The following is a 56,211-nucleotide window of genomic DNA, read 5'->3' as shown; positions in this document are numbered from 1 at the left end:
CCTTAGAATCAACGTTTGTGTAGACTTCCATACCCGTAGTTAAAAGGTTATAACCTGTTTCCTGTTCAACTTGGTCAATCACCTCTTTGAGGTAATTATCCATGTATGGAGGATAACTGTTAGCTGATTTTAGGCTTTGAAGTCCATCTGTAATCGGAGTATTAATCGCTTTTTCATATTGTTCGGCTGTAATGTAACCTTGCCCCTTCATCTCAGAGAGGACGAGATTACGGCGTTCTTGGGCGGCTTCCGGATGCGAGTATGGATCATACTGGTTTGGAGCCTGAGGCATTCCGGCAAGGAGGGCCAATTGAGGGATACTCAAATCTTTGAGGTCTTTGCCATAGTAACTTTGAGAAGCCGTTTGCATTCCGTAGTTCCCGTTTGACATGTAAACCTTGTTGATGTAGTAGGTCAAGATCTCTTGTTTAGTCGCTTTTTGTTCTAGCTGGACGGCGAGCCATGCTTCCTGAGCCTTACGAGAAAGGGTTTGGTCAGAAGTTGACGTAGAGAAATAGGTTAACTTGATCAACTGCTGCGTCAAAGTTGAAGCTCCTTGAAGGCCTCCGCCACCACGAAGATTTCGTAGGGTAGCACCTAGGATACGGATAGTATCGATTCCTCGGTGATTAAAGAAGCGATGGTCTTCAATCGAAACAATAGCGTTGACCAAATCGGTCGGTATTTCGTTTGCTTGTGCATTGACCCGACGTTCTGATCCAAGATCAGCGATGAGTTCATCGTTATTGTCATAAATTTTACTAGACGTTGTAGCGACTAGTTTACTTTCAGATAGGGCTGGAGTCTTGCTAACATAGTAGAGAAAGAGACCTCCGCCCAGCATAATAGCTGCGATAAATACAGTTAAGAAGCAGATACTGATATATTTAGCTATTCGCAGGATAGTTTGTTTGTTCATCTTGTTTTACCACCTAGTAAATGTTCTTTGATAATATCGAGATAGGGAATCTGGGGAAAGGCACCCAGCTCAATCCTATATCCATTTTCTCGAATATATCCAAGTGGCATTGACTTTTGTCCCTTATCTTGATGATAGAAACGAATCAGGTCAACAGCCGGTAATAAGTAGGTTTCTTGCTGAGAAGAAAAGTGAAGGAGTACAAAGCAGATTCCTTGCTGGGCAAGGACTTGTTCCATATGCTGGATCTGATGAAGATGAAAATTCTTCATCGGAATCGCATGTTTTTGCCTGGTTTCCTTTGCTTCAAAGTCGATGTAGTATCCCTCATAAACCCCTGAATAGTCTGTGGTTGAAGCTTGTCTAAAGTAGGCTTCAACGATCTTGGCTCGACTTCGTTGGGGATAGTCGACACGTACGATTTGGATGGGAGTCGGTTTCTTGTGAATCACTGCCATCCCATGCGACAAGTAATAATCGTTCGTAGCGTTGATCATCTTTTCAAAAGACATTCCCCGATTTGCGAAATTTTTAGTTTGTGAAAGGGGCGCTTGTCTCTTCGGAGATGAAATTTTATGTGGATAGTTGACCATAATTCTCCTTATTGGTACAATAACATCACTCTATTATATCATAAATTTACAAAGAAAGGGTTAAAAATGACATCAGCCTTGATTTTAGGCTATTCAGCCTTCGACCTTGGTCTCTTTAATGACAAGGATATTCGCGTTGATATTATCAAAACAGCTATTCGGAGAGACCTGGAACGTCTAGCAGAGGATGGGGTGAACTGGCTTGTCTTTACTGGGGCTCTGGGTTTTGAGTACTGGGTACTTCAGGTGGCGAAAGACATGAAAATAGACTATGGATTTCAGCTGGCGACCATTTTTGATTTTGAAACCCATGGCAGTAACTGGAATGAAGCCAATCAAGTGAAGTTGAGCGAATTCAAGCAAGTTGATTTTGTCAAATATGCCTATTCACAGTATGAACACAAGGGACAACTACGTGATTATCAGAAATTTTTACTAGAGAACACAGATATTTGCTATCTTTTTTATGATGAAGAAAACAAAACTAAGTTACAATATTTTTACCAAATGATGAAAAATCAAGCGGACTATGTTACAAGGCAATTAACATTTGATGAGTTAAATGAACTAGCAGAAAATTTTTCTGAAAAGTAACCCTTTGACCTTGATTTTTACTTGTCTTTTTTTATATAATAATACTAGTAACCCAGAATGGAGAGAGACATGGCAAGTATTATATTTTCAGCAAAAGATATTTTTGAACAAGAGTTTGGACGTGAAGTACGTGGATACAGTAAAGCAGAGGTGGATGAATTCCTCGATGATGTGATTAAGGATTATGAGACTTATGCGGCTTTGGTCAAATCTCTTCGTCAAGAGATAGCGGATTTGAAGGATGAATTGTCTCGTAAACCACAGTCAGTTCCCACTCAGCCTGATTCTATCGAAGTTACCGCTTCTACCTCGATGACAAACTTTGATATCTTGAAACGATTGAATCGACTTGAAAAAGAAGTGTTTGGTAAACAAATTTTAGACAATGAAGATGTATAATTGAGTGTCTATCAAGTGCATAAATGCAATTTTTGGATAATCGCGTGAAGAGATTCTCTTTTCATGAGGAAAGTCCATGCTAGCACAGGCTGTGATGCCTGTAGTGTTTGTGCTAGGCGAAACCATAAGCCTAGGGACGAGAGATCGTTACGGCAGTCGAAATGGCTAAGTCTTCGGATAAGTCAGATTAGGCTTGAAAGTGCCACAGTGACGGAGTCTCTCTGGAAACAGAGAGAGTGGAACGCGGTAAACCCCTCAAGCTAGCAACCCAAATTTTGGTCGGGGCATGGAGTGCACGGAAACGAACGTAGTACTCTGACTGCTAGCAGAGTTATGCTGTTAGCGGTAGACAGATGATTATCGAAGGAAGTGGTCCTAGTCACTTCTGGAACAAAACATGGCTTATAGAAAATTGCATATAGGTTGGGGCTGAGAAATCTTTCTCAACCTCATTTTTTAAAGTGAACAAGAGAAAGGTCTTGCAAGACTAGAAATGAAAGAACAATTTAATTTAATCGCAACTGCTGCAGCGGGTCTTGAGGCTGTCGTTGGACGTGAGGTGCGAGAATTAGGCTATGATTGCCAGGTTGAAAACGGCCGTGTTCGTTTCCACGGTGATGTGCGGGCAATCATTAAGACCAATCTTTGGCTTCGTGCAGCGGATCGCATCAAGATTGTAGTTGGAAGCTTCCCTGCAAAGACCTTTGAAGAGCTCTTTCAAGGAGTTTTTGCTCTAGATTGGGAAAACTATCTCCCACTTGGGGCGCGTTTCCCGATTTCAAAGGCCAAATGTGTTAAGTCTAAACTTCATAACGAGCCCAGTGTTCAGGCTATTTCTAAGAAAGCTGTTGTGAAGAAATTACAAAAACACTATGCCCGCCCAGAAGGAGTTCCTTTGATGGAAACTGGTCCTGAGTTTAAGATTGAGGTATCTATCCTGAAAGATGTGGCAACTGTCATGATTGACACGACAGGTTCTAGCCTTTTTAAACGTGGTTATCGTACGGAAAAGGGTGGAGCGCCTATCAAAGAAAACATGGCAGCAGCCATTTTACAACTCTCAAACTGGTATCCAGACAAGCCCTTGATTGATCCGACCTGTGGTTCAGGAACCTTCTGTATCGAGGCGGCTATGATAGCTAAGAAGATGGCCCCTGGTCTTCGCCGTTCCTTTGCTTTTGAAGAATGGAACTGGGTCAGCGATCGGTTAATTCAAGAAGTGCGTACGGATGCTGCCAAGAAAATTGACCGTGAACTGGAACTGGATATCATGGGCTGTGATATAGACGCTCGTATGGTTGAAATTGCCAAGGCAAATGCTCAAGCAGCAGGTGTGGCAGGTGATATCACCTTTAAACAAATGCGGGTACAAGACTTGCGCTCGGACAAGGTAAATGGTGTCATCATCTCCAATCCTCCATATGGTGAGCGTTTGTCTGATGATGCAGGAGTTACCAAGCTCTATGCTGAGATGGGACAGGTGTTTGCGCCACTGAAAACCTGGAGTAAATTTATCCTGACCAGTGATGAAGCATTTGAAAGTAAGTACGGAAGCCCAGCTGATAAAAAACGAAAACTGTATAACGGGACCTTAAAAGTGGATTTGTATCAGTACTTTGGTCAGCGTGTGAAACGCCAAGAGGTAAAATAGAAAGGTAAACTCATGAGCAAGAAAAGACATGATCGTCATAAAAAAGAACAGCAAGAGCCACAATTCGACTTTGACAAAGCAAAAGATTTGACTGTTGGTCAAGCAATTCGTAAGAATGAAGAGGTTGAGGCTGGAGTATTGCCTGAAGATAATATCTTGGACAAATACATCAAACGGCACCGCGAAGAGATCGAGGCAGATAAGTTCGAAACTCGTCAGTTTGAAAAAGAAGAATTGGCTTCTACTCGAAACTTAGAGGAATTGATCCAAGAAGTTCGTGAAACAAGTGAACTTTCTGGAGAGGTAGAAGGTTCAGATGTGGTTTCCGAGGAATCTATTGAAGAGATAGACAATGAAGAAACTACTCAGTTTGTTCCTCCACTTCAAGATGAAGAAAGTACTGAAATAGAGCCTCTCGTTTTAACAGAAACAGCATCCAAGGAAATGAATGAGGAAAATGAGGAACAAGAAGAAACCTACACTTCCCTATCACGATCAGTACAGACGGAACCTGAAACAGGCTCTAAAAAGAAACGTGTGATTACCATCGTTTCTGTGGTAGCTGCGATTCTTGTTCTTGCTGGGACGTATTATGTCTACCGTCAGGTATCTCGTTCAAACCAAGAAATTCAGTCTTCTCAAGCATCTTCAGGAAATCAAGAATCGCAAACCGACTTGCAAGAGTTCAATACGCTTTATGACTCCTTCTATACAGATGCCAATAAGACTGCTTTAAAAAATAGCCAGTTCGATAAGTTGAGCCAGCTAAAAAACTTGCTAGATAAGTTAGAAGGTAGCCGTGATTATACACTAGCTAAGTCAAAATACGATAGCCTAGCAACTCAAATCAAGGCCATTCAAGATATCAATGCCCTCTTTGAAAGTCCAGCTATTACTGACGGTGTCTTGGATACCAATGCTAAAGCCAAGGCGGATGCTAAGTTCACGGAAGTTAAAACGGGAAATACAGAGCTTGATAAACTGTTAGCTCAGGCGATTAGCCTTGGTAAGAGCCAACAAACCAGTGCTTCCAGCTCAAGTTCCAGCTCAAGTCAAGCAAGTTCAAGTTCCGCTACAGAAAACAATGCAAGCAGTACGACGCCTTCAACAAGCACTACGGCACCAGCTAGAGATACAAATGGTGGTTTATCTGGTGATGGTGTAAATCTACAGAGAGGACTTAGTCGTGTACCGTATAACCAATCAGCTGTAGACGATAGCAACAATCCTGCCTGGACGTTTGCAGATGGTGTATTGGAACAGATCCTAGCAACATCACGTGCACGTGGCTACATCACTGGCAACCAATACATTCTCGAACGTGTCAATATTGTAAACGGAAACGGCTATTACAACCTCTACAAACCGGATGGAACCTACCTCTTCACCCTCAACTGTAAGACGGGTTACTTTGTAGGGAATGGTTCTGGTCATGCAGATGACTTGGACTATTAGGAGTCCGTTACAAAATTCTTTCCTTTCATAGGTAAAAATGATAAAATAAAACAAATGAAATAAGAGGAGTGTCACATGACAAAAGCTAACTTTGGTGTCGTAGGTATGGCCGTAATGGGTCGTAACCTTGCCCTAAATATCGAATCTCGTGGTTATACAGTTGCCATTTACAACCGTAGTAAAGAAAAAACAGAAGACGTGATTGCTTGCCATCCTGAAAAGAACTTTGTGCCAAGCTATGACGTGGAAAGCTTTGTAAACTCAATCGAAAAACCTCGTCGTATCATGCTCATGGTTCAAGCTGGACCTGGTACAGATGCTACAATTCAAGCCCTTCTTCCACACCTCGACAAGGGTGATATCTTGATTGACGGAGGAAACACTTTCTATAAAGATACCATCCGTCGTAATGAAGAATTGGCAAACTCAGGGATCAACTTTATCGGTACTGGAGTTTCCGGTGGTGAAAAAGGTGCCCTTGAAGGTCCTTCTATCATGCCTGGTGGACAAAAAGAAGCCTACGAATTGGTTGCTGATGTTCTTGAAGAAATCTCAGCTAAAGCACCAGAAGATGGCAAACCATGTGTGACTTACATCGGTCCTGATGGAGCTGGTCACTATGTAAAAATGGTTCACAACGGTATCGAGTATGGTGACATGCAATTAATCGCAGAAAGCTATGACTTGATGCAACACTTGCTTGGTCTTTCTGCAGAAGATATGGCTGAAATCTTTACTGAGTGGAACAAGGGTGAATTGGACAGCTACTTGATCGAAATCACAGCTGATATCTTGAGCCGTAAAGACGATGAAGGTCAGGATGGACCAATCGTAGACTATATCCTTGATGCTGCAGGGAACAAGGGAACTGGTAAATGGACTAGCCAATCAGCTCTTGACCTTGGTGTGCCATTGTCACTCATCACTGAATCAGTATTTGCTCGCTACATTTCAACTTACAAAGAAGAACGTGTGCATGCAAGCAAGGTTCTTCCAAAACCAGCTGCCTTCAAATTTGAAGGAGACAAGGCTGAGTTGATCGAAAAGATCCGTCAAGCACTTTACTTCTCAAAAATTATCTCATACGCACAAGGATTTGCCCAATTGCGTGTGGCTTCTAAAGAAAATAACTGGAACTTGCCATTTGCAGACATCGCCTCTATCTGGCGTGATGGCTGTATCATCCGTTCTCGTTTCTTGCAAAAGATCACAGATGCCTACAACCGTGATGCAGACCTTGCAAACCTTCTCTTGGATGAGTACTTCTTGGATGTTACTGCCAAGTACCAACAAGCAGTTCGTGATATCGTAGCTCTTGCTGTTCAAGCTGGTGTACCAGTGCCAACTTTCTCAGCAGCTATTACTTACTTTGATAGCTATCGTTCAGCAGACCTTCCTGCTAACTTAATCCAAGCACAACGTGACTACTTTGGTGCCCATACTTACCAACGTAAAGACAAAGAAGGAATCTTCCACTACTCTTGGTATGACGAAAAATAAGTAGGTCTGCCATGGGGAAACGGATTTTATTACATGAGAAAGAACGAAATCTCGCTCGTTTTCTCAGTCTGGAACTCCAAAAAGAGCAATACCGTGTTGATCTTGTAGAGAAGGGGCAAAAAGCCCTCTCCATGGCTCTCCAGACAGATTATGACTTGATTTTACTGAATGCTCGTCTGGGGGATATGACAGCCCAGGATTTTGCAGAGAGGCTTAGTCGGACAAAACCAGCCTCAGTGATTATAGTCTTGGACCATCGCGAAGAATTGCAAGACCAGATTGAGACAATCCAGCGATTCGCCGTTTCTTACATCTATAAGCCAGTGATTATTGATCAGCTGGTGGCTCGTATTTCAGCGATTTTCCGAGGTCGGGACTTCATTGACCAACACTGTAGTCAGATGAAGGTCCCAACGTCATACCGTAACCTACGTATGGATGTAGAACATCATACCGTTTATCGTGGCGAGGAGATGATTGCTCTGACGCGCCGTGAGTATGACCTTTTGGCCACTCTCATGGGAAGCAAGAAGGTCTTGACTCGTGAGCAGTTGTTGGAAAGTGTTTGGAAGTACGAAAGTGCGACAGAGACCAATATCGTGGATGTTTATATCCGTTATCTACGTAGCAAGCTTGATGTAAAAGGTCAAAAAAGCTACATTAAAACCGTGCGTGGTGTTGGGTACACCATGCAAGAATAGAAAAGCAGTTGCAGTTGTGTAACTGCTTTTTTTGAGGGATTTCTATATATTGACATACAGTCAACTCTTTGCTACAATCAGTTATGGAGGAAAGATCGAATGAAAAAATTTAAAATAATGATGCAAGTTGGACTAGCCGTCTTTTTCTTTAGTTTGCTAGCGACAAGCACCGTATTGGCGGATACCACAGGTGGACAGTTTGTTGATAAGGACAATAGAAGATATTATATAAAAGATGACCATAAAGCAATCTATTGGCATAAGATTGACGGGAAAATGTACTATTTTGGTGATAGAGGAGAAATGGTTGTCGGTTGGCAATACATAGAAATTTCAGGATCAGGCTATCGCGATAATTTATTTGATAATCATGGGGTAAAAGAAATTGGGCTCCAACAAAGATGGTATTACTTTGGTCCGGATGGAGCTTTGCTAGAACAGATAGAGAAACAAGTCTTAGAGGCAAAATCGTCTGAAAATACAGGAAAAGTATATGGTGAACAGTACAATCCTTCTGCCGAGAAGAGAGCCTATTACTTCGATGCAGATTACGCCTTGAAGACAGGTTGGATTTATGAAGATGGTCATTGGTATTATTTAAATAAGCTAGGAAGTTCTGGTGATGATCCTTACTATCCACTACCAATTGGTGAAATGGCTAAGGGTTGGACTCAAGATTTTCATGTTATTTTTGGCATTGACAGAAGCAAACCTGCTCCATGGTACTACCTAGACCCAGAAACTGGAATTATGCAAACTGGGTGGCAACAACTTGGCAATAAGTGGTACTATCTCCGTTCATCAGGAGCCATGGCAACTGGTTGGTATCAGGAAGGCTCCACTTGGTATTATTTAGACGAGCCAAATGGCGATATGAAAACGGGCTGGCAATACCTGGGGAACAAGTGGTACTACCTCCGTTCATCAGGAGCTATGGCAACTGGTTGGTATCAGGAAGGTTCGACGTGGTATTATCTAAACGCAAGTAATGGTGACATGAAGACAGGCTGGTTCCAGGTCGGAGGGAAATGGTACTATGCTTATAACTCAGGCGCCTTAGCAGTGAATACGACTGTAGAAGGCTATTACGTCAATTATAATGGCGAATGGATCCAATAATGAAAGGGGCGATTGTGAAGGAAACAATCGCTTTTTTTGTGAAAATATAATAAAATAGATAGGAGGAAATACAACTGTATGAAAAGCAAGACGGTCTTTCCGTCTGATTAAAGGAAAACATGATAAAAAAAGTTGGTGTCGGTCAGGCACATAGTAAGATTATTTTAATAGGAGAGCACGCTGTTGTATACGGCTATCCTGCCATTTCCCTGCCTCTCTTAGAGGTAGAGGTGACATGTAAGGTAGTTCCTGCAGCGAGTCCGTGGCGTCTTTATGAGGAGGATACTTTGTCCATGGCAGTTTATGCTTCGTTAGAATATTTAGAGATTAAAGAGGCCTGCATTCGCTGTGTGATTGACTCGGCTATCCCTGAAAAACGGGGAATGGGTTCGTCAGCAGCTATCAGCATAGCAGCCATTCGAGCTGTTTTTGACTACTATCAAGCCGACCTGCCTCATGATATATTAGAAATCTTGGTCAATCGGGCTGAGATGATTGCCCATATGAATCCAAGCGGGTTGGATGCCAAGACCTGTCTCAGTGACCAACCTATTCGCTTTATTAAAAACGTTGGATTTACAGAGCTTAAGATGGAACTATCCGCTTATTTGATTATTGCAGATACGGGCGTGTATGGTCACACTCGTGAAGCCATCCAAGTGGTTCAAAGCAAGGGGAAGGATGCCCTACCGTTTTTGCATGCCTTGGGAGAATTGACCCAGCAGGCAGAAGATGCGATTAGACGAAAAGATGCTGAGGGACTGGGACAAATCCTCAGTCAAGCGCATTTACATTTAAAAGAAATTGGTGTCAGCAGCCCTGAGGCAGACTCCCTCGTTGAAACGGCTATTAGCCATGGTGCTCTAGGCGCCAAGATGAGTGGTGGTGGACTAGGAGGCTGTATTATCGCCTTGGTAGCCAATCTGGACCAAGCACAAGAACTAGCAAAACGATTAGAAGAGAAAGGAGCTGTTCAGACATGGATCGAAAGCCTGTAACAGTACGTTCCTACGCAAATATTGCCATTATCAAATACTGGGGAAAGAAAAAAGAAAAAGAGATGGTTCCTGCTACTAGCAGTATCTCTCTGACTTTGGAAAATATGTATACAGAGACGACCTTGTCGCCTCTGCCAGCCCTTGCGACGGCTGATGCCTTTTATATCAATGGTCAGCTCCAAAATGAGGCTGAGCATGCCAAAATGAGCAAAATCATTGACCGCTACCGTCCAGAAGGTGAGGGATTTGTCCGTATCGATACCCAAAACAACATGCCGACCGCAGCGGGCCTGTCCTCTAGTTCTAGTGGTTTGTCCGCCTTGGTCAAGGCATGCAATGCTTATTTCCAGCTTGGATTGGATAGAAGTCAGTTGGCACAGGAGGCTAAGTTCGCTTCAGGTTCTTCCTCTCGTAGTTTTTATGGGCCACTCGGTGCCTGGGACAAGGATAGTGGAGAGATTTACCCTGTTGATACTGACTTGAAGCTAGCTATGATCATGTTGGTGCTAGAGGACAAGAAAAAACCAATTTCTAGCCGTGATGGGATGAAACTCTGTGTGGAAACCTCGACGACCTTTGATGACTGGGTACGCCAGTCTGAGAAGGATTATCAGGATATGCTGGTTTATCTCAAAGAGAATGACTTTACCAAGGTTGGGGAATTGACTGAGAAAAATGCCCTTGCTATGCACGCTACGACAAAAACAGCATCACCATCCTTTTCTTATCTAACGGATGCGACTTATGAAGCGATGGATTTTGTTCGCCAGCTTCGTGGGCAAGGGGAGGCCTGCTACTTTACCATGGATGCTGGTCCCAATGTCAAAGTCCTCTGTCAGGAGAAAGACTTGGAGCATTTGTCAGAAATCTTCGGTCAACGTTATCGCTTGATTGTGTCAAAAACAAAGGATTTGAGCCAAGATGATTGCTGTTAAAACTTGCGGAAAACTCTATTGGGCGGGTGAATATGCTATTTTAGAGCCAGGACAGTTAGCCTTGATAAAGGCGATACCTATCTATATGAAAGGAGAGATTGCCTTTTCTGATAGCTACCGTATCTATTCAGATATGTTTGATTTTGCAGTGGACTTGACGCCAAATCCTGCCTACAGCTTGATTCAAGAAACGATTGCTTTAGTGGAAGATTTTTTGACCTATCGAGGTCAGGATTTAAGGCCTTTTTCTCTAGAAATCAGTGGAAAAATGGAACGGGAAGGCAAAAAGTTTGGTCTGGGTTCTAGTGGTAGCGTCGTTGTCTTGGTGATCAAGGCCCTACTGGCCCTATATGATATTACGGTTGATCCGGAACTCTTGTTCAAGCTGGCTAGCGCGGTCTTGCTCAAGCGAGGCGACAATGGTTCTATGGGAGACCTTGCCTGTATTGTGGCAGAGAATTTGGTTCTCTACCAGTCGTTTGATCGAAAGAAGATAGCTACGTGGTTGGAAGAAGAAAACTTGGCGACAGTTTTGGAGCGCGATTGGGGTTTTTCTATCTCACAGATAAAACCAGGTCTAGAATGTGATTTCCTAGTGGGATGGACCAAGGAAGTGGCTGTATCGAGTCAAATGGTTCAGCAAATCAAGCAAAACATAGACCAGAATTTTTTAACATCCTCAAAAGCAATGGTGTCTGCTTTGGTAGAAGCCTTGGAGCAGGGGAATGCAGAAAACATCATCGAGCAGGTGGAAACAGCCAGCCAGCTCTTAGAAGGCTTGAGCCCAGATATATACACACCTTCGCTGAGACAGTTGAAAGAAGCCAGTCAAGATTTGCTGGCTGTTGCCAAGAGTAGTGGTGCTGGTGGTGGTGACTGTGGTATTGCCTTGAGTTTTGATGAGCAATCAACTGAAACCTTTAAAAATCGCTGGGCCGATCTGGGGATTGAGCTCTTATACCAAGAAAGGATAGGACATGACGACAAATCGTAAGGACGAGCACATCCGCTATGCCCTTGAGCAAAAAAGCTCCTATAATAGCTTTGATGAGGTTGAGTTAATCCACTCTTCGCTACCGCTCTATGACCTAGATGAGATTGATTTGTCTACAGAATTTGCAGGTCGAAAGTGGGACTTTCCTTTTTATATCAATGCCATGACGGGTGGGAGCAAAAAAGGTAAAGAAATCAATCAAAAGCTGGCTCAGGTGGCAGAAGCCTGTGGGATTTTATTTGTGACGGGTTCTTATAGCGCAGCCCTAAAAGATCCAACAGATGGCTCTTTTTCTGTCAAATCTAGCCATCCAAATCTCCTCCTTGGAACCAATATTGGATTGGACAAGCCTGTTGACCTAGGACTTCAGACTGTGCAAGCAATGGATCCTGTTCTCCTGCAGGTGCATGTCAATGTCATGCAGGAATTGCTCATGCCCGAGGGAGAAAGGAAGTTCAGAAGCTGGCAATCGCATCTAGCAGATTATAGCAAACGCATCCCTGTTCCTCTTGTTTTAAAAGAAGTCGGTTTTGGCATGGATGCCAAGACCATCGGGAGAGCCTATGAACTGGGTGTTCGAACCTTTGACCTGTCAGGTCGTGGTGGTACCAGTTTTGCCTACATTGAAAACCGTCGTAGTGGTCAGCGTGACTACCTCAATCAATGGGGACAATCCACCATGCAAGCCCTTCTCAATGCCCAAGGCTGGAAAGACAAGGTCGAACTCTTGGTCAGTGGAGGTGTTCGGAACCCGCTTGATATGATTAAGTGCCTGGTCTTTGGAGCCAAGGCTGTGGGACTGTCACGTACCGTTCTAGAGTTGATTGAAACCTATTCCGTCGAAGAGGTGATTGGCATTGTCCAAGGCTGGAAAGACGATCTGCGTTTGATCATGTGTGCCCTTAACTGTGCCACCATAGCGGATTTGCAAAACGTAGACTATATTCTTTATGGCAAACTCAAAGAAGCAAAAGATCAGATGTAGAGAGGTCGGGACAAGAATCCCGCCCTTTTTTGTAGCCTTTTGTCAACTGTAGTGAGTTGATGAAACCAAGCTTGTACGAGCGATTTCTGTCCCATCTCCTTTTTCCATCCTCAGACCGAGGTGACTTTTTTGAATTGTGATAAAATAGAAGGGAGAGGATGCAGCTATGAAAAAATTTCAAATCTTTTTATTTATTGAAGCCTGTCTATTGACGGGAGCTCTGATTTTGATGGTATCAGAGCATTTTTCGCGTTTTCTGCTGATTCTATTCCTCTTTTTGCTCTTGCTCCGCTATTATACAGGGAAAGAAGGCAACAATGCTTTTCTCCTTGTTGCAACCATTCTTTTCTTTTTCATCGTCATGCTCAATCCCTTTGTGATTTTAGCTATCTTTGTGGCAGTTATCTATAGTCTCTTTCTTCTTTATCCGATGATGAATCAAGAAAGAGAGGAGACGGACTTGGTCTTTGAAGAGGTGGTGACGATTAAAAATGAACGCAATCCTTGGTTTGGCAATCTCCATCATTTCTCTAGTCACCAGACCTGCCAATTTGATGATATCAACCTCTTTCGCCTCATGGGCAAGGACACCATTCATCTAGAAAGAGTTATCCTAACCAATCATGACAATGTCATTATCCTTAGAAAAATGGTCGGAACGACTAGGATTATCGTACCTGTAGATGTGGAAATCAGCCTCAGTGTCAACTGTCTTTATGGAGATCTTACCTTCCTTCATCAACCTAAGAGATCCCTTCGTAATGAACACTATCATCAGGAAACCAGAGACTACCTCAAGAGTAACAAGAGCGTCAAAATTTTCCTAACCAGTATGATTGGAGATGTGGAGGTGGTTAGAGGATGAAAAAGCAATCCTATCTATTAATCGGGCTGACTTCTCTCCTTTTTATCCTCTTTTTGACCAATAGTCTACTGGATATTCTCAATCTTGATTGGTCCTATTTGCTACAAGATATCGAAAAACTGGAAAAGTTAATCTTCTTGATCTTTGTCTTTAGTCTTTCCATGTCCTTCTTTTTTGTCCTCTTTTGGAGGGTGATGGAAGAAATTTCTCGCAGAAAAATGCAGGTCAATCTCAAGCGCTTATTAGCAGGGAAAGAACTAGTTTCTTTTGCAGATCCAGACTTGGATGCCAGTTTCAAGTCCTTATCTGGTAAGCTCAATCTTTTGACAGAAGCTGTTCAAAAGGCTGAAAACCAAAGCCTAGTCAAGGAAGAAGAAATCATCGAGAAAGAACGGAAGCGGATAGCGCGTGACTTACATGATACGGTTAGTCAGGAGTTGTTTGCGGCGCATATGATTTTATCAGGTGTCAGTCAGCAGGCTTTGAAGCTTGATAGAGAAAAGATGCAGATCCAGTTGCAAAGTGTCGCAGCCATCCTCGAAACAGCCCAGAAAGATCTACGGGTCTTGCTCTTGCATTTGCGACCCGTTGAGTTGGAAGACAAGAGTCTGGTTGAAGGGATTCAAATTCTCTTAAAAGAACTTGAGGACAAGAGTGATCTCAAGGTAAGTCTCAAGCAAAATGTGTCTAAATTGCCTAAGAAAATCGAAGAGCACATCTTCCGCATTATTCAGGAGTTGATCAGCAATACCCTTCGCCATGCTCAGGCATCTTGTTTGGATGTCTATCTCTATCAGACAGATGTTGAATTGCAGCTAAAGGTAGTGGACAATGGGATTGGTTTCCAGTTAGGGAGCTTAGACGACTTGAGTTATGGACTGAGAAATATTAAGGAGCGGGTCGAAGATATGGCAGGTACTGTTCAACTCTTGACAGCACCTAAGCAAGGACTAGCGGTTGATATCCGTATTCCCTTGCTAGACAAGGAATGATAAAGGAGTAGAGATGAAAATTTTACTGGTAGATGACCATGAAATGGTCCGATTGGGCTTGAAAAGCTACTTTGACCTCCAAGACGATGTAGAAGTTGTGGGCGAGGCGGCCAATGGGTCTCAAGGTATTGAGTTGGCCTTGGAACTGCGCCCAGATGTCATTGTCATGGATATTGTCATGCCTGAGATGAATGGGATTGATGCTACCTTAGCCATCCTCAAAGAATGGCCTGAAGCCAAGATTTTGATTGTGACCTCTTACTTGGACAATGAAAAAATCATGCCGGTCTTGAACGCTGGTGCCAAAGGCTATATGCTCAAGACTTCTAGTGCAGACGAACTGCTCCACGCTGTCCGTAAGGTCGCAGCTGGTGAACTTGCTATTGAACAAGAGGTCAGCAAGAAGGTTGAATACCACCGCAATCATATGGAACTTCATGAGGAATTGACTGCTCGTGAACGTGACGTGCTTCAACTCATCGCCAAGGGCTACGAAAATCAGCGCATCGCAGATGAACTCTTTATCTCTCTCAAGACGGTCAAGACCCACGTGTCCAACATCCTTGCCAAGCTTGAGGTCAGTGATCGCACTCAGGCGGCGGTCTATGCCTTTCAGCACCACTTGGTAGGGCAGGAGGATTTTTAGATGAGTCTTGCAGATATACTTGAGGAGCTAGAAGCGGCAAAAGATCTGCATAAAGCAGGGCCCATGGAAGCCTATATGCGCTACCAATTTTCCTTTTTAGGTATTGCAGCTCCTGAAAGAAATGCCCTTTATAAAAAATACTTTCCAAGCGCGAAAAAAACAAAGCTCATCGATTGGGATTTTGTAGACACTTGCTGGGAAAAGGAGCCTAGAGAATACCAGTATGTGGCTGCCAACTATTTGAAAACTATGCAGTCTTATCTAACAGAGAATGATTTGCCTAAGCTTGAGCGTCTGGTTGTGACCAAGTCCTGGTGGGATACGGTAGATATTCTAGACCGAGTAGTAGGAAGTTTGGTATATGACAAGCCAGAACTGGGAGAAATCATCCTCCAATGGAGTTTATCAGATAATATCTGGCTGAGACGAGTCGCTATTAACCACCAGTTGTTAAGGAAAGAGAAAACAAATGTCCAACTGATGGAAAAGATCCTGCTCAACAATCTGGACCAGACAGAATTTTTTATCAACAAAGCCATCGGCTGGGCCCTAAGAGACTACTCCAAAACCAATCCGGAATGGGTAGCAAGCTTCATCGAAAAAAACAGGGAAAGAATGGCTGAACTCAGTATCAGGGAAGCAAGCAAGTACCTTTAGCATCATTGAAAAGCGCATTCATGACTTGAAAAATAAGGTTAATCTATGATATAATGGACTGTATTAAAAAATTTAAGGAGAAATGACAGAATGTCTGTATCATTTGAAAACAAAGAAACAAACCGTGGTGTCTTGACTTTCACTATCTCTCAAGACCAAATCAAACCAGAATTGGACCGTGTCTTCAACTCAGTAAAGAAATCTCTTAACGTTCCAGGTTTCCGTAAAGGTCACCTTCCACGTCCTATCTTCGACCAAAAATTTGGTGAAGAGTCACTTTACCAAGACGTTATGAACGCTCTTTTGCCAAACGCTTATGAAGCTGCAGTAAAAGAAGCTGGTCTTGAAGTCGTTGCACAACCAAAAATCGATGTGACTTCAATGGAAAAAGGTCAAGACTGGGTTATCACAGCTGAAGTCGTGACAAAACCTGAAGTAAAATTGGGTGACTACAAAAACCTTGAAGTATCAGTAGATGTAGAAAAAGAAGTAACTGACGCTGACGTTGAAGAACGTATCGAACGCGAACGCAACAACTTGGCTGAATTGGTTATCAAAGAAGGCGCTGCTGAAAATGGCGACACTGTTGTTATTGACTTCGTTGGTTCTATCGACGGTGTTGAATTTGACGGTGGAAAAGGTGAAAACTTCTCACTTGGACTTGGATCAGGTCAATTTATCCCTGGTTTTGAAGACCAATTGGTTGGACACTCAGCTGGCGAAACTGTTGACGTTGTCGTAACATTCCCAGAAGACTACCAAGCAGAAGACCTTGCAGGTAAAGAAGCTAAATTCGTGACAACTATTCACGAAGTAAAAGCTAAAGAAGTTCCAGCTCTTGACGATGAACTTGCAAAAGATATCGACGAAGAAGTAGAAACTCTTGACGAATTGAAAGAAAAATACCGCAAAGAATTGACTGCTGCGAAAGAAGAAGCATACAAAGATGCCGTTGAAGGTGCAGCAATCGATAAAGCTGTAGAAAATGCTGAAATCGTAGAACTTCCAGAAGAAATGATCCACGAAGAAGTTCACCGTTCAGTAAATGAATTCCTTGGAAACTTGCAACGTCAAGGGATCAACCCTGACATGTACTTCCAAATCACAGGAACTACTCAAGAAGACCTTCACAAACAATACGAAGCAGAAGCTGAGTCACGTACCAAGACTAACCTTGTTATCGAAGCAGTTGCCAAAGCTGAAGGATTTGACGCTACTGAAGAAGAAATCCAAAAAGAAATCGAGCAATTGGCAGCAGACTACAATATGGAAGTTGCACAAGTACAAAACTTGCTTTCAGCTGACATGTTGAAACACGATATCGCAATCAAAAAAGCTGTTGAATTGATTACAAGCACTGCAACAGTAAAATAATCTTAAAAGAGAAAAGAGCCCACCTGACTAGGTGGGCTTTCTGCTGTACTATTTTCCAAAAATCTCTTTTAAGTCTGCGTCTGTAATCCCAATCATGGCTGGGATGCTAGACCAGTTTTCCTCAGTTAGGATGTAGGATTGTTCAGTTTCTGTTGAGGTAGCAGTATCGGTTGCAAGTTGGTTGGTTTCCTCGGCGTTTTCCATCAAGTCAGCGAAACGTTCAATCAGATAGGTCTTGCGGGCAGTTCCGATATGGTTAACTGCATAGTCAAAGGCCTGTAATTCGCCAAGAAGGATGAGTTTGCTCTTGGCCCGTGTGATAGCTGTGTAGATGAGATTGCGCTCCAGCATGCGCTTGCTGGAACTGGTGATGGGAAGGATGACAACGGGAAACTCACTTCCCTGCGACTTATGAATACTCATGGCATAGGCCAGACGAATCTTGTACCATTCGTTTCGAGGATAGATGACCTCATTGCCATCAAAATCAATGACAATCTCGTCTTGTTTGGACTCGGTGTATTTTCCAGGAATCAAATCTGTGATGTAGCCTAGGTCTCCGTTAAAGACATTGACTTCGGCGTCGTTGACTAGGTGAATGACCTTGTCCCCTGTTCGATAGTGACACTGAGTTGCTTCAAAGCTAACTTGCCCCTTTTGAAGAGGATTGAGCAGGTCTTGCATGAGTTGGTTGATGGCGTCAATACCAGCAGTTCCTCGATACATAGGCGCCAGCACCTGAATATCACGAGCTGAAATGCTACTTCTGAGGGCGGCACCGAGGATTTTCTCAATGGTAGCGGGGATATGGCCACTAGCGATTTCAAAGTAGGAACGGTCTGCTTTTTTCTGGGTAAAGTCGGCTGGCAAGATGCCTTGTCGAATCTGACTTGCCAAGGTAACGATAGTTGATTCTTCGCTCTGACGGTAAATCCGTTCCAAGCGAGTCTGCGGAATCAGTTGAATCTGGAGTAGGTCAGCTAAGACTTGTCCAGGACTGACAGAAGGTAACTGGTCGCTATCACCCACGATGAGAATTTTACTATTTGAGGAGATATTGGAGAAGAGTTGGTTAGCTAGCCAAGTGTCCACCATAGAAAACTCATCCACGATGATGAAGTCGGCATCCAGATAATCTTCCAGATGGCTGGTATCATCATCACCCGTCATTCCCAAATGGCGGTGGATGGTAGCACTTGGCAAACCTGTCAATTCATTCATGCGCCGAGCCGCTCGACCAGTTGGTGCAGCGAGAAGAATAGGTAAGTTGCTTTTTTTTCTGAGATCGAGTCCTTCTAAGAGGGCATAAACAGCGATAATCCCATTGATAACAGTCGTCTTACCAGTACCAGGTCCACCTGTCAGGATAAAGACCTTGTTCTGGATGGCGTCGCAGATAGCCTGCTTTTGGATGCTATCGTATTGGATACCCAGTTCTTCCTCAACACTAGCGATATGCTTTTGAATGGCTTCCAAATCATGACTCTTTTGCTTTCCTTTTTCGAGGATACGAACCAAGTTATTGCGGATGCCTTCTTCGGCGAAAAAGAGGCTGTTATCAAAGATTTTGGTATCAATCTGCTGAACCTTATCTTCTTCGATCAGATGAGATAATTCCTGAGCAACTTGGCTGGGATCGAGTTCCACGGGACGGGAAGACTCTAGGAGAGTCAGGGTTTGTTCCAGCAAATCTCGGGCTTCCATATAGGTATCGCCCGTATCCATACAGCCTTGAAAGAGACTGTGGACAAGGCCAGCGCGGAAGCGCTCAGGAGCTTGACTTTCGATGCCTAGTTCGGCAGCTAATTGGTCAGCAATGGTAAAGCCCAAACCCTTGATATCCTCAACCAGTTGATAGGGATAATTTTCAACCACATCAAGAGTTTCTTCCTTGTAAAAGTCTTGAATCTGAAAGGCTAGTTTATTGGGAATGCCGTAGTTGGCAAGTTTAGCCAAAACCATTTCTGTCCCATAGTTGAGACGGAGGGTGGAAACAAAAGCCTCACGGTTTTTGACAGAGAGTCCTGCAATACTTTCTAGCTTTTCAGGATGTTCCAGAATTTCGTCAATGGTATTGTCACCATAGCTATCGACGATTTTCTGAGCAGTTTTGAGGCCAATTCCCTTGAAATGGCTACTGGAAAAATATTTGACTAGCCCTTTTCTAGTTGGTTTTGCCCGTTCATAACGGCTGATCTGAAGCTGTTCCCCATACTTGGAGTGCTGAACGATTTGCCCCCAAAAAGTGTAGTCTTCCCCTTCAATCACGTCCGCCATGGTTCCTGTAACGATGATTTCAAAATCATCGAAGTCCTCCGCATTGGTATCTTCGATATCTAGGAGGAGAATACGATAAAAATTACTGGGATTTTCAAAAATAATGCGTTCAATGGTGCCTGAAAAATAAACTTCCATAGGTTTCCTTTACATGAGTTCGTGAGAATTGGCCCCTTAGCTTCTTCAACAAGCTAGGAGGCTAAAAGGTCTTTTTCTCGCAATAGAAAAAGAGACTGAGACTTAGCATTCTCGGCCTCTTCCTTATCTTAAAAAGTTCCGATACGGTTAAGTGGCCAGAAACGGAATTTTGCTTCGCCCTTGATATCGCTGGCCTTGAAGGTACCAACATGGCGGCTGTCGCTAGAGACTAGACGATCGTCACCAAGGAGAAGGTACTCACCTTGAGGGACAGTAAAGCTGAAGCTGGTATTGGAATTGACATCAACTGTAAAGGCCTGCGCCTTTTGAGCAAGTTCTCTAAAGTAAACTCCCTTATTGCCTTCAAATCCTTTTCCAGTATAGGTGTTTTGCAACTTTTCTGTTTTGAACAAGTTGAGGTATTCAGCTAGGTAGGGTTCATCCGTTTCTTCACCGTTGATAAAGAGTTTGTCATTTTCATAGCGGATGGTATCTCCAGGCATACCGATGACCCTTTTGACAATGTCTTTATTTCCGTCTTCCTCATGCGCAACCACGATATCGAAACGGTCAATTGGGAGATGTTTGACAACGAAGAGAACCTCTCCGTCGGCTAGGGTAGGATCCATAGAGTGCCCTTCCACACGGACATTGCTCCAAAGGAAGATACGGCTAAGGCCGACCAGCGCGATAATCAGGAAGAAAACTCCCCATTCTTTTAGAAATGTTTTAAACGAATTCATAACTCACCTTTCTAGAAGTGCTTTGGCTTTTTCAGTATTTTTAAAATGCAGTTTGGCGCAGAAATGAAGTCCCTTCATGCCATAGGCTTGAAGGATTTTGCTAGCAACCTTATCAGATGCAGTTCCAGCGCCACTTGGCAGTTGATAGCCTAGTTCCCGTCCAAGATTTTCCAAGTTTTCGAGGAAGAGATCTCGCGCGATGATAGAGCTAACTGCAACAGCCAGGTATTTGCCCTCGGCTTTTTCTTCTAAGCTAATTTTGTTTGGAAAACGGTTGGCTTCTTGCGCCAAGTACTTGTCATAGTTTTTAGGGCTTGTAAAAGCATCAATCACGATTTTTTCTGGCTGGACTCCTTTTTGAAGCAGGAGAAAGATAGCCTGGTTGTGAAGGGCAACCTTTACAGAAACAGCATTGTAGCGCTCTCCGATAACTTCGTTGTACTTGCTCGGTGAAAGGAGGAGCGCTTGGTGCTGGACCTTTTCTTTAAGGATAGGGGCAATCTGACGAATCTTTTGGTCTGTCAGAGTCTTGGAATCCCCCACACCGAGTTTTCGCAAGAAGTCGTGCTGGTCCGGTGTCACAAAGGAAGCTACGACAGCTAGCCCACCAAAGTAGGAACCATTTCCCACCTCATCGGTTCCAATTATAGGAAAATCTTGTCCACTGTTTTCTTGTTGAACTTGGTAGCCAAAGAAACTGGCGTACTGCTCAGCAGCTTCGCCCTGCAGGAGGACTTTTCCAGAAGTATAGATGGAAACTGTTGCCTGAGGGAATCGCAAAAAAAAGCGAATATAGGGATTTTTACTAGGACTGAGAGCCTTCTGATACTGACTTAAAAAGCTCTGAATTTCCTGTTCACTTGGTGTGAGTGTGATACTTGCCATAGTCTCTATTGTACCACAAAAGCAGGAGAATTGGTAAAAACTGACAAAGTTAGCGAAATTTGGTATAATATCGTGAGGTGAATTTTATGGCAAATCTAAATCGATATAAGTTTACATTCGGGAAAAAGACATTAACCTTGACAACCGAGCATGACAACCTCTTTATGGAGGAAATTGCCAAGGTTGCGACTGAAAAATACCAAGCAATTAAAGAACAAATGCCTGGGGCGGATGATGAAACCATTGCGCTTCTTTTGGCGGTCAATTGTCTGTCTACACAGCTCAACCGTGAGATTGAATTTGATGACAAGGAGCAAGAGTTGTTAGAACTCCGCCACAAGTTGATTGCTGTCAAACAAGAACAGAGCAAGATTGAGGACTCCCTATGATTTCAATCCTACTCTTATTGGTTCTGGCTTGGGGCTTTTACATCGGCTACCGTAGAGGCTTGGTCCTGCAAGTTTATTATTTCCTCGTGGCAGTGATTTCAGCCTTTGTTGCGGGACAGTTTTATAAATCATTGGGAGATCACTTCCACTTACTTGTCCCTTATGCCAATCCTCAGGAAGGACAGGGCACCTTTTTCTTCCCTTCAGACCAGCTGTTTCACCTAGACAAGGTCTTTTATGCAGGCCTAGCCTACCTTTTAGTTTTCGGAATTTGTTATAGTATCGGACGTTTTATCGGTTTGTTCCTGCACTTGATTCCAACTAAAAAGCTCGATGTCAAATGGTTGCGTATCGGATCAGGCCTTTTATCTCTATTGGTAACCTTATTTGTCTTGCAAATGGCTCTGACCATTCTTGCAACAGTGCCTCTGGCAGTCATTCAAAATTCACTCGAAAAAAGTATAGTAGCCAAACATATCATCCAAAGTGTCCCTTTTACGACAAACCTTATCAAACAACTCTGGGTGACAAATTTAATCGGATAAAAAGGGCGGGATTTTTCCTAGCCCTTTGTTTACAGATTGGACGACTAGGGTCAGGTAAAGTCCAAAAACCTCTAGGCACTACAATCTTGTAAACAAGCATACAAGGAAAGAATATGAATACAAAAATACTAGAAACCTTAGAATTTAATAAAATCAAAGCCTTGTTTGAACCGCATCTCCTGACTGAGCAAGGCTTAGAGGAGCTAAAAGGCTTGGCTCCAACTGCCAAGGTGGATAAGATCAAACAAGCCTTTACAGAGATGGAGGAAATGCAAGCTCTATTTGTGGAGCAACCTCACTTTACCATCCTAGCGACGCGTGAGATATCAGCGGTTTGCAAGCGTCTGGAGATGGGGGCGGACCTCAATATTGAGGAGTTCCTGCTCCTCAAACGGGTCTTGCTGGCTAGCAGAGAGTTGCAAAGTTTTTATGCCAATCTTGAAAATGTACGCTTGGAGCAGTTGGCGAGATGGTTTGAAAAACTACATGATTTTCCACACTTGCAAGGGAGTCTTCAATCCCTAAATGATGCAGGATTTATCGAAAATTTCGCCAGTGAAGAGCTAGCACGCATCCGTCGGAAAATCCATGATAGCGAGAGTCAAGTTCGAGATGTCTTGCAAGACTTACTCAAGCAAAAAGCGCAGATGTTGACGGAAGGTATAATCGCTAGCAGAAATGGCCGTCAAGTTTTACCAGTAAAGAACACCTATCGCAATAAGATTGCAGGTGTTGTCCATGACATCTCTGCCAGTGGGAATACGGTCTATATCGAGCCACGTGAGGTGGTCAAGCTGAGCGAAGAAATCGCTAGTCTGCGAGCAGACGAACGCTATGAGATGATTCGCATCCTGCAGGAGCTCTCAGAACGCGTCCGCCCTCATGCTGCTGAGATTGCTAATGACGCTTGGATCATCGGCCATTTAGACTTAATTCGTGCCAAGGTACGTTTCATCCAAGAAATGCAAGCAGTTGTTCCTCAACTTTCAGAGAATCAAGAGATTCAACTCCTTCATGTTCGCCATCCTTTGGTCAAAAATGCAGTGGCAAACGATGTACATTTTGGTAAGGAATTAACGGCCATTGTCATTACAGGTCCCAATACTGGTGGGAAGACCATCATGCTCAAAACCCTGGGCTTGACTCAACTCATGGCCCAATCTGGCTTGCCCATTCTAGCTGATAAGGGAAGCCGTGTCGGTATTTTCGAGGAAATCTTCGCAGATATTGGGGATGAGCAGTCTATCGAGCAAAGCTTGTCTACCTTCTCCAGCCACATGACTAATATCGTAGATATTCTTGGCAAGGTCAACCAACATTCGCTCTTATTACTAGATGAGCTCGGGGCTGGTACCGATCCGCAGGAAGGTGCAGCCCTTGCTATGGCTATTTTGGAGGATCTTCGTCTCCGTCAGGTTAAGACCATGGCGACGACCCACTATCCTGAACTCAAGGCCTACGGTATTGAAACAGCCTTTGTGCAAAATGCCAGCATGGAGTTTGATACTGCGACTCTTCGTCCGACCTATCGCTTTATGCAGGGCGTTCCAGGGCGAAGCAATGCCTTTGAAATTGCCAAACGCCTGGGCTTGTCAGATGTCATCGTAGGGGATGCCAGTCAGCAGGTCAACCAAGATAATGACGTCAACCGTATCATTGAACAATTGGAAGAGCAAACGCTTGAAAGTCGCAAACGCTTGGACAATATCCGTGAGGTGGAGCAAGAAAACCTCAAGATGAACCGAGCGCTCAAAAAACTCTACAACGAGCTTAATCGTGAAAAGGAAACTGAGCTCAACAAGGCGCGTGAACAGGCTGCCGAGATTGTGGAACTCGCTCTAAGTGAGAGTGACCAGATTCTTAAGACCCTTCATAGTAAGTCTCAACTCAAACCCCATGAAATCATTGAAGCCAAGGCTAAACTGAAAAAACTAGCTCCTGAAAAAGTCGACTTATCTAAAAACAAGGTCCTTCAAAAAGCCAAGAAAAAACGAGCTCCAAAGGTGGGAGATGACATTGTGGTTCTCAGTTATGGTCAGCGTGGTACCCTGACCAATCAGCTTAAGGACGGCCGTTGGGAAGCCCAAGTTGGTTTGATCAAGATGACCTTGGAAGAGAAAGAATTTGATCTTGTTCAGGCTCAGCAAGAAGCCCCAGTCAAGAAAAAACAAGTCAATGTTGTGAAACGAGCATCTGGACGTGGTCCACAAGCCAGACTGGATCTCCGAGGAAAACGGTACGAAGAGGCTATGAATGAGCTGGACGTCTTTATCGACCAAGCCCTGCTTAATAATATGGCTCAGGTTGATATTATCCATGGTATCGGTACGGGAGTCATCCGTGAGGGCGTCACCAAATACCTACAAAGAAACAAGCATGTCAAGAGTTTTGGCTATGCCCCACAAAATGCTGGAGGCAGTGGTGCCACCATTGTGACCTTTAAAGGATAGAGAGAAGAAGGATTCGCTCTTTCTGAAAAAAGAAATGAAAAGTCAAAAATTTTCATAGAATATATTGACAAAGGCTAACTTTTCTTGTAAAATAATAAAAAATTAAATACCAACACCGAATGAAGTTTAATAGAAGTGGAGAAATGTTTGATTTTCCATGACTGTAAATGGACGGAACTCTGGAGAGACCGTAAAGGCACCGAAGGGGCAAGGCAGGCAACTGCTCAAACTCTCAGGTAAAAGGACAGAGCTAGGATAGACCGCTTTTAGGCATTTATCTAAGCATTCCAGAGTACATGTATCTTGCATGTGCTCTTTCTTTTGGGGTTGAAAAGATAGGAGAAGGATATGTTAGAATTGCTAAAAGCGCTTGATGCTTTCGTTTGGGGACCTCCCCTCTTACTGTTATTGGTCGGAACGGGAATCTACTTGACCATCCGACTAGGACTTTTACAGTTAGCTTGTCTCCCCAAGGCCTTTCAGTTGATCTTTACCAAGGACAAGGGACATGGCGATGTGTCGAGCTTTGCAGCTCTTTGTACAGCTCTAGCTGCCACCGTTGGTACGGGAAATATCATAGGAGTCGCGACGGCCATTAAGGTTGGGGGACCAGGGGCGCTCTTTTGGATGTGGATGGCAGCCTTTTTTGGGATGGCGACCAAGTATGCCGAAGGCTTGCTGGCTATCAAATACCGTAGCAAGGATGCAAACGGCGCTGTAGCTGGAGGGCCCATGCACTACATCCTTTTGGGGATGGGAGAAAAGTGGCGCCCCCTTGCTATCTTCTTTGCCCTAGCGGGTGTATTGGTTGCCCTTCTGGGGATTGGTACCTTTACCCAAGTCAATTCAATTACAGAATCCATTCAAAATACGGCTCAAGTGGAACCAGCTATCACGACTCTGATTTTATCCATTTTTGTAGGGATTGCAGTCTTTGGTGGCCTCAAATCCATATCAAAAGTTTCGACAGCAGTTGTTCCATTTATGGCTATTGTCTATATTTTGGGAACTCTTACAGTTATTCTCTTTAATATCGAGAAAATCCCAGCCACGCTTGCCCTCATCTTTACTTCAGCCTTTAGTCCAGCTGCTGCGGTAGGTGGTTTTGCAGGTGCCAGCATTCGGATGGCTATCCAAAATGGTGTGGCGCGAGGAGTCTTCTCTAACGAATCTGGTCTTGGTTCTGCTCCCATTGCGGCGGCTGCAGCTAAGACAAATGAGCCTGTCGAGCAAGGCTTGATTTCCATGACAGGAACCTTTATTGATACTTTGATTATCTGTACTTTGACTGGTTTAACAATCTTGGTAACTGGGGTTTGGAGTGGTGAATTGAATGGAGTTGCCTTGACCCAGTCAGCATTTTCTATGGTCTTTTCAGATTTTGGCTCAATTGTCCTAACAATCTTCTTGGTACTCTTTGCCTTTACGACAATCCTAGGTTGGAACTACTACGGAGAGCGCTGTTTTGAGTTTCTCTTTGGTGTTCGTTTTATCTGGCTTTACCGTGTAGTCTTTGTAGTCATGGTCTTGTTGGGAGGTTTTATCGAGTTGGATATGGTCTGGATTATTGCAGATATCGTCAATGCCTTGATGGCTCTACCAAACTTGATTGCCCTTTTGGTCTTGTCCCCAGTAGTTGTTGCTGAGACCAAAAAGTATTTTAAGCACTAACCCAATCACACTTTTAGTGTGATTTTTTTCATTTCATAGACATTTCCTATCAAGGCGATTGAAAATATATATTATCCAAGGGGGAAATTCTATGATAGACTAAATGACAATAAAATGAAAAGAGGTTTCTTATGACAACATTTACCATCCACACAGTAGAATCAGCACCAGCAGAAGTGAAAGAAGTCCTTGAAACAGTACAAAAAGACAACAATGGCTATATTCCCAATCTGATTGGTCTCTTGGCCAATGCTCCTACTGCTCTTGAAGCCTACCGAACTGTCGGAGCCATCAACCGTCGCAATAGCCTGACACCAGTGGAACGCGAAGTAGTGCAAATCACAGCTGCCGTAACCAATGGTTGTGCTTTCTGCGTCGCAGGTCATACTGCCTTTTCGATCAAACAAATCCAGATGAATGATGATCTTCTCCAAGCCCTCCGCAACCGTACTCCAATCGAGATAGATCTAAAACTAGATACTCTAGCTAAGTTTACCTTGGCGGTTATCAATACCAAAGGGCGTGTGGGAGATGAAGCCTTGACTGAATTTTTGGAAGCTGGCTACACGCAACAAAATGCCTTGGATGTGGTTCTCGGTGTTAGTCTTGCTAGCCTCTGCAACTATGCCAACAACCTAGCCAATACGCCTATTAACCCAGAATTGCAACCGTATGCTTAATTCATATCTGAGAAAAAATGAAGTCTGAAATAATCGAACTTCATTTTTTAAGTCCTTATTTAAGCGCCTTTATGCTATACTAATAATAACATGATTATTGGAGGCTCGGATGAAAAAGCTCCCCTTGGTATTCTCTGGCTGTTTATTAGGCTTAGCAGGTGCAGGAAATCTGATTGCAGATACTTGGCCTGTTCTGTCGCATTTATTGAGTCTGATTGGTCTAGTGTTGTGGAATTTCTTTCTGATTTTTCATCTGCTTAATTGGAAAGAAACCAAACAAGAATTGACCAAGCCCTCTCTTTTGTCAGGAATGGCCACCTTTCCCATGGCTGGGATGATTTTATCGACCTATGTCTTTCGTGTATTCCCTGCTTTTCCTATAGTAGCACAAGGAATCTGGTGGTTTTCCTTTCTCTTGGATTTGGCTTTGATTGCTACTTTTACCATCAAATTTGCCTGCCCAGGTCGGAAGACTAATGCGACTCCTAGCTGGACGGTGCTCTATGTGGGGATAGCAGTAGCAGCCTTGACCTATCCTCTGGTAGGTATCATTGAAATTGCCTATGCGACCTTGAGTTTTGGTTTTGTCTTGACCTTCTATCTCTATCCGCTTATTTATAGGGATTTAAAGAAAACTCCACTCCCAGCGGCCTTGCTTGGACAGGAAGGAATCTACTGTGCTCCCTTTTCTCTACTTCTGGCATCCCTAGTTCGAGTTGGAGGAGCAGGTTTACCGACTTGGCTCTTGATCGTCATGATTTTGGCATCTCAGTCCTTCTTTTTCTTTGTTTTAACTCGCTTGCCTAATATTTTAAAACAAGGCTTTCAACCAGCCTTCTCAGCCCTCACTTTTCCAACAATTATCACAGCTACTTCGCTCAAGATGGCTCAGGGAATTTTGAAACTTCCATTTCTGGATTATCTGGTGTTGTCTGAAACTGTTCTATGCCTAACTATTTTATTCTTTGTATTGGGTGCTTATCTGATTTGGTTACGAAAAAAGGTCTAGCTAGAAATAGCTAGGCCTTATTGTTATGGTTTGATAACTTCAGCTCCACCCATATATGGACGAAGAACTTCTGGAATGGTCACAGAACCATCTGCGTTTTGGTAGTTTTCAAGAATTGCAGCCACTGTACGTCCAACTGCAAGTCCAGAACCGTTCAAAGTGTGAAGGAGTTTTACCTTGCCATCGGCTTCATCTCGGTAACGGATTTGAGCACGACGGGCTTGGAAATCTTCTGTATTTGAACAGCTTGAGATTTCACGGTAGGTATTTTGGGCTGGAATCCAAACTTCCAAGTCGTAAGTTTTGGCAGCTGAGAAGCCCATGTCCCCAGTAGAGAGGGCAACGACACGGTATGGAAGGTTGAGTTTTTGAAGGATGTTTTCAGCGTTGGCTGTCATTTTTTCTAATTCTTCATAAGATTCTTCTGGTTTGGCAAATTTGACCATTTCAACCTTGTGGAATTGGTGCAGACGAATCAAACCACGAGTATCACGACCAGCAGAACCAGCCTCAGAACGGAATGATGGGCTCATAGCAGTGAAGTAGATTGGTAGGTCTTTTCCGTCAAGGATTTCATCGCGATAGTAGTTTGTCAAAGGCACTTCGGCGGTAGGAATAAGGACATAATTAGTGTCTTTCAATTCAAAAGTGTCTTCCTTGAATTTTGGATATTGACCAGTACCAAACATAGAATCATGGTTAACCATGTATGGTGTGATGACTTCAGTATAGCCCTCTTTTCCATGTTCATCCAACATAAAGTTGTAGATAGCACGTTCCAAACGAGCACCAAGCCCTTTATAGAAGAGGAAGCGAGCACCAGTAACTTTTGCTCCACGTTCCCAGTCAAGGATACCCAAGTCTTCACCAAGATCCCAGTGAGCTTTTGGTTCAAAGTCAAACTCGCGTGGAGTCCCCCAACGGCGAACTTCCACATTGTCATCTTCATCAGCCCCAACAGGAACGCTGTCAGCTGGGATGTTTGGAAGAGTAGTGGTAAATTCTGTCAATTTAGCATCAATGTCCGCCAATTCCGCATCCAAGGCTTTGACTTCAGCAGATAAGTTTTGCATCGCAGCAATCTTGTCATCGGCATTTTCCTTGTTGCGCTTGGCTTGGGCAATCTCAGCTGAAACTGTGTTGCGTTCTGCCTTGAGGTTTTCAACCTTGACCAAGATGTCACGACGTTTAGTATCGATTTCTTTCATCTCATTCAAGATAGCAGCATCTACACCACGTGTAGCTAATTTTTCAGCGACAACATCAAAATCTGTGCGAATACGTTTAATATCTAACATAAGAACTCCTTTATGAAAAAAACACACCTGACAAAGCGTTGGAGTGGCAGGGCCACGGTTCCATCCAACTTCACAGGTGTGCACTTGATTGTGTATGTAATTGTTACTAACGGTAGAATTTCACCTACCCCTCCTATCTGCTCGCAGCACCCGCAGACTTTCTGAAAGAAGGAGATAACCTACTTATCCGTTGCTATGATTATACTAAAGTTTCTACTTTTTTGCAAATAGATTTTTGAATTTTTGACCAATGGTTTGGAGTAAAGTAGGAAGTTTCACAACCTTGTCATTGCCAAGTTTTTGCCGAGCGATTTTGAGAATAGCTCCAGAGTCTTTGGAAGCAAAGAGGAATTTTCCTTGATCAGTGAAGACTTCAAAGTGGCGACTGATTTTGCGACCACTTACGTTGGCTCCGATTTGATTGACGCTAGACCAGGGGATTTGGATATATTGTTCGACATTGACATCAGGATAAAACTCTAAGGCTTGATCCCCAACTAGAAATTTTCCGACTTTTCCAGAGATGGAGAGATAGGATGTTCCAGTGGTTTGTAGGTCAATGACTTTATTGAGTGATTGGGCCATGATTAATCTTCCTTATTTTCATCGAAAAAGGCATGATAGAGAGCCTTGATAGCTGCCTTTTCTTGCTCTTTATTGACAACAAACATGATGGAAACTTCACTTGAGCCTTGGGACATCATCTGGATGTTGATCTTGTTTTCAGACAGAGCACGTGTTGCAGTAGCTGTTACACCAATGTGGCTCTTCATCTTTTCTCCGACAATCATAATGATTGAAAGGTCGTGTTCGATTTCAGCATGGTCCACTTCGGCTTTTTGAACTAACTGACGCAGAATTTCTTCCTCCTTGATAGGAGTCAATTCACGGGAACGAAGGATGATTGAAAGATCGTCGATACCTGTTGGCATATGTTCCCAACCAATGTTAAGATCTTCAAGGATCTGAAGAATCTTACGACCAAATCCAACCTCGCGGTTCATAAGGTATTTTGACATGTTGATGCTGACGAATCCAGAATCACCAGCGATTCCAACGACTGGGAATTTATCGCTACTGTGTTTCAGAACGATACGAGTTCCTGGATGATCAGGATTGTTGGTATTCTTGATGACAAGAGGGATTTTCCCGCGGTAGGCAGGTAGAAGGGCTTCATCATGAAGAACAGAAAATCCAGCGTAAGCCAATTCACGCATTTCACGGTAGGTTAATTCAGGAATGGAGTGTGGTTGATGAATAATACCAGGGTGGGCAGCAAAGATACCGTCTACGTCTGTAAAGTTTTCATAGAGATCAGCCTTGACTCCAGCTGCGATAATGGAACCAGTAATATCTGAACCTCCACGTGAGAAGGTACAGATTTGATTTTCCTTAGTTACGCCAAAGAAACCAGGGATGACAAGGACTTGGTTGCTATCAGCCAAGCCCTCAATCTTGTCATAACTAGATGGGATGATACGTGCGTTTCCTGGTTCACTTGTAACAATGATTCCAGCTTCTCTTGGATGAACATAGCGTGCGTCAATGCCGTTTTGGTTAAAGTAGGCTGCAATGAGTTTGGCATTGTTATTTTCTCCAGCCGCTAGGAAGGTATCATAGAGAAATTCATTGTCTTCTATAGGAAGAGTTACCAAGGCCCGAATGCTTTTAGAAATCTTTTCTAAAACGGCAGGTTTTAGGCCTAGTTCACTAACCATAGCGGCATAACGATCAATGATCCAGCTTTGGCTAGCGTTGATATCATTTCCCGCTACATAATCACGATAGTATTTGATCAAAGCGTCGGTAACCTTGGTATCCTCAGCATTGCGTTTTCCGGGTGCAGAAACGACTACAAAACGGCGTTCCTTATCACTTTTAACGATGTTTAAAACTTTTTCTAACTGACCAGCAGAGGCAAGAGAGCTTCCACCAAATTTTACAACCTTCATAAAGACTCCTCAAGTAAGTATTTTATACGATTATAGCAGAAAGAGGGGCATTTTTCAATGAAGAAAATAGCTCCCTATTACAATAGAAGTAAATGCTAACTTATTCTGAAAAGCGACAACAGTTTAAAAGTAAGAGAGTCAAATTTTACTCACACTCATAAATGATGGGTAAATAATCAGGTGAGACACTTTCCTTTAGTTTTTCCTTGCCTCTTTATCCAAAAAAAGGTATACTTTGAAAATAAAATAATTTCATTGTCTTACAAAAGAAAAGGAGAAGCTATGAATCATATCTTATATCAGATCGTAGATGATCTGGCTATTATTACTTTGAATCGTCCCGAAGTGGCAAATGGTTTCCATATCCCAATGTGTGAGGAGATTTTAGAAGCTTTGACCCTAGCAGAGCAGGATCAAGCTGTTCAGTTCATCTTGATTAATGCTAATGGGAAGGTTTTTTCAGTTGGGGGAGACTTGGTTGAGATGAAACGAGCAGTAGACGAAGATGATATCCCTTCTTTGAATAAGATTGCAGAATTAGTCAATACAATTTCTTTTAAAATCAAGCAAATTCCAAAACCTGTTTTGATGGAGGTAGATGGAGCGGTTGCTGGTGCTGCAGCAAATATGGCAGTAGCAGTCGATTTTTGTTTGGCGACTGACAAGGCAAAATTTATTCAAGCCTTTGTCGGAGTTGGCTTGGCGCCAGACGCTGGTGGGATTCATCTCTTGAGTCGTAGTATCGGGGTAACACGAGCTGCACAACTTGCCATGACAGGAGAAGCCTTAACTGCGGAAAAAGCGCAAGAATGGGGCGTGGTTTACCGTGTTTGTGAAGCTGATAAATTAGAAAAAACAAGAGAACAAGTTCTGAAAAAATTAAGACGAGGTTCAGCAAACTCATACGCAGCGATTAAAAAGTTAGTTTGGGAAAGTCAATTTAAAGATTGGCAAGATTATGCCGAATTGGAATTGAAACTACAAGAATCGTTATCTTTAACTGAAGATTTTAAAGAAGGGGTTCGAGCACATTCTGAAAGAAGAAGACCAAAATTTTCAGGAAAATAAAAAAATACTTGCACAAATCTTTGAAGTTTGTTATACCTTTTCTATCAAATGTTTTGATTGTGAAAGTTTTTTGAGGAGGAGGGAAAAAGTTTGGACTACCAACAAGAAAATGATTATTTAACATCTATTTTCAATAACGTCCTTGTGATTGAGGAGGTTAGCTTACGAGGTAGTCGATTCAAAGACATCTCCATCAAAGAAATGCACACGATTGATGTGATTGGGAAGTTCCCTGAGGCAACACCAAGTAAGGTTTCCAAAGAACTGATGGTGACCCTGGGAACAGTTACGACGAGCTTGAATAACCTAGAAAGAAAGGGTTACATTGAGCGTATTCGTTCTGACCAAGACCGTCGTGTGGTCTATCTGCATTTGACAAAGAAAGGTCGTTTGCTTCACCGCCTTCACAAACGATTCCACAAGGCTATGGTCGAAAAAATTATTGATGGCATGAGTCCCGAGGAAAAAGAAGTCATGGGCAGAGGCTTAACGAACCTTTATCAATTTTTGGAGGATTTGAAATAATGGCTTTTGCAAAGATAAGCCAGGTTGCTCATTATGTTCCAGAGCAAGTGGTCACTAATCATGACTTAGCCCAAATCATGGATACAAGCGATGAGTGGATTTCAAGTCGGACAGGAATTAAACAGAGACATATCTCAAAAACAGAGTCTACAAGTGACTTGGCGACAGAAGTTGCCAAGAGTTTGCTGGCTAAAGGGAGCTTAACAGCAGATCAGATTGATTTTATCATTGTAGCGACGATTACTCCCGACTCGATGATGCCTTCTACGGCGGCTCGGGTTCAGGCAAATATCGGAGCTCATAGAGCTTTCGCCTTTGATTTGACAGCAGCTTGCAGTGGCTTTGTATTCGCTCTCTCAACAGCTGAAAAGTTTTTAAGCTCTGGACAGTTCAAGAAAGGAATTGTTATCGGGGCTGAGACCTTATCCAAGGCAGTTGATTGGTCTGATCGTTCGACAGCTGTTCTCTTTGGAGATGGTGCTGGTGGGGTTCTCTTGGAAGCGAGTGAAACACGACACTTCCTCGTTGAAAGTCTCTATACAGATGGCTCTCGGAGCGAGTGTTTGACTTATGGTCAAACGGCTTTAACTTCGCCCTTCTCAGAACAAGAAGCAGTTCCTGCTTTTTTGAAGATGGATGGACGAGCAGTTTTCGATTTTGCAAATCGAGATGTTGCTAAATCAATCAAAGAGACCATTGAAAATGGTCCAATCGCAGCATCGGAATTGGATTATCTCTTGCTTCATCAGGCAAATATCCGTATTTTGGATAAGATGGCTAAGAAAATCGGTGTAGACCGAGACAAGCTTCCTGCCAATATGATGGAGTATGGAAATACCAGTGCTGCAAGCATCCCGATTTTGCTCTCAGAGTGTGTGGAGAATGGCATGATTCGTTTAGATAGTAGCCAGACGATTCTCCTATCAGGCTTCGGCGGAGGTTTGACATGGGGCACACTCATTCTTACAATCTAGGTAATCATGTGGTAAACACATAGTTATAAAATTTTATATTTTAAAGGAGTCCTATCATGGCAGTATTTGAAAAAGTACAAGAAATTATCGTTGAAGAACTTGGGAAAGACGCATCAGAAGTAACACTTGAATCTACTTTTGATGATTTGGATGCAGATTCATTGGACTTGTTCCAAGTAATCTCTGAAATCGAAGATGCTTTTGATATCCAAATCGAAGCAGAAGATAACTTGAAAACAGTTGGTGACTTGGTTGCCTACGTTGAAGAGCAAACAAAATAATTAACATATTACTAGAAGGAGTAGGGGAGACCCACTCCCTCTTGTTTAGGTAATAGTTTGAAATTCAAATGATAAACTTATCGAACTATTACGTAAGCAAGGAATGATGGAGGCACTATGAAAACACGTATTACAGAATTATTGAACATTGATTATCCTATTTTTCAAGGAGGAATGGCCTGGGTTGCTGATGGTGACTTGGCTGGTGCGGTATCAAAAGCTGGTGGTTTGGGGATCATCGGTGGTGGAAATGCACCCAAAGAGGTCGTAAAGGCTAATATCGATAAAATCAAATCACTTACGGATAAACCTTTTGGTGTCAACATCATGCTCTTGTCACCTTTTGTAGAAGACATCGTTGATCTCGTGATTGAAGAAGGGGTTAAGGTGGTTACAACTGGTGCTGGAAATCCAAGTAAATACATGAACCGTTTCCATGATGCAGGAATTACAGTGATTCCAGTTGTTCCTAGTGTTGCTTTGGCAAAACGCATGGAAAAAATTGGTGCGGATGCCGTCATTGCAGAAGGTATGGAAGCTGGTGGGCATATTGGGAAATTAACAACTATGACCTTGGTTCGTCAAGTTGCTGCAGCTGTTTCAATTCCAGTTATTGCTGCTGGTGGTATTGCAGATGGTGAAGGGGCAGCAGCTGGGTTTATGCTTGGCGCAGAAGCCGTTCAAGTAGGAACTCGTTTTGTAGTTGCCAGAGAATCTAATGCTCATCCAAATTATAAAGCTAAAATTTTAAAAGCTCGTGATATTGATACAACGATTTCAGCACAACATTTTGGACATGCAGTTCGTGCCATTAAAAACCAGTTGACTCGTGATTTTGAGCAGGCTGAAAAGGATGCCTTTAAACAAGAAAATCCAGATTTAGAAATCTTTGAGCAAATGGGTGCAGGAGCTTTAGCTAAAGCTGTTGTCCATGGTGATGTGGATGGCGGTTCAGTGATGGCCGGCCAAATTGCAGGTTTGATTTCTAAAGAAGAAACTGTTGAAGAAATCTTAAAAGATATCTACTACGGTGCAGCTGAAAAAATTCAAGAAGAAGCTGCTCGTTGGGCAGGAGTTACAAGAAATGACTAAAACAGCCTTTCTATTTGCGGGCCAAGGTGCTCAGTATATAGGGATGGGACGTGATCTCTATGACCACTATCCTATCGTCAAGGAAACAATTGACCAAGCTAGCCAAGTCTTAGGGTATGACCTCCGTGACTTGATTGACAATGATGAAGCAAAGTTAAATCAGACTCGTTACACGCAACCAGCTATTCTAGCTACATCCGTTGCTATTTACCGACTATTGAAAGAAAAGGGCTATCTGCCAGATATGGTTGCAGGCTTATCCCTTGGCGAATATTCGGCTCTTGTAGCAAGTGGTGCCTTGGACTTTGAGGATGCAGTTGCCTTGGTTGCTAAACGTGGTGCTTATATGGAAGAGGCTGCACCTGCAGGCTCTGGAAAGATGGTTGCCGTTCTTAATACTCCAGTTGAAGTGATTGAGGAAACTTGCAAAAATGCTTCTGAAGTTGGAGTAGTGACTCCAGCCAACTACAACACCCCAAGCCAGATTGTTATTGGTGGTGATGTGGCTGCGGTTGACCGTGCAGTTGAACTCTTGCAGGAAGCAGGAGCAAAACGATTGATTCCTTTAAATGTATCTGGTCCTTTCCATACAGCCCTTCTTGAGCCAGCCAGTCGGCAACTAGCTGGAGCTCTTGAGGAAGTGAGTTTCTCTGATTTTACTTGCCCACTAGTCGGCAATACGGAAGCTGCTGTTATGGAAAAAGATCGAATCCAAGAGCTTTTGACGCGTCAGGTCAAAGAACCTGTTCGTTTTTATGAAAGTATTGCTGTGATGCAGGATGCTGGGGTAAGCAACTTTATTGAAATTGGTCCTGGTAAGGTCCTATCAGGCTTTGTCAAAAAAATCGATAAAACAGCTCAGCTAGCTAATGTTGAAGACCAAGCAAGCTTGGATGCTTTGTTAGGAAACTAATGATCCCTTCTCCCACAAAATACAACAGGAAACCAGGAGAAATAGAATGCAACTTATAAACAAAAATGTCTTTGTAACAGGTTCAAGTCGTGGTATCGGACTTGCCATTGCTCACAAATTTGCCAAACTAGGTGCGAATGTAGTTTTGAATAGTCGAGGGACAATCTCAGAAGACTTGCTGGCTGAGTTTTCAAACTATGGTGTCAAAGTAGTACCGATTTCAGGTGATGTCTCAGACTTTGCAGATGCCAAGCGTATGGTAAATCAAGCGATTGCAGAACTCGGTTCTGTCGATGTCTTGGTCAACAATGCTGGAATCACTCAAGATACGCTTATGCTCAAGATGACCGAAGAAGACTTTGAAAAGGTGATTAAGATCAACTTGACAGGTGCCTTCAACATGACCCAAGTAGTCTTGAAACAGATGATAAAGGCGCGTGAAGGTGCTATCATCAATATGTCCAGTGTGGTCGGTTTGATGGGAAATATCGGGCAGGCCAACTATGCAGCTTCTAAAGCAGGTTTGATTGGGTTTACCAAGTCAGTAGCACGTGAGGTTGCCAATCGCAATGTGCGAGTAAATGCTCTTGCACCAGGGATGATCGAATCGGATATGACTGCTGTTTTGTCTGATAAGGTCAAGGAAGCGACATTGGCCCAAATCCCAATGAAGCGTTTTGGACAAGCAGAACATATCGCAGATGCTACAGTGTTCCTGGCTGGACAGGATTATTTGACTGGACAAGTTCTCGCTGTTGATGGCGGACTTAGCATGTAAAAAAAGAAAGATATAGGTAAGACAGATGAAACTAAATCGAGTTGTAGTAACAGGTTACGGATTGACCTCTCCTATCGGAAATACTCCAGAAGAATTTTGGAACAGTTTGCAAACTGGGAAAATTGGAATTGGAAAAATCACTAAGTTTGACCACAGCGAATTTGCTGTGCACAATGCGGCAGAAGTTCAAGATTTCCCATTTGATAAATACTTTGTCAAAAAAGATACCAACCGTTTTGATAACTATTCTTTGTATGCCTTATATGCAGCTCAAGAAGCGGTGACAAATGCTAATCTTGATGTAGAAGCAATTGATAAAGATCGTTTTGGTGTCATCGTTGCCTCAGGTATTGGGGGAATTAAAGAAATCGAAGACCAAGTTATCCGTCTTCATGAAAAAGGCCCAAAACGTGTTAAGCCATTGACACTTCCAAAAGCCTTGCCAAATATGGCTTCAGGAAATGTTGCCATGCGCTTTGGAGCAAACGGTGTCTGTAAATCAATCAATACAGCCTGTGCCTCATCAAATGATGCTATTGGCGATGCCTTCCGTTCCATAAAGTTTGGTTTCCAAGAAGTCATGTTAGTAGGTGGATCAGAATCATCTATCACTCCTTTTGCCATCGCTGGTTTCCAAGCATTGACTGCCCTATCAACTACAGAAGATCCAACTCGTGCTTCTATTCCGTTTGATAAAGACCGTAATGGTTTTGTGATGGGAGAAGGTTCTGGAATGCTGGTTCTTGAGAGTCTTGAACATGCTGAAAAACGTGGAGCAACTATCTTGGCTGAAGTAGTTGGTTATGGAAATACCTGTGATGCTTATCATATGACTTCACCTCATCCAGAAGGTCAAGGTGCAATCAAGGCAATTAAATTAGCTTTGGAAGAGGCAGAGATTTCTCCAGAGCAAGTGGCTTACGTCAATGCCCACGGAACTTCAACTCCTGCTAATGAAAAAGGAGAAAGTGGTGCGATCGTCGCTGTTCTTGGTAAAGGAGTACCTGTATCTTCAACCAAGTCCTTTACAGGACACTTGCTTGGTGCTGCAGGAGCAGTAGAAGCCATCGCTACCATCGAAGCCATGCGTCATAACTATGTACCAATGACAGCTGGAACAAGTGAGTTGTCGGATTATATCGAAGCGAATGTCGTTTATGGACAAGGCTTGGAGCAAGAAATCCCTTATGCTATTTCAAACACTTTTGGTTTTGGTGGACACAATGCGGTTCTTGCTTTCAAACGTTGGGAGAATAAATAATTATGAATTTAAATGAAATCAAGGACTTGATGGCTCAATTTGACCAATCAAGTTTGAGAGAATTTTCTTATAAAAATGGAACGGACGAATTGCAGTTCAGTAAGAATGAAGCAAGAATGGCTTCTGGAGCACCAACTCAAGTTGCTCCAGTGTCAACTGCAGTAGCTGCAAGTCCAGTAGTTTCTGCCCCTTCAACTCCAGTAGAGAGTGAAGTGGACGAAGCTCCGACACCTGCTGAAACGACTGTTGCTCCAGAGGGTGATGTCGTTGAGAGTCCACTTGTAGGGGTGGCTTACTTGGCTGCTGGACCAGATAAACCTGCCTTTGTCACAGTTGGAGACAGTGTTAAAAAAGGTCAGACTTTGGTGATCATTGAAGCTATGAAAGTCATGAATGAAATCCCTGCACCTAAGGATGGTGTGGTGACAGAAATTCTCGTTTCAAATGAAGAAATGGTTGAGTTCGGTAAAGGATTGGTACGTATCAAATGATCGATATTCAAGGAATCAAAGAAGCTTTACCCCATCGTTACCCTATGCTCCTAGTGGATCGTGTCTTGGAAGTGAGCGAGGATACCATTGTTGCCATTAAAAATGTGACCATCAACGAACCTTTCTTCAATGGTCATTTTCCTCAATACCCAGTTATGCCAGGTGTTCTTATCATGGAAGCCTTGGCTCAGACTGCTGGTGTCTTGGAATTGTCCAAACCTGAAAATAAAGGGAAACTGGTCTTCTACGCTGGAATGGACAAGGTTAAGTTCAAGAAGCAAGTTGTACCAGGTGACCAATTAGTCATGACGGCTACTTTTGTTAAACGTCGTGGTACAATTGCTGTGGTTGAAGCAAAGGCTGAAGTAGATGGTAAGCTTGCAGCGAGTGGTACTCTTACCTTTGCAATTGGAAACTAAGGAGGTTCTCCATGTTTCGTAAAATTTTGATTGCCAACCGTGGTGAGATTGCGGTTCGCATTATTCGAGCTGCGCGTGAATTGGGCATTGCGACCGTAGCAGTTTATTCAACTGCTGATAAGGAAGCTCTTCACACACTCCTAGCGGATGAAGCTATCTGTATCGGACCTGGTAAGGCGACAGAGTCTTATCTCAATATCAATGCAATTTTGTCTGCTGCAGTCTTGACAGAAGCAGAAGCCATCCACCCAGGTTTTGGTTTTCTTAGCGAAAACTCCAAGTTTGCCACGATGTGTGATGAAGTGGGGATTAAGTTTATCGGCCCTTCTGGCGCTGTAATGGATACCATGGGTGATAAGATAAATGCGCGAGAGCAAATGATCAAGGCTGGGGTTCCAGTTATTCCAGGATCTGATGGTGAAGTTCATACGGCTGAAGAGGCCCTTGCAGTTGCAGAAAAGATTGGCTACCCAGTCATGCTTAAGGCATCGGCAGGTGGTGGTGGAAAGGGAATTCGTAAGGTTGAAAAGGCAGAAGACCTGGTCGCAGCCTTTGAGACAGCATCCAGTGAAGCCAAGGCCAACTTTGGAAACGGCGCTATGTATCTTGAGCGTGTGATTTATCCAGCTCGTCATATCGAAGTTCAGATTCTTGCAGATCAAGAGGGTCATGTTGTCCATCTTGGTGAACGGGACTGTTCACTTCAACGGAATAACCAAAAGGTCTTAGAAGAAAGCCCATCCATTGCGATCGGCAAAACCCTTCGTCATGAAATTGGTGCTGCAGCCGTTCGTGCAGCAGAGTCTGTAGGCTATGAAAATGCAGGGACGATTGAATTTCTGCTCGATGAAGCCAGTGGCAATTTCTACTTCATGGAAATGAATACTCGTGTGCAAGTTGAACACCCAGTCACAGAGTTTGTTTCAGGTGTTGATATCGTGAAGGAACAGATTCGCATTGCGGCCGGGCAACCCTTGCCTTTCAAACAAGAAGATATCGTCCTACGAGGTCATGCTATCGAGTGCCGGATTAATGCAGAAAATCCAGCATTTAACTTTGCTCCAAGCCCAGGGAAAATTACCAATCTCTATCTACCAAGTGGTGGAGTTGGCTTGCGCGTGGACTCAGCAGTTTATCCAGGTTATACCATTCCCCCTTACTATGATAGTATGATTGCTAAAATCATTGTCCATGGGGAGAATCGTTTTGATGCCTTAATGAAGATGCAACGGGCACTTTATGAACTTGATATTGAAGGAGTGCAAACCAATGCAGACTTCCAGTTGGATCTGATTTCAGACCGCCGAGTTATCGCTGGTGACTACGATACTTCCTTCTTGATGGAAACTTTCTTGCCAAAATACCAAGAAAAAGAATAGACTTTCAAACAGCATGAGAACTAAAAGGGGGAGTTATGGCTCTATTTAGTAAAAAGGATAAGTATATTCGGATCAATCCCAATCGTTCCGTAAGGCAGGCACCACAAGCCAAGCCTGAGGTTCCGGATGAACTCTTCTCCCAGTGTCCTGGTTGTAAACACACCATTTACCAAAAGGATCTTGGGAGCGAACGAATTTGTCCCCATTGTAGCTATACTTTCCGTATTTCGGCTCAGGAACGCTTGGATTTGACGATTGATTCTGACAGCTTTGTGGAGATGTTTACGGGTATTGAAACTCAAGATCCATTAAACTTTCCTGGCTACCAGAAAAAACTTGCTACTATGCGTGAAAAGACAGGTTTGGATGAAGCAGTACTGACTGGTACAGCTAGCATCAAGGGACAAAAAGTTGCCCTTGGGATTATGGATTCAAACTTTATCATGGCTTCTATGGGAACCGTTGTGGGTGAAAAAATCACGCGCTTGTTTGAGTATGCGACGGTAAAAAACTTGCCAGTCGTACTCTTCACAGCTTCTGGTGGAGCCCGTATGCAAGAAGGAATCATGAGCTTGATGCAGATGGCTAAGATTTCTGCGGCAGTTCAACGTCATTCCAAGGCCGGACTTTTTTACCTAACTATTTTAACCGATCCGACAACAGGTGGGGTGACCGCTTCTTTTGCTATGGAAGGTGATATTATCCTAGCGGAGCCACAGAGTTTGGTTGGTTTTGCTGGGCGTCGTGTTATCGAAAATACAGTTCGAGAGACCTTGCCGGATGACTTCCAAAAGGCAGAATTTTTGCTGGAACATGGATTTGTTGATGCAATTGTCAAACGGAGAGAACTGCCTGAAACAATTGCTAAATTAGTAAGATTGCACGGAGGAAGTCGCGGATGAATATTGCAAAAATAGTCAGAGAGGCACGCGAGCAGAGTCGCTTGACTGCACTTGATTTTGCCAATGGAATCTTTGACGAGTTTATCGAATTGCATGGAGATCGCTCTTTCCGTGATGATGGTGCGGTTATCGGTGGAATTGGCTGGTTAGGTGACCAAGCAGTAACTGTCGTCGGTATCCAAAAGGGGAAGAGTCTTCATGACAACCTCAAACGGAATTTCGGCCAACCACATCCAGAAGGCTATCGTAAGGCTTTGCGCCTAATGAAACAGGCAGAAAAGTTTGGTCGTCCAGTTGTGACCTTTATCAATACGGCGGGTGCTTACCCAGGTGTTGGAGCCGAGGAACGTGGACAAGGTGAAGCAATTGCCCGAAACCTGATGGAAATGAGTGACCTCAAGGTTCCAATCATCGCGATTATTATCGGTGAAGGTGGATCTGGTGGGACCCTAGCTCTAGCCGTAGCTAACCGTGTCTGGATGTTAGAAAACTCAATCTACGCAGTACTTAGCCCGGAAGGATTTGCCTCTATCCTTTGGAAGGATGGAAGTCGTGCTATGGAAGCGGCGGAGTTGATGAAAATCACTTCACATGAACTCCTAGAAATGGGAATCGTAGACAAGGTAATCTCAGAAGCAGGGCTGTCAAGTAAAGAACTGCTAGGTTGCGTTAAAAATGAATTGCGTGCAGAACTAGATAGGTTGAAAGAACTACCACTCGACCAACTTATCGAAGAACGTTACCAACGCTTTAGAAAATACTAAGAATGACTAAATGAGACTAGAAAGGTCTCATTTTTTATTGAAAATGCTATTCAGGTTGAAAAATTGACAGTTGAGGAGATAGACTATAAAATAGACAAAAAAGAAATATACTATAAATGTGAGCCTACAACAATCTATTTTTAAGAAGGTACTTGCAATGACAGGTACAGAAACATTTACAGTTCTTTCAACTGAGGACTTAGAGCAAACTTCAGGTGGTCTTGCCGTTTGGGAAGATGGTTATGGTAGATGGTTATATTATAGAGAATTTGCTCCCTATATGGGGCAAGGGGCACTTAATTCTTATAGGGATGCTTGGAAGTACGGTTTCCGAGCAGGATAATCTTTCAAAAAAAGTACGATGAGAAACACAAAGAAACTAAGACAATTTGGAATATTTTTGCTTATTATTTTACTATCTACCTATTTACCACAAACAATTGGATTGTATGTGACGATAATTTTAGGGTTAGGCGCTGATGTTTATTCTCTTATTTTAACAATGGGATTAGTAGGAAATTTCTTTCTATTAATTTGGTGGTTAAAAAAGAAAAAGATGCTCTTTATCTTTGAGAAAAAGAGCTGGAACTGGTCAACTATCTTCTACTTATTTGCAGGTTATGTGGTTTATCAGATTCTCGGTAATTTTTGGGCACGCTATGCTCATTTGATTAATCATAGGAATATTCATGATGAGTATTTTACCGTGGTTCTTTCAAATGGACAACCAACTTTTTTATCGACTATCTTATCTTTTGTACTTCCTGTAATCATCGGCCCTATTTTTGAGGAGACTCTTGATAGAGGGTATTTTATGAACACCTTCTTTCCTAAGTCAAAGTATTATTTAGATGTCATCTTATCAGGTCTTATCTTTGGACTCAGTCATTTGATACTATCTCACCGAGACCCAATTAGTTTATTATATTATAGTCTGATTGGTCTCTTTTTCGCTCTTGTCTATCGCTATACATCTAATCTACGATTGACCATTCTCTGTCATAGTTTTTTCAACTTTCTCAATCATGCAAAACCTATCTGGATTTTTATTTACAATTACATCTATTATCATTTTTTTAGATAGTGGAAGGCAAAGAAAAAAGTGTTTGACAGCTGTCAAACACTTTTTCTGTTTACTGTTCTTCTGTTACAAACTGGCTGAGCAGTCCATTGATAAAACGGGCAGATTTTTGATCTGAGAAGTCCTTTGCAAGCTCGATAGCTTCATTTACAGCAACCAGCTGAGGGGTGTCAAATGAAATGATTTCAAAGACTCCCAAGCGAAGGAGGTTTCTCTCCACGAGTGTTAAACGCTCGATGGTCCAACCTGCTTTTAAATGCTGTGTGATTTGCTTGTCTAGTTCTTCCTTTTTAGCTTGAACACCAGAAACTAGCTCTGTCAAAAAGGCTGGAAGTTGCACATCCGTATCTTCACGATCATGAGTATAGGCGAAACGACAAGCAGTTTCGACATCCGTACCGAACTCAAGGCTCATAAGAGCTTGAAAAGCGCATTTACGGAGTTGGCGTCTAGATTCTAATAGTGGACTAGTCATTGAGGAAGTCCTCGTCAAATAGATCTTTCAATTCTGGTTTTGGTGTTTTATCTGGAACGATACCTGCAACGTGGATATTGATAGCAGCGAGTTCTACATCAGCCATGTTGCGGACAGCATCTTTGACAGCTTTCTGAATAGCAACAGCTACCTTAGGAACTTTTACTCCGTACTCAAGGTAGAGATAGATATCTGCTGTGAGTTCTTCGTCCACATTTTTAAGATAAACGCCACGGCCGAGAGAAAGTTTTGAAAGGGTGTCAGATACTGATTTGTTTGAAAAAGAGTGTACACCCTCTACTTTTGCAGTAGCAATAGCAATGATTTTTTCAAGTACACGTGGGGCGATAACGATTTCGCCAAGTTGTTCTTCAATTCCCATAGAATGACCTCTTTCTAGAGATTAGGCACGAGAAACGTAAGTTCCTTCTGCAGTGTTGATAACGAGTTTTTGTCCTGCTTCGATGAAGTCTGGAACGTTTACGACAAGTCCAGTTTCCATCGTTGCTGGTTTACCAGAACCTGTAACCGTAGCACCTTTGATAGATGGTTGAGTTTCTGCAACTGTCAATTCAACAGTAGTAGGAACGGTGACACCGATCACTTCAGTTCCGTAGAATTGGATCTTCACATCTGAGTTTTCAAGGATGTAAAGCAATTCGTTTTCAACGTTGACTACAGGGATTTCGTACTGGTCGTAAGTTTCTGTATTCATGAAGTATGCTGTGTCATCCATTTTATACAAGTATTGGGCTGGGACAGTCTCGATAATAGCTTGTTCAAATTTTTCCTCTGGACGGTAGCTTGTGTCAAATGTAGAACCAGTACGGACATCACGCAATTTCATACGCATGATTGTGTTTCCTTTACCTGGTTTGTGGTGGCTAGCTTCCAAAACGCGAATCAATTTTCCGTCAGCTGTTTCAAAGGTCATACCAGCCTTTAATTTACTTGCTTCAATCATGTTTTTACCTCTTTAATAAAATAATTTACTCTTTATTGTACCATAAAAGACAACATTACTCAAATGTCAGAAGGAGCTTAATTAGTTGACTGGTACGATATTTCCATCTTCGTCTTTAGTAACGAGGACGTATTTTCCATCGACTTCGATGTAAAAATTCTTGCTGGCAGTTTGCCCAGTTTTTTGAGCCGGCGCTTGATTTTGGACTTGTTGGCTTAGTTGACCACCGAGAGTTTGGCCAAGATTCATACCCATAAACATGTTCATCCCATTGCCATTCCCTTCGTTGGCAGCTGCAGCAATGAGGGCTTCGTTACGAGCACGGCGTTCTTCGATTTCAATCGTGTTGTACTTCATTGCCACGAGCTCACTATCAAGCTTGCGAACGATATCAAGACTTTCTTGATCGTAGCTGAGGTCTTCAAGCAAGATATTAGTTGCTTCAATTCCGTAGAGGCCTGTCCAAACCTTGTTGACCTCTTGTTTAGCGAGTTCGTTAAAGGTATCTTGGTTGGCATTGAGGCTATAGATATCAACCTTGTTTTCGTTAGTGTATTTGGCAATGGCAATCGCGATTTTCGGTGCGATATTTTGACGGAGCGTTCCTTGAGCTACATCTTGGAGAGTAAATGGCTGTCCGTCAGTAATTTGACGGCTAACAGAACTCACGTAGAAGAGGACTGGATCTGCTATTTTTACATCAAACAAGCCATAGAAACGGATGTTAAGCAATTGTTGGTAACGTTCGCTGAAGTATTCGACCGCATTTTGTGTGCCGAACTTATTACCTGCAATAGGTTGCATGCGGATAAAGATAATTTCCTGTTGGGTGATGACTTGTCCACCGAAAGAGAAACGGTTTTTAAAGTTTTCCCAAGTGCCTTTTAAACCACCTTTTTCAAGGAGCCAAGCATTATCACCAGCTTGCCATTCGTGGCTACCAGCTTCGAGGACATCACCAAGAAAGGTACCGTTGTTTACCAAAACAGCGGTATAACCTTGAGGAACGATAACCACACTGCCATCTGACAAGAGGCCTGTATTTTGATTGCTGTGACGAGAACGTCCATCTGGGTCTTTAGTGAGTAATTGACCCTTGACGGCCAAGGCGTTGCCAGAGACATTGTCTGGAAGGACGATGGCTTCCTTGAATTTACTATCATTAAAACTATTTAAGCCTGCTGATAAGGCTGCACGTATAAATCCCATAATTCCTCCTAATTATATAGTTCGTCTTCATCCACAACATCGTAGGTATCAAGTACCCATTGGTTTGGACTGCGAGAGAGATTGGCACCACAGTAGTCGCACTCGCTAACTGCAGAGATTTTCAATGGGGCGCCACAGTTTGGACAGTGGTCGCTCACCACTTGGTCTGGATTAACTGCCTGCGTTTGGCTACCATGTTGACGGATAAAGTTCAATTGGTACACGGTGAAGAGATCTTTTTTAGGATCTCCTTCAAGGACACGGCGAGTCTCATCGTCAATGACATAGTCCCGCAAGGTAGATGACAGGATCACCACTAAGGTATCGTTTCCGTCAGGATTTTCAATGAACTCCTTGATGCGAACATTTTCGATACAAACTTTCTCTAAAACATTAGTTGTTTTAGCTCGAATATGGTCCTCAAGTTGGGTACTATGTTGAGAGTAGAGACTGGTACTTTCCAAAGCGCGGACAGAGTTCCAATTTTTCTCAGTCCAGGCAACCTGCAATTTAAGGTAGACTTCCTTAACCCAAGATGTGAAGGCTTCCGCGTCAAAGTTCGGATCCCCGTATTTCACACGGCTAATGGCCAGTGTGTTGTGTTCAACTCGACGATGAAGCGTTTGATAATCATTACTAGTGTAGGTTGAACTCGAATCTCCAGACTTATTCTGCAAGGATTTGACGATAACAACTAGTATGATTCCTCCGATTAATATGAACATAAATCCTAGATAGGGAGAGCTATTAGAACTGTCAGAGGATGAGCCGTATCCAGAGCGGTAGTAGTGGTAGGATGAGCCGCCAGAACGACTTCCACCTCCACTTGAGCGGCTGCTACTTCTGGAGCTACTGTGGCTGCTCCCTCCACTTCTGGAATGTCCTACACCCGCATCAACGATTTGAGGCACGGATAGAAAAACAAGTAATAAACAGGTCATTAAAAGAGCGTAAAACTTTTTCATGTGTCTCCTAACTATATGATTGAAAAGGTAGTTCCTCTCTTGCTGAGTAGACTACTGGGTGACTAGTAGCGAATTACTCACTGTCTTTCAACTTAGCCAATTCCTGAGCAAGTAGTTTAAGGGCAACTTGTGGGTTGGCTTGACCTTTGGTAGCTTTCATAAGGAATCCTGTGAAGGCCTTGTCTGCGTTGCGTTTACCTGATTTGAAGTCGGCAACGGCAGCTTCGTTATCGGCAAAGACTTGGTGGATGATTGGAATCAGAACATCTGGATCAGAGATTTGCACCAAACCTGCTTTTTCCACGTATTCACGCGCGCCACCGCCATTTTTAGCAAGGTGGACAAAGACTTTCTTGGCAATCTTAGAAGAGATGGTACCGTCTTCGATGATGGCAATCATTTCAACCAAGTTTTCTGGAGTCAATTCGATTTGTTCGAGTGTTTTTCCTTCAGCGTTCAAGAATTGAGCAACTTCACCTTGGAGCCAGTTTGAGACTTGTTTGGCATCACCACCGAGGGCAACAGCTTTTTCAAAGAAGTCAGAAGTGACTTTATTAGCAGTTAACTGACTAGCATCGTATTCTGACAAGCCAAGGTCAGATACATAGCGCGCACGGCGTTCTTTTGGAAACTCTGGTAACTCAGTCCGCATTTCTTCGATCCACTCGTCTGAGATTTCAAAGAGGGGTAGGTCTGGTTCTGGGAAATAGCGATAGTCTGCAGCACCTTCCTTTACACGCATGAGAATGGTTGCTTTGTTAGCTTCATCATAACGGCGTGTTTCTTGGCGGATTTGACCACCTGAGCGAAGGATTTCAGCCTGGCGTTGGACTTCGTATTCAAGCCCCTTACGGACGTTAGAGAAGGAGTTGAGGTTTTTCAACTCAGTCTTGGTACCGAATTTCTCTTGACCATAAGGACGAAGAGAGATGTTGGCATCCACGCGCATAGAACCTTCTTCCATCTTAACGTCGGAAATGCCAGCGTACTGGATAACTTCCTTGAGGGCTGTCAGATAAGCGTAGGCTTCTTCAGGAGAACGCATGTCAGCTTCAGATACAATCTCAATCAAAGGCACCCCTTGGCGGTTGAGGTCAACATAAGAGTAACCATCTGTACCGTGGGTGTTTTTACCAGCGTCTTCTTCTAGGTGGGCGCGTTCGATACCGATTTTCTTGGTCGTACCGTCTTCGAGCTCGACTTCAATCCAGCCGTTGTAGCCGATAGGTTCATCAAACTGAGAAATTTGGTAGGCTTTGGGATTATCAGGATAGAAGTAGTTCTTGCGGTCAAAGTGCATTTTTTTGTGGATGTCCATGTTGAGGGCAAGAGCCGCCTTGATACCAGCATCGACAACACCTTTATTGAGAACTGGCAGAACTCCTGGGAAAGACCAGTCAATCACGTTGGTGTTGGCGTTTTGGTCATTTCCGAAGTGGGCAGAAGTTGGTGAGAAGATTTTTGAATTGGTGTTGAGCTCTACGTGGACTTCAAGTCCAATGACTGTTTCAAAGTTCATTAGTTATCACCTCCAAAAATCACGGGTTGTTGTTTGTGGTAGTCTGTTGTCGCTTCAAAAGCAGCAGCAACTTGGTAAATGGTTTCTTCTGAGTATTTAGGACCGATCAATTGGAGTCCGACAGGGAGACCTTGAGCAAATCCAGCAGGAATCGAAATTCCTGGGAGACCTGCCAAGTTGACAGGGATGGTCAAAAGGTCAGCCAAGTACATGGCAACTGGGTCGTGGTTGAGTGAGTCCAAGTCATAAGCAACACTTGGAGCAGTTGGTCCCAAAATCAAGTCGTAATCCGCAAAGACTTTTTCGAAATCTTGGATGATGAGGGTACGGACTTGTCCAGCCTTCTTATAGTAGGCATCATAGTAACCTGATGAAAGGCTGAAAGTACCCAGCATGATACGGCGTTTTACCTCTTCACCAAAACCTTGACTACGGCTGTTTACATAGATTTCATCAAGATTAGTCGCATCCTCTGCGCGGTAGCCGTAACGAATACCGTCAAAACGTTGCAAGTTTGAGGATGCTTCTGATGAAGCAATGATGTAGTAAACTGCAACACCGTATTTGGAGTGAGGAAGGCTCACTTCTTCGACGATGGCACCAAGTTTCTCAAAGTGTTTGGCTGCCTTGATAATGGTTTCTTTAACTTCTGGGTCAATTCCTTCACCGAGATATTCTTTAGGCAAAGCAATTTTCATGCCCTTGATGTCTTGGCCGATTTTTGAAGTAAAGTCGGCAATGCGGACAGGAGCAGAAGTAGAATCTTTGGCATCTTCGCTGGCAATAGCGTTGAGCAAGAGGGCATTTTCCTTAACAGTTGGTGCAAAAGGTCCAATCTGGTCTAGTGAGCTACCGAAAGCAATGAGACCGAAACGTGAAACTGTTCCGTAGGTTGGTTTGAGACCAACAATCCCGTTGAAGGCAGCAGGTTGGCGGATAGAACCACCAGTATCAGAACCAAGTGATAAACGAACTTGTCCTGAAGCTACAGAAGCCGCAGAACCGCTTGATGATCCACCAGGAACCTTGCTATGGTCCCAAGCATTTTTAGTGGCACCGTAGTGAGAAGTTTCACCTGAACCACCCATGGCAAATTCGTCCATGTTGGTTTTTCCGACAACAATCATACCTTTAGCTTTGGCATTGGCAACGGCTGTCGCATCAAAGATAGGCTCATAGTTGTAGAGCATTTTTGAGGCGGCAGTTGTCAGGATACCGTCTGTAGAGATATTATCCTTAACAGCTAGCGGAATTCCTGAAAGGACATTATCCGAGTCAATTCCAGCTTCATCAATAGCCTTAGCTTGAGCAAGGGCCTGCTCCTCAGCGATGGTGACAAATGCGTTGATAGTTGTCTCGCGAGACTTAATATCTTCAAGCGTTGCTTGGGTCAATTCAGTTGCAGAAATTTCCTTAGAGACAAGGAGGTTGTGCAAGTCTTCAATCGTTTTGTTATTAAAAGTCATTAGGCATCTCCTCCATCATCTAGGATAGCTGGTACCTTGATATAGTAGTTGTCTTTTTCAGGTACGTTTTTAAACAAGCGGTCACGGTCTGTTCCTTCTTCGGCCACATCAGGGCGGAGTACGGTCTTGCGGTCCGCCATGGTCGTAGTAGGTGCGACACCAGTTGTGTCGACTTCGCCTAGCAATTCAACCATGTCAACAATTTTAGACAAGGTTGTCGCAAAGGCAGCAGTTTCTTCTTCAGAGAATCTTAATTTTGAAAGATTGGCAACGTGTGTTACCTCTTCTTGCGTAATTTTCATCTTGCATCCTTTCGTGAAATGATGATTTTTAGTCTGTTCTATTTTACCATATTTTCCTATAAATAAGGGAGCCAAACTGAAAAGAAATAGAAATTGAAAAATCGCTTTTAATTCGCTATAATGGTTAAACTAGAGAATAGAGAAAATAAGGGTTAGGATAGAAATATGTTCCATCAATTTATCACCAGATCTCAAACGGTTCCTCCTCCCATTTCGCTCTTTTGGTATGGGATCATGATGCTTCTCTTAGTGCTTTGTATTTATGGAGCGCTTGTTTATCATAAAAATCCGAAATTTGTCCGCTTGTTTAAGGGGATTCAGATCCTCCAGTTGCTAGCCCTATATAGCTGGTATGTTGGCTTTGGGATCCCATTTTCTAATAGTCTTCCTTTTTATCATTGCCGTTTGGCTATGTTTGCGGTGGTTTTCTTGCCAGATAAATGGCGGAGCAAGCAATATTTTGCTCTCTTAGGAGCAAGTGGAGCGGTATTTGCTTTGGTTTACCCTGTTTTTGACCCCTATGATTTCCCCCATATCACCAGTTTTTCATTTTTGATTGGGCACTATGCCCTTCTAGTGAATTCCTTGATTTACTTGATGAATCACTATGACAAGACCTTGCTTAAGAAGTATATGATTGTAGCCTATACCTTTATTCTCAACCTCTTTTTAGTTGGGGTTAATCAGGTAACGGGTGGAAATTATGGTCTCTTAAGAGATACCCCGTTTATCTCGAATGCTCCTCTATGGATAAAGTACCTCCTTGTGTCGGTCATCCTTTCACTGGCTCTTGTTCTCTTTGATATCTTGTTCAAGAAACGGTGGGAAAATAGAAATCAGGTAAAATCTATACTCTAGCTTGCCTTTTCATCAGATGAGCAATTGAAAAACTCCCCAAAATCCGCTATAATGGAGAGTTGAAAGGAATAGTAAAATCCAATGTAAACATCATTCTTAGCTACTGAAACAACTAAAAATAGAAAATCAAAGAAAGAGAACTTATGACTATTCAAGAAGAAATCAAGAAACGCCGTACCTTTGCCATCATCTCCCACCCGGACGCCGGGAAAACAACCATCACTGAGCAGTTGCTCTATTTTGGGGGCGAGATTCGTGAGGCTGGTACGGTAAAAGGGAAGAAAACAGGGACTTTTGCTAAGTCTGACTGGATGGATATCGAGAAACAACGTGGTATTTCGGTAACCTCATCTGTTATGCAGTTTGACTACGACGGCAAGCGCGTGAACATCCTCGACACACCAGGGCACGAAGACTTCTCAGAAGATACTTATCGTACCTTGATGGCGGTGGATGCTGCGGTCATGGTCGTGGACTCTGCCAAGGGTATCGAGGCCCAAACCAAGAAATTGTTTGAGGTTGTGAAGCACCGTGGAATTCCAGTCTTTACCTTTATGAACAAGCTAGACCGTGATGGCCGTGAGCCACTGGACCTCTTGCAAGAGCTAGAAGAAGTATTGGGGATTGCCAGCTATCCAATGAACTGGCCAATCGGGATGGGGAAAGCTTTTGAAGGATTGTATGACCTCTATAACCAACGTTTGGAGCTTTATAAAGGGGATGAACGCTTTGCCAGTCTAGAAGATGGGGATAAGCTTTTTGGAAGCAATCCTTTCTACGCTCAGGTTAAGGACGATATCGAACTCCTTCAAGAAGCTGGGAATGAGTTTTCAGAAGAAGCTATTTTAGCGGGTGAATTAACACCAGTCTTCTTCGGCTCAGCCTTGACAAACTTTGGGGTTCAGACCTTCCTTGAGACCTTCCTTAAGTTTGCTCCTGAACCACATGGCCACAAGAAAACAGATGGCGAAATTGTGGATCCTTATGACAAGGATTTCTCAGGATTTGTCTTTAAAATCCAAGCCAACATGGATCCTCGTCACCGTGACCGTATCGCCTTTGTCCGTATCGTATCGGGCGAATTTGAGCGTGGGATGAGTGTCAATCTGCCTCGTACTGGGAAGACTGCCAAGCTTTCTAATGTCACCCAGTTTATGGCGGAAAGTCGTGAGAATGTGACCAATGCCGTGGCAGGTGATATTATCGGGGTTTACGATACTGGTACTTATCAGGTTGGGGATACCTTGACAGTTGGAAAAAATAAGTTTGAATTTGAACCACTGCCAACCTTTACACCTGAGATTTTCATGAAAGTTTCTGCTAAGAACGTTATGAAACAAAAATCTTTCCACAAAGGGATTGAGCAATTGGTGCAAGAAGGAGCCATTCAGCTTTATAAGAATTACCAAACTGGCGAGTACATGCTAGGGGCTGTGGGACAACTCCAGTTTGAAGTCTTTAAGCACCGCATGGAAGGCGAGTACAATGCAGAAGTGGTCATGAGCCCAATGGGTAAAAAGACTGTTCGTTGGATCAAGCCTGAGGACTTGGATGAACGGATGTCCTCAAGCCGCAATATCTTGGCTAAGGACCGCTTTGACCAACCAGTCTTCCTCTTTGAAAATGACTTTGCCCTCCGCTGGTTTGCGGATAAATATCCAGACGTAGAGTTGGAGGAAAAAATGTAAATCGTTACAAATGACTAGCAACATAAAGTTGCTGTCATTTGACGGTAACCGCTATGGCGGTCTACCTAAACGCTTCACTAGTAAAAATCCACGAATATTATCGATTCGTGGATTTTTCCGTCGTAATGGTAAGGAATCGAACTACCTAACTGCCTCACTAACTGAGTTTTACAAATCGATTCCATTTGTAAAACTCAGTGTCGTAGCTCAGTAAATTTATTTGAATGTGTAACAATCTAAATAAGTAACGCCAAGTTTCTATGGAACTTGGCTAGGCGCTTCACTAGGCAAAAGATTTTTCTAATTACTCTCTAAATTCTGTATGGATAAATAAGGTGGGTTAGACTAATTTCTGTGCAGTAAAGATAATTGGAGTTAAGGGAAAACAAGAACCTCAGAGGAATTCTCTGAGGTTCTTTGCGTTTTAGTTTCCATATTTTTGGTAAAAATCGACCTTGACCTGGATGAAGGTTTCGGCTTCGCGTAGTAGTTGCAGGAGGGTGGCACGGGTTTCAAACTCCTCACGTGTTTTAGGGAGACTTCGATTGCGGAAGACTTGCAGATAGCGTTCGATGTCATCAAGTAGGTCATGAGCAGGATTGGACTGACTTAGCTGGGCAGCGATCTTGGAAAAGAGCTGGGCCAAAATCAAACTCTCACTTGCGGCCAGATGACAGGTATTAATCTGCTGGGCCATATTTCGCAGGATACGACTTTGTCGCTGTCTCATCTCAAAGTAGTGGATATGGTAGTCCGTCTGGTGAAAGAGATGGTCCGAGTGATCCAGGTAGACCAGTTTGAGAGCTTCATCGAGGAGCTTGTCTAATTGGTCAACGAGTTGAGCTTGATTGCGTCCGTCTCCTCTTGACAGATAGTATTTAAAGCGAAGCAGGATGTCTTTTAACTTTTCTTCGACCTGAAGGTGATAACTTTGGATGGCTTTCTCGCGAGAGGGCATGTAAAGATTGACCAATAGGGCAAAGCTTGTCCCGATGAGAAAGAGGAGCACTTCATTGAGCAAGAGAGCTGGAGAAGTAGACTCCTGTACCAAGAGATGACCAACCAAGACACTGCTAGGTGTGATGCCGATTTCCCAGCCCATTTTGTAAGCAAGAGGGACATAGAGAGCCAGATAGAGGCCTAGGCTCCAGATGTGAAAGCCCGTCAGCTGAAAGGCTAGAACACCGATAGCGAGCGCTAGGATCATGGAAAAGAGGCGGTTTCGAGCTAACTTTAGCGTGCTTCTGCGCGTGTCGGAGAGGCTTAATAGGGCGATAATTCCAGCTGAGACTGCTGATGATAAATCTAAAAAATAAGCGAGAAAACAAGCGAGACAGGTCGCTAAGATCAGTTTTGTCGTACGTTGAGTGAGGGACATGAAAATTTCCTAAACGAATAGAGTCAAGTATTTAATGAGAAATCAGAGACTAGGGGCGAAGTTTTCGGTTTGTAGCATACTCAGCAACTGCTGTAAAGAGGACATCTGTTGAAGAGTTCAGAGCTGTTTCGCAGGAGTCTTGAACGACCCCGATCACAAATCCGACTCCGACAACTTGCATAGCCAAGTCGTTGGAAATCCCAAAGAGGCTACAAGCCACTGGGATGAGGAGAAGCGATCCCCCAGCAATTCCAGATGCCCCGCAGGCAGAAATGGCAGCCACTACACTGAGCACAAATGCTGTCCCAAAGTCTACCGAGATTCCGAGTGTGTTGACGGCAGCTAGGGTCAGGATGTTAATGGTAACAGCAGCGCCAGCCATATTGATGGTCGAACCAAGCGGGATGGAGACAGAGTAGGTGTCAGGATTCAGTCCCAAGTCTTGGCAGAGTTTCATATTGACTGGGATATTGGCAGCAGAGCTACGAGTGAAAAAGGCTGTAATACCACTGACACGTAGGCATTTCAAAACAAGGGGATAGGGATTTTTCCTTATAAAGAGAAAGGCGATGAGTGGGTTGACGATGAGAGCTACAAAGGCCATGGTAGCAATCAAGAGTCCTAGGAGGACACCGTAGTTAGCCAGACTGGCAATGCCCTTGTCAGAGATGGTCTTAAACACCAAACCTAAAATCCCAAAGGGTGCCAGATTGATAATCCATTCCACGATTTTAGAGGTGACATCCGCCATGGTTTTCAGTAATTCTTTGCTGTGTTTACTTGCCTCTCTCATAGCCAAGCCAAAGACGACTGCCCAAGAGAGAATCCCGATATAGTTGGCTTCAACTATGGCATTCAAGGGATTGTCCACCAGTTTGAGCAAGAGGTTGCTGAGGACTTGACCGATACCATCAGGAGCAGCAACTTCTGTATTTGCACTGGTCAGGGTGATTTGCACAGGCAGTAAGAAACTAGCTAGAACGGCTACCAATGCAGCAGCAAAGGTTCCGAGCAAGTATAGGAAAATAACCATCTTCATATTGGTGTTTTGCCCCTTTTGGTGCTGGGAAAGGGCATTGGCAACAAGGGAAAAAACTAGAATAGGAGCGATGGCTTTCAGTCCGCCTACAAAGAGATCTCCAAGCAGACCAATTCCTGTAAGGTTTGGAAAGAGCATCCCCAATGTCGCTCCCAAAATCATTCCAATAAGGATTCGTTTGATGAGGCTTGCCTTGGTCCAGGCTCTAATGATTCGTTTCATAGCAGTCTCCTTCAAAATGTATTGTTTATAATTATAGTATAAATATTCTATAGAGGCAAGTGATATTTTGAAAACGGAGATGATAATTGAATAATTATGAAAGAAAAGAGAAGGACGATTTTATGGTATAATAGGAAAAAGGAGTTTTATATGCAAGATTTTTTTCAACGTTATTTTGATAAACTTGATTTAACAACCATCTTAGAGAATCTCTTAACCAAGGTGATTTCTCTTTTGATTTTGTTTCTGCTATTTTATATAGCTAAAAAGATGCTTCACGCGACTGTACGAAAGATTGTCAAGCCCTCGCTTAAATTTTCAAATCGGGATGCAGGCAGACAAAAAACCATCTCCCGTTTGCTGGAGAATGTTTTTAACTACATTCTTTATTTCTTTTTGATCTATTGCATCCTGTCTATTTTAGGCTTGCCGGTTTCTAGTTTGCTTGCCGGTGCGGGGATTGCTGGTGTAGCCATTGGGATGGGGGCGCAAGGTTTTCTATCCGATGTCATTAATGGCTTCTTCATCCTCTTTGAACGCCAGCTCGATGTGGGCGATGAAGTGGTCCTCACAAACGGACCGATTACCGTTTCTGGAAAGGTCGTTAGTGTAGGAATCCGTACAACACAACTGCGAGGTGACGATCAAGCCCTTCACTTTGTTCCTAACCGCAATATTACCGTTGTTAGTAATTTATCCCGTACTGAATAGTCCGACTTTTTTAGCAGATTTGTGGTACAATAGAAGGAGTTTGGTAAAGGAGAGAGTATGCTATTTGTAGAGA

General features: G+C 43.2%; 60 protein-coding genes, 1 other RNA gene and 1 riboswitch (2 of these 62 cut by a window edge). Of the genes, 43 read left to right on the top strand and 18 right to left on the bottom strand.

Features of this window, described 5'->3' with window-relative positions:
* Window positions 1-919, bottom strand: partial view of a penicillin-binding protein PBP1A gene (pbp1a, locus tag M9H69_RS08250; protein ID WP_250315359.1) — the beginning only. Its footprint begins 1,256 nt before the window's first position; the window shows 919 of its 2,175 coding nt (coding positions 1-919); its start codon is at window positions 917-919; the stop codon falls past the left edge of the window.
* On the bottom strand, window positions 916-1,512 hold the full coding sequence (recU, locus tag M9H69_RS08245) for a Holliday junction resolvase RecU (protein WP_250315358.1): 597 nt from the start codon (window positions 1,510-1,512) through the stop codon (window positions 916-918). The genes pbp1a and recU overlap by 4 nt, the downstream gene beginning before the upstream one ends.
* 66 nt (window positions 1,513-1,578) lie before the next feature.
* On the opposite strand from recU, the gene M9H69_RS08240 reads away from it, so the two are divergent.
* The 17 genes from M9H69_RS08240 (at window position 1,579) to tig (ending at window position 17,377) form a co-directional block, all read left to right on the top strand.
* Window positions 1,579-2,106, top strand: a complete 528-nt coding sequence (locus M9H69_RS08240) for an SLOG family protein (RefSeq protein WP_250315357.1) — start codon at window positions 1,579-1,581, stop codon at window positions 2,104-2,106.
* Between the two features lie 69 nt (window positions 2,107-2,175).
* Complete coding sequence (gene gpsB / locus M9H69_RS08235) at window positions 2,176-2,505, top strand: cell division regulator GpsB (protein WP_125391499.1); 330 nt, start codon at window positions 2,176-2,178, stop codon at window positions 2,503-2,505.
* 28 nt (window positions 2,506-2,533) lie between these two features.
* Window positions 2,534-2,915, top strand: an RNA gene (rnpB, locus tag M9H69_RS08230) — RNase P RNA component class B.
* A gap of 83 nt (window positions 2,916-2,998) precedes the next feature.
* Window positions 2,999-4,156: a THUMP domain-containing class I SAM-dependent RNA methyltransferase gene (locus tag M9H69_RS08225; protein ID WP_250315356.1), complete on the top strand. Its 1,158-nt coding sequence runs from the start codon at window positions 2,999-3,001 to the stop codon at window positions 4,154-4,156.
* A gap of 12 nt (window positions 4,157-4,168) precedes the next feature.
* On the top strand, window positions 4,169-5,611 hold the full coding sequence (mapZ, locus tag M9H69_RS08220) for a cell division site-positioning protein MapZ (RefSeq protein WP_250315355.1): 1,443 nt from the start codon (window positions 4,169-4,171) through the stop codon (window positions 5,609-5,611).
* A 75-nt stretch (window positions 5,612-5,686) separates the two neighbouring features.
* Window positions 5,687-7,111 carry an NADP-dependent phosphogluconate dehydrogenase gene (gndA, locus tag M9H69_RS08215; protein WP_007518502.1) on the top strand — a complete coding sequence of 475 codons (1,425 nt, stop codon included), beginning with the start codon at window positions 5,687-5,689 and terminating at the stop codon, window positions 7,109-7,111.
* 11 nt (window positions 7,112-7,122) lie between these two features.
* Entirely contained in the window at window positions 7,123-7,812 is a 690-nt protein-coding gene (locus tag M9H69_RS08210) for a response regulator transcription factor (protein ID WP_250315354.1), read from the top strand.
* A gap of 99 nt (window positions 7,813-7,911) precedes the next feature.
* Window positions 7,912-8,931 carry a choline-binding protein CbpC gene (cbpC, locus tag M9H69_RS08205; RefSeq protein ID WP_250315353.1) on the top strand — a complete coding sequence of 340 codons (1,020 nt, stop codon included), beginning with the start codon at window positions 7,912-7,914 and terminating at the stop codon, window positions 8,929-8,931.
* A gap of 119 nt (window positions 8,932-9,050) precedes the next feature.
* Window positions 9,051-9,929 carry a mevalonate kinase gene (gene mvk / locus M9H69_RS08200; RefSeq protein WP_250315352.1) on the top strand — a complete coding sequence of 293 codons (879 nt, stop codon included), beginning with the start codon at window positions 9,051-9,053 and terminating at the stop codon, window positions 9,927-9,929.
* Window positions 9,911-10,864 carry a diphosphomevalonate decarboxylase gene (gene mvaD / locus M9H69_RS08195; protein ID WP_250315351.1) on the top strand — a complete coding sequence of 318 codons (954 nt, stop codon included), beginning with the start codon at window positions 9,911-9,913 and terminating at the stop codon, window positions 10,862-10,864. Before mvk ends, mvaD begins: the two co-directional genes overlap by 19 nt.
* Complete coding sequence (locus tag M9H69_RS08190; RefSeq protein ID WP_250315350.1) at window positions 10,851-11,858, top strand: phosphomevalonate kinase; 1,008 nt, start codon at window positions 10,851-10,853, stop codon at window positions 11,856-11,858. Before mvaD ends, M9H69_RS08190 begins: the two co-directional genes overlap by 14 nt.
* Window positions 11,842-12,843: a type 2 isopentenyl-diphosphate Delta-isomerase gene (gene fni, locus M9H69_RS08185; RefSeq protein WP_000210658.1), complete on the top strand. Its 1,002-nt coding sequence runs from the start codon at window positions 11,842-11,844 to the stop codon at window positions 12,841-12,843. The genes M9H69_RS08190 and fni overlap by 17 nt, the downstream gene beginning before the upstream one ends.
* A 166-nt stretch (window positions 12,844-13,009) precedes the next feature.
* Complete coding sequence (liaF, locus tag M9H69_RS08180; protein WP_009729816.1) at window positions 13,010-13,708, top strand: cell wall-active antibiotics response protein LiaF; 699 nt, start codon at window positions 13,010-13,012, stop codon at window positions 13,706-13,708.
* Window positions 13,705-14,700, top strand: coding sequence for a sensor histidine kinase (locus tag M9H69_RS08175; protein WP_250315349.1), 996 nt, complete (start codon window positions 13,705-13,707; stop codon window positions 14,698-14,700). Before liaF ends, M9H69_RS08175 begins: the two co-directional genes overlap by 4 nt.
* A 13-nt stretch (window positions 14,701-14,713) precedes the next feature.
* Window positions 14,714-15,346 (top strand): response regulator transcription factor, encoded by a 633-nt coding sequence (locus tag M9H69_RS08170; protein ID WP_250315348.1) that lies wholly within the window; start codon window positions 14,714-14,716, stop codon window positions 15,344-15,346.
* Window positions 15,347-16,003: a DNA alkylation repair protein gene (locus M9H69_RS08165; protein ID WP_250315347.1), complete on the top strand. Its 657-nt coding sequence runs from the start codon at window positions 15,347-15,349 to the stop codon at window positions 16,001-16,003.
* 90 nt (window positions 16,004-16,093) lie between these two features.
* Window positions 16,094-17,377 carry a trigger factor gene (gene tig / locus M9H69_RS08160; RefSeq protein ID WP_250315346.1) on the top strand — a complete coding sequence of 428 codons (1,284 nt, stop codon included), beginning with the start codon at window positions 16,094-16,096 and terminating at the stop codon, window positions 17,375-17,377.
* A 48-nt stretch (window positions 17,378-17,425) separates the two neighbouring features.
* Here the strand turns inward: tig and recD2 are convergent, their stop codons facing one another.
* From recD2 to rnhC, 3 genes are all read right to left on the bottom strand, one after another.
* On the bottom strand, window positions 17,426-19,792 hold the full coding sequence (gene recD2 / locus M9H69_RS08155; protein ID WP_250315345.1) for an SF1B family DNA helicase RecD2: 2,367 nt from the start codon (window positions 19,790-19,792) through the stop codon (window positions 17,426-17,428).
* 128 nt (window positions 19,793-19,920) lie between these two features.
* Window positions 19,921-20,535 (bottom strand): signal peptidase I, encoded by a 615-nt coding sequence (gene lepB, locus M9H69_RS08150; protein WP_001083990.1) that lies wholly within the window; start codon window positions 20,533-20,535, stop codon window positions 19,921-19,923.
* Window positions 20,536-20,538: 3 nt separating this feature from the next.
* Window positions 20,539-21,420, bottom strand: coding sequence for a ribonuclease HIII (gene rnhC, locus M9H69_RS08145; RefSeq protein WP_250315344.1), 882 nt, complete (start codon window positions 21,418-21,420; stop codon window positions 20,539-20,541).
* Window positions 21,421-21,506: 86 nt separating this feature from the next.
* Here rnhC and zapA point away from each other — a divergent pair, with 86 nt between their 5' ends.
* The 6 genes from zapA to M9H69_RS08115 all read left to right on the top strand — a co-directional run bounded on the left by zapA (window position 21,507) and on the right by M9H69_RS08115 (window position 28,164).
* The gene (gene zapA / locus M9H69_RS08140; protein ID WP_000002028.1) at window positions 21,507-21,809 is read left to right on the top strand and encodes a cell division protein ZapA; all 303 of its coding nucleotides are present in this window, start codon (window positions 21,507-21,509) and stop codon (window positions 21,807-21,809) included.
* Window positions 21,806-22,354, top strand: a complete 549-nt coding sequence (locus M9H69_RS08135; RefSeq protein ID WP_000623538.1) for a CvpA family protein — start codon at window positions 21,806-21,808, stop codon at window positions 22,352-22,354. Before zapA ends, M9H69_RS08135 begins: the two co-directional genes overlap by 4 nt.
* Before the next feature lie 113 nt (window positions 22,355-22,467).
* Window positions 22,468-24,804: an endonuclease MutS2 gene (locus tag M9H69_RS08130; protein WP_250315343.1), complete on the top strand. Its 2,337-nt coding sequence runs from the start codon at window positions 22,468-22,470 to the stop codon at window positions 24,802-24,804.
* 169 nt (window positions 24,805-24,973) lie between these two features.
* A riboswitch (glycine riboswitch) is annotated at window positions 24,974-25,062 on the top strand.
* 90 nt (window positions 25,063-25,152) lie between these two features.
* Window positions 25,153-26,475 (top strand): alanine/glycine:cation symporter family protein, encoded by a 1,323-nt coding sequence (locus M9H69_RS08125; RefSeq protein ID WP_061597993.1) that lies wholly within the window; start codon window positions 25,153-25,155, stop codon window positions 26,473-26,475.
* A 131-nt stretch (window positions 26,476-26,606) separates the two neighbouring features.
* Window positions 26,607-27,155 (top strand): carboxymuconolactone decarboxylase family protein, encoded by a 549-nt coding sequence (locus M9H69_RS08120; protein ID WP_250315342.1) that lies wholly within the window; start codon window positions 26,607-26,609, stop codon window positions 27,153-27,155.
* A gap of 109 nt (window positions 27,156-27,264) precedes the next feature.
* Window positions 27,265-28,164, top strand: a complete 900-nt coding sequence (locus M9H69_RS08115) for a TDT family transporter (RefSeq protein ID WP_250315341.1) — start codon at window positions 27,265-27,267, stop codon at window positions 28,162-28,164.
* A gap of 23 nt (window positions 28,165-28,187) precedes the next feature.
* Here M9H69_RS08115 and serS read toward each other — a convergent pair whose 3' ends face one another.
* From serS to M9H69_RS08100, 3 genes are all read right to left on the bottom strand, one after another.
* Window positions 28,188-29,462: a serine--tRNA ligase gene (serS, locus tag M9H69_RS08110; protein ID WP_250315340.1), complete on the bottom strand. Its 1,275-nt coding sequence runs from the start codon at window positions 29,460-29,462 to the stop codon at window positions 28,188-28,190.
* A gap of 213 nt (window positions 29,463-29,675) precedes the next feature.
* Window positions 29,676-30,047 (bottom strand): DUF956 family protein, encoded by a 372-nt coding sequence (locus tag M9H69_RS08105; protein ID WP_250315339.1) that lies wholly within the window; start codon window positions 30,045-30,047, stop codon window positions 29,676-29,678.
* Between the two features lie 2 nt (window positions 30,048-30,049).
* Window positions 30,050-31,414, bottom strand: a complete 1,365-nt coding sequence (locus M9H69_RS08100) for an aspartate kinase (RefSeq protein ID WP_250315338.1) — start codon at window positions 31,412-31,414, stop codon at window positions 30,050-30,052.
* Window positions 31,415-31,696: 282 nt separating this feature from the next.
* On the opposite strand from M9H69_RS08100, the gene M9H69_RS08095 reads away from it, so the two are divergent.
* From M9H69_RS08095 to M9H69_RS08025, 15 genes are all read left to right on the top strand, one after another.
* The gene (locus M9H69_RS08095; protein WP_001015589.1) at window positions 31,697-32,482 is read left to right on the top strand and encodes an enoyl-CoA hydratase; all 786 of its coding nucleotides are present in this window, start codon (window positions 31,697-31,699) and stop codon (window positions 32,480-32,482) included.
* 90 nt (window positions 32,483-32,572) lie between these two features.
* The gene (gene fabT, locus M9H69_RS08090; protein WP_250315337.1) at window positions 32,573-33,007 is read left to right on the top strand and encodes a fatty acid biosynthesis transcriptional regulator FabT; all 435 of its coding nucleotides are present in this window, start codon (window positions 32,573-32,575) and stop codon (window positions 33,005-33,007) included.
* Entirely contained in the window at window positions 33,007-33,981 is a 975-nt protein-coding gene (locus tag M9H69_RS08085) for a beta-ketoacyl-ACP synthase III (protein ID WP_061597987.1), read from the top strand. Before fabT ends, M9H69_RS08085 begins: the two co-directional genes overlap by 1 nt.
* Window positions 33,982-34,037: 56 nt before the next feature.
* Entirely contained in the window at window positions 34,038-34,262 is a 225-nt protein-coding gene (locus M9H69_RS08080) for an acyl carrier protein (protein WP_000257840.1), read from the top strand.
* A 117-nt stretch (window positions 34,263-34,379) separates the two neighbouring features.
* A complete protein-coding gene (gene fabK, locus M9H69_RS08075; protein ID WP_061597986.1) occupies window positions 34,380-35,354 on the top strand; it encodes an enoyl-[acyl-carrier-protein] reductase FabK in 975 nt (324 codons plus the stop codon).
* The gene (gene fabD / locus M9H69_RS08070) at window positions 35,347-36,267 is read left to right on the top strand and encodes an ACP S-malonyltransferase (protein ID WP_084910680.1); all 921 of its coding nucleotides are present in this window, start codon (window positions 35,347-35,349) and stop codon (window positions 36,265-36,267) included. Before fabK ends, fabD begins: the two co-directional genes overlap by 8 nt.
* Before the next feature lie 46 nt (window positions 36,268-36,313).
* Window positions 36,314-37,045 (top strand): 3-oxoacyl-[acyl-carrier-protein] reductase, encoded by a 732-nt coding sequence (gene fabG, locus M9H69_RS08065; protein ID WP_061597984.1) that lies wholly within the window; start codon window positions 36,314-36,316, stop codon window positions 37,043-37,045.
* 25 nt (window positions 37,046-37,070) lie between these two features.
* A complete protein-coding gene (gene fabF / locus M9H69_RS08060; protein WP_250315336.1) occupies window positions 37,071-38,306 on the top strand; it encodes a beta-ketoacyl-ACP synthase II in 1,236 nt (411 codons plus the stop codon).
* Between the two features lie 2 nt (window positions 38,307-38,308).
* Entirely contained in the window at window positions 38,309-38,797 is a 489-nt protein-coding gene (gene accB, locus M9H69_RS08055) for an acetyl-CoA carboxylase biotin carboxyl carrier protein (protein ID WP_250315335.1), read from the top strand.
* Window positions 38,794-39,216, top strand: coding sequence for a 3-hydroxyacyl-ACP dehydratase FabZ (fabZ, locus tag M9H69_RS08050; protein WP_000565515.1), 423 nt, complete (start codon window positions 38,794-38,796; stop codon window positions 39,214-39,216). The genes accB and fabZ overlap by 4 nt, the downstream gene beginning before the upstream one ends.
* Window positions 39,217-39,227: 11 nt before the next feature.
* Entirely contained in the window at window positions 39,228-40,595 is a 1,368-nt protein-coding gene (gene accC / locus M9H69_RS08045) for an acetyl-CoA carboxylase biotin carboxylase subunit (protein WP_000488663.1), read from the top strand.
* Between the two features lie 35 nt (window positions 40,596-40,630).
* Window positions 40,631-41,497, top strand: coding sequence for an acetyl-CoA carboxylase, carboxyltransferase subunit beta (accD, locus tag M9H69_RS08040; protein WP_250315334.1), 867 nt, complete (start codon window positions 40,631-40,633; stop codon window positions 41,495-41,497).
* Entirely contained in the window at window positions 41,494-42,261 is a 768-nt protein-coding gene (locus M9H69_RS08035) for an acetyl-CoA carboxylase carboxyl transferase subunit alpha (RefSeq protein ID WP_250315333.1), read from the top strand. Before accD ends, M9H69_RS08035 begins: the two co-directional genes overlap by 4 nt.
* A gap of 157 nt (window positions 42,262-42,418) precedes the next feature.
* Window positions 42,419-42,604, top strand: coding sequence for a biofilm-regulating peptide BriC (briC, locus tag M9H69_RS08030; RefSeq protein WP_084941318.1), 186 nt, complete (start codon window positions 42,419-42,421; stop codon window positions 42,602-42,604).
* Between the two features lie 18 nt (window positions 42,605-42,622).
* On the top strand, window positions 42,623-43,345 hold the full coding sequence (locus M9H69_RS08025; RefSeq protein WP_282184661.1) for a CPBP family intramembrane glutamic endopeptidase: 723 nt from the start codon (window positions 42,623-42,625) through the stop codon (window positions 43,343-43,345).
* Window positions 43,346-43,394: 49 nt separating this feature from the next.
* Here the strand turns inward: M9H69_RS08025 and nusB are convergent, their stop codons facing one another.
* From nusB to gatC, 8 genes are all read right to left on the bottom strand, one after another.
* Complete coding sequence (nusB, locus tag M9H69_RS08020; RefSeq protein WP_000203657.1) at window positions 43,395-43,817, bottom strand: transcription antitermination factor NusB; 423 nt, start codon at window positions 43,815-43,817, stop codon at window positions 43,395-43,397.
* Window positions 43,810-44,199, bottom strand: a complete 390-nt coding sequence (locus M9H69_RS08015) for an Asp23/Gls24 family envelope stress response protein (protein ID WP_000510584.1) — start codon at window positions 44,197-44,199, stop codon at window positions 43,810-43,812. The genes nusB and M9H69_RS08015 overlap by 8 nt, the downstream gene beginning before the upstream one ends.
* A gap of 21 nt (window positions 44,200-44,220) precedes the next feature.
* The gene (gene efp / locus M9H69_RS08010) at window positions 44,221-44,781 is read right to left on the bottom strand and encodes an elongation factor P (protein WP_000568640.1); all 561 of its coding nucleotides are present in this window, start codon (window positions 44,779-44,781) and stop codon (window positions 44,221-44,223) included.
* Between the two features lie 81 nt (window positions 44,782-44,862).
* Entirely contained in the window at window positions 44,863-45,990 is a 1,128-nt protein-coding gene (locus M9H69_RS08005; RefSeq protein WP_250315332.1) for an SPFH domain-containing protein, read from the bottom strand.
* 8 nt (window positions 45,991-45,998) lie between these two features.
* Complete coding sequence (locus M9H69_RS08000; RefSeq protein WP_250315331.1) at window positions 45,999-46,955, bottom strand: zinc-ribbon domain-containing transport protein; 957 nt, start codon at window positions 46,953-46,955, stop codon at window positions 45,999-46,001.
* Window positions 46,956-47,028: 73 nt separating this feature from the next.
* Window positions 47,029-48,474 carry an Asp-tRNA(Asn)/Glu-tRNA(Gln) amidotransferase subunit GatB gene (gene gatB, locus M9H69_RS07995; protein WP_250315330.1) on the bottom strand — a complete coding sequence of 482 codons (1,446 nt, stop codon included), beginning with the start codon at window positions 48,472-48,474 and terminating at the stop codon, window positions 47,029-47,031.
* Window positions 48,474-49,940: an Asp-tRNA(Asn)/Glu-tRNA(Gln) amidotransferase subunit GatA gene (gene gatA, locus M9H69_RS07990; RefSeq protein ID WP_250315329.1), complete on the bottom strand. Its 1,467-nt coding sequence runs from the start codon at window positions 49,938-49,940 to the stop codon at window positions 48,474-48,476. The genes gatB and gatA overlap by 1 nt, the downstream gene beginning before the upstream one ends.
* Window positions 49,940-50,242 (bottom strand): Asp-tRNA(Asn)/Glu-tRNA(Gln) amidotransferase subunit GatC, encoded by a 303-nt coding sequence (gene gatC, locus M9H69_RS07985; protein WP_000705419.1) that lies wholly within the window; start codon window positions 50,240-50,242, stop codon window positions 49,940-49,942. Before gatC ends, gatA begins: the two co-directional genes overlap by 1 nt.
* Before the next feature lie 165 nt (window positions 50,243-50,407).
* Between gatC and M9H69_RS07980 the strand changes: the two genes are divergently transcribed.
* The 3 genes from M9H69_RS07980 to M9H69_RS07970 all read left to right on the top strand — a co-directional run bounded on the left by M9H69_RS07980 (window position 50,408) and on the right by M9H69_RS07970 (window position 53,002).
* Window positions 50,408-51,100, top strand: coding sequence for a YwaF family protein (locus tag M9H69_RS07980; RefSeq protein ID WP_250315328.1), 693 nt, complete (start codon window positions 50,408-50,410; stop codon window positions 51,098-51,100).
* Window positions 51,101-51,243: 143 nt separating this feature from the next.
* The gene (locus M9H69_RS07975) at window positions 51,244-52,788 is read left to right on the top strand and encodes a peptide chain release factor 3 (protein WP_000155101.1); all 1,545 of its coding nucleotides are present in this window, start codon (window positions 51,244-51,246) and stop codon (window positions 52,786-52,788) included.
* Window positions 52,789-52,798: 10 nt separating this feature from the next.
* Entirely contained in the window at window positions 52,799-53,002 is a 204-nt protein-coding gene (locus M9H69_RS07970; protein WP_250315327.1) for a hypothetical protein, read from the top strand.
* 210 nt (window positions 53,003-53,212) lie between these two features.
* Here the strand turns inward: M9H69_RS07970 and M9H69_RS07965 are convergent, their stop codons facing one another.
* Together M9H69_RS07965 and sstT are read right to left on the bottom strand one after the other, a co-directional pair.
* Window positions 53,213-54,166: an aromatic acid exporter family protein gene (locus M9H69_RS07965; protein WP_084872583.1), complete on the bottom strand. Its 954-nt coding sequence runs from the start codon at window positions 54,164-54,166 to the stop codon at window positions 53,213-53,215.
* A gap of 49 nt (window positions 54,167-54,215) precedes the next feature.
* Entirely contained in the window at window positions 54,216-55,427 is a 1,212-nt protein-coding gene (gene sstT / locus M9H69_RS07960; RefSeq protein WP_084872584.1) for a serine/threonine transporter SstT, read from the bottom strand.
* A gap of 150 nt (window positions 55,428-55,577) precedes the next feature.
* On the opposite strand from sstT, the gene M9H69_RS07955 reads away from it, so the two are divergent.
* The gene (locus M9H69_RS07955; protein ID WP_001150568.1) at window positions 55,578-56,138 is read left to right on the top strand and encodes a mechanosensitive ion channel family protein; all 561 of its coding nucleotides are present in this window, start codon (window positions 55,578-55,580) and stop codon (window positions 56,136-56,138) included.
* Window positions 56,139-56,195: 57 nt separating this feature from the next.
* Window positions 56,196-56,211 carry the 5' portion of a magnesium transporter CorA family protein gene (locus tag M9H69_RS07950; protein ID WP_000899718.1) on the top strand. The gene runs 893 nt beyond the window's last position, so only the first 16 of its 909 coding nucleotides appear in the window; it begins with the start codon at window positions 56,196-56,198; its stop codon lies off the right edge, out of view.

The sequence above is a fragment of the Streptococcus oralis genome (genome assembly GCF_023611505.1).
Lineage (GTDB): Bacteria > Bacillota > Bacilli > Lactobacillales > Streptococcaceae > Streptococcus > Streptococcus oralis_CT.
The sequence above is the reverse complement of the archived record's forward strand: the minus strand, read 5'-3'. Positions and strand labels throughout refer to the sequence as shown.

What these genes read in the sequence shown, in the direction of transcription:
- M9H69_RS08000 (WP_250315331.1), bottom strand. Translation starts at nt 46,955, where the DNA reads ATGAAAAAGTTTTACGCTCTTTTAATGACCTGTTTATTACTTGTTTTT.
- M9H69_RS08080 (WP_000257840.1), top strand. Translation starts at nt 34,038, where the DNA reads ATGGCAGTATTTGAAAAAGTACAAGAAATTATCGTTGAAGAACTTGGG.
- M9H69_RS08085 (WP_061597987.1), top strand. Translation starts at nt 33,007, where the DNA reads ATGGCTTTTGCAAAGATAAGCCAGGTTGCTCATTATGTTCCAGAGCAA.
- accD (WP_250315334.1), top strand. Translation starts at nt 40,631, where the DNA reads ATGGCTCTATTTAGTAAAAAGGATAAGTATATTCGGATCAATCCCAAT.
- mvk (WP_250315352.1), top strand. Translation starts at nt 9,051, where the DNA reads ATGATAAAAAAAGTTGGTGTCGGTCAGGCACATAGTAAGATTATTTTA.
- gpsB (WP_125391499.1), top strand. Translation starts at nt 2,176, where the DNA reads ATGGCAAGTATTATATTTTCAGCAAAAGATATTTTTGAACAAGAGTTT.
- M9H69_RS08035 (WP_250315333.1), top strand. Translation starts at nt 41,494, where the DNA reads ATGAATATTGCAAAAATAGTCAGAGAGGCACGCGAGCAGAGTCGCTTG.
- fni (WP_000210658.1), top strand. Translation starts at nt 11,842, where the DNA reads ATGACGACAAATCGTAAGGACGAGCACATCCGCTATGCCCTTGAGCAA.
- briC (WP_084941318.1), top strand. Translation starts at nt 42,419, where the DNA reads ATGACAGGTACAGAAACATTTACAGTTCTTTCAACTGAGGACTTAGAG.
- M9H69_RS08225 (WP_250315356.1), top strand. Translation starts at nt 2,999, where the DNA reads ATGAAAGAACAATTTAATTTAATCGCAACTGCTGCAGCGGGTCTTGAG.
- M9H69_RS07955 (WP_001150568.1), top strand. Translation starts at nt 55,578, where the DNA reads ATGCAAGATTTTTTTCAACGTTATTTTGATAAACTTGATTTAACAACC.
- M9H69_RS08100 (WP_250315338.1), bottom strand. Translation starts at nt 31,414, where the DNA reads ATGAAGGTTGTAAAATTTGGTGGAAGCTCTCTTGCCTCTGCTGGTCAG.
- fabD (WP_084910680.1), top strand. Translation starts at nt 35,347, where the DNA reads ATGACTAAAACAGCCTTTCTATTTGCGGGCCAAGGTGCTCAGTATATA.
- accB (WP_250315335.1), top strand. Translation starts at nt 38,309, where the DNA reads ATGAATTTAAATGAAATCAAGGACTTGATGGCTCAATTTGACCAATCA.
- liaF (WP_009729816.1), top strand. Translation starts at nt 13,010, where the DNA reads ATGAAAAAATTTCAAATCTTTTTATTTATTGAAGCCTGTCTATTGACG.
- M9H69_RS08115 (WP_250315341.1), top strand. Translation starts at nt 27,265, where the DNA reads ATGAAAAAGCTCCCCTTGGTATTCTCTGGCTGTTTATTAGGCTTAGCA.
- gatA (WP_250315329.1), bottom strand. Translation starts at nt 49,940, where the DNA reads ATGACTTTTAATAACAAAACGATTGAAGACTTGCACAACCTCCTTGTC.
- M9H69_RS08095 (WP_001015589.1), top strand. Translation starts at nt 31,697, where the DNA reads ATGAATCATATCTTATATCAGATCGTAGATGATCTGGCTATTATTACT.
- M9H69_RS08125 (WP_061597993.1), top strand. Translation starts at nt 25,153, where the DNA reads ATGTTAGAATTGCTAAAAGCGCTTGATGCTTTCGTTTGGGGACCTCCC.
- M9H69_RS08135 (WP_000623538.1), top strand. Translation starts at nt 21,806, where the DNA reads ATGATTTCAATCCTACTCTTATTGGTTCTGGCTTGGGGCTTTTACATC.
- mvaD (WP_250315351.1), top strand. Translation starts at nt 9,911, where the DNA reads ATGGATCGAAAGCCTGTAACAGTACGTTCCTACGCAAATATTGCCATT.
- efp (WP_000568640.1), bottom strand. Translation starts at nt 44,781, where the DNA reads ATGATTGAAGCAAGTAAATTAAAGGCTGGTATGACCTTTGAAACAGCT.
- zapA (WP_000002028.1), top strand. Translation starts at nt 21,507, where the DNA reads ATGGCAAATCTAAATCGATATAAGTTTACATTCGGGAAAAAGACATTA.
- rnhC (WP_250315344.1), bottom strand. Translation starts at nt 21,420, where the DNA reads ATGGCAAGTATCACACTCACACCAAGTGAACAGGAAATTCAGAGCTTT.
- M9H69_RS08120 (WP_250315342.1), top strand. Translation starts at nt 26,607, where the DNA reads ATGACAACATTTACCATCCACACAGTAGAATCAGCACCAGCAGAAGTG.
- M9H69_RS07975 (WP_000155101.1), top strand. Translation starts at nt 51,244, where the DNA reads ATGACTATTCAAGAAGAAATCAAGAAACGCCGTACCTTTGCCATCATC.
- M9H69_RS08190 (WP_250315350.1), top strand. Translation starts at nt 10,851, where the DNA reads ATGATTGCTGTTAAAACTTGCGGAAAACTCTATTGGGCGGGTGAATAT.
- fabK (WP_061597986.1), top strand. Translation starts at nt 34,380, where the DNA reads ATGAAAACACGTATTACAGAATTATTGAACATTGATTATCCTATTTTT.
- fabG (WP_061597984.1), top strand. Translation starts at nt 36,314, where the DNA reads ATGCAACTTATAAACAAAAATGTCTTTGTAACAGGTTCAAGTCGTGGT.
- M9H69_RS08170 (WP_250315348.1), top strand. Translation starts at nt 14,714, where the DNA reads ATGAAAATTTTACTGGTAGATGACCATGAAATGGTCCGATTGGGCTTG.
- M9H69_RS08025 (WP_282184661.1), top strand. Translation starts at nt 42,623, where the DNA reads ATGAGAAACACAAAGAAACTAAGACAATTTGGAATATTTTTGCTTATT.
- fabZ (WP_000565515.1), top strand. Translation starts at nt 38,794, where the DNA reads ATGATCGATATTCAAGGAATCAAAGAAGCTTTACCCCATCGTTACCCT.
- recU (WP_250315358.1), bottom strand. Translation starts at nt 1,512, where the DNA reads ATGGTCAACTATCCACATAAAATTTCATCTCCGAAGAGACAAGCGCCC.
- M9H69_RS08210 (WP_250315354.1), top strand. Translation starts at nt 7,123, where the DNA reads ATGGGGAAACGGATTTTATTACATGAGAAAGAACGAAATCTCGCTCGT.
- M9H69_RS08130 (WP_250315343.1), top strand. Translation starts at nt 22,468, where the DNA reads ATGAATACAAAAATACTAGAAACCTTAGAATTTAATAAAATCAAAGCC.
- M9H69_RS08175 (WP_250315349.1), top strand. Translation starts at nt 13,705, where the DNA reads ATGAAAAAGCAATCCTATCTATTAATCGGGCTGACTTCTCTCCTTTTT.
- M9H69_RS08240 (WP_250315357.1), top strand. Translation starts at nt 1,579, where the DNA reads ATGACATCAGCCTTGATTTTAGGCTATTCAGCCTTCGACCTTGGTCTC.
- fabF (WP_250315336.1), top strand. Translation starts at nt 37,071, where the DNA reads ATGAAACTAAATCGAGTTGTAGTAACAGGTTACGGATTGACCTCTCCT.
- serS (WP_250315340.1), bottom strand. Translation starts at nt 29,462, where the DNA reads ATGTTAGATATTAAACGTATTCGCACAGATTTTGATGTTGTCGCTGAA.
- accC (WP_000488663.1), top strand. Translation starts at nt 39,228, where the DNA reads ATGTTTCGTAAAATTTTGATTGCCAACCGTGGTGAGATTGCGGTTCGC.
- mapZ (WP_250315355.1), top strand. Translation starts at nt 4,169, where the DNA reads ATGAGCAAGAAAAGACATGATCGTCATAAAAAAGAACAGCAAGAGCCA.
- sstT (WP_084872584.1), bottom strand. Translation starts at nt 55,427, where the DNA reads ATGAAACGAATCATTAGAGCCTGGACCAAGGCAAGCCTCATCAAACGA.
- M9H69_RS08015 (WP_000510584.1), bottom strand. Translation starts at nt 44,199, where the DNA reads ATGGGAATTGAAGAACAACTTGGCGAAATCGTTATCGCCCCACGTGTA.
- M9H69_RS07970 (WP_250315327.1), top strand. Translation starts at nt 52,799, where the DNA reads ATGACTAGCAACATAAAGTTGCTGTCATTTGACGGTAACCGCTATGGC.
- M9H69_RS08165 (WP_250315347.1), top strand. Translation starts at nt 15,347, where the DNA reads ATGAGTCTTGCAGATATACTTGAGGAGCTAGAAGCGGCAAAAGATCTG.
- M9H69_RS07965 (WP_084872583.1), bottom strand. Translation starts at nt 54,166, where the DNA reads ATGTCCCTCACTCAACGTACGACAAAACTGATCTTAGCGACCTGTCTC.
- gatB (WP_250315330.1), bottom strand. Translation starts at nt 48,474, where the DNA reads ATGAACTTTGAAACAGTCATTGGACTTGAAGTCCACGTAGAGCTCAAC.
- gndA (WP_007518502.1), top strand. Translation starts at nt 5,687, where the DNA reads ATGACAAAAGCTAACTTTGGTGTCGTAGGTATGGCCGTAATGGGTCGT.
- nusB (WP_000203657.1), bottom strand. Translation starts at nt 43,817, where the DNA reads ATGACTAGTCCACTATTAGAATCTAGACGCCAACTCCGTAAATGCGCT.
- tig (WP_250315346.1), top strand. Translation starts at nt 16,094, where the DNA reads ATGTCTGTATCATTTGAAAACAAAGAAACAAACCGTGGTGTCTTGACT.
- gatC (WP_000705419.1), bottom strand. Translation starts at nt 50,242, where the DNA reads ATGAAAATTACGCAAGAAGAGGTAACACACGTTGCCAATCTTTCAAAA.
- cbpC (WP_250315353.1), top strand. Translation starts at nt 7,912, where the DNA reads ATGAAAAAATTTAAAATAATGATGCAAGTTGGACTAGCCGTCTTTTTC.
- M9H69_RS08105 (WP_250315339.1), bottom strand. Translation starts at nt 30,047, where the DNA reads ATGGCCCAATCACTCAATAAAGTCATTGACCTACAAACCACTGGAACA.
- M9H69_RS07980 (WP_250315328.1), top strand. Translation starts at nt 50,408, where the DNA reads ATGTTCCATCAATTTATCACCAGATCTCAAACGGTTCCTCCTCCCATT.
- M9H69_RS08005 (WP_250315332.1), bottom strand. Translation starts at nt 45,990, where the DNA reads ATGGGATTTATACGTGCAGCCTTATCAGCAGGCTTAAATAGTTTTAAT.
- recD2 (WP_250315345.1), bottom strand. Translation starts at nt 19,792, where the DNA reads ATGGAAGTTTATTTTTCAGGCACCATTGAACGCATTATTTTTGAAAAT.
- lepB (WP_001083990.1), bottom strand. Translation starts at nt 20,535, where the DNA reads ATGAATTCGTTTAAAACATTTCTAAAAGAATGGGGAGTTTTCTTCCTG.